This window comes from Flavobacterium sp. FlaQc-52 (assembly GCF_044007495.1).
GTDB lineage: Bacteria > Bacteroidota > Bacteroidia > Flavobacteriales > Flavobacteriaceae > Flavobacterium > Flavobacterium cupriresistens.
Genome location: NZ_JBIPCV010000012.1, coordinates 1 through 57,671, shown reverse-complemented (window position 1 = coordinate 57,671; position 57,671 = coordinate 1). Strand labels below are relative to the sequence as shown.

Annotated in this window: 58 protein-coding genes and 1 tRNA gene (1 of these 59 running past the window's edge); 46 read left to right on the top strand and 13 right to left on the bottom strand. The window is 33.6% G+C overall.

The window, feature by feature from the left end; all coding sequences use genetic code 11:
- The 36 genes from ACHRV5_RS18080 to ACHRV5_RS17905 form a co-directional block, all read left to right on the top strand.
- On the top strand, nt 1–526 hold the 3' portion of the coding sequence (locus ACHRV5_RS18080) for a glycosyltransferase family 4 protein (RefSeq protein ID WP_395427707.1). 626 nt of this gene lie to the left of the window's left edge; only the last 526 of its 1,152 coding nucleotides appear in the window; its start codon lies beyond the left edge, outside the window; it ends in the stop codon at nt 524–526.
- Nucleotides 519–1,121 carry a sugar transferase gene (locus ACHRV5_RS18075; RefSeq protein WP_395427706.1) on the top strand — a complete coding sequence of 201 codons (603 nt, stop codon included), beginning with the start codon at nt 519–521 and terminating at the stop codon, nt 1,119–1,121. Before ACHRV5_RS18080 ends, ACHRV5_RS18075 begins: the two co-directional genes overlap by 8 nt.
- Nucleotide 1,122: 1 nt before the next feature.
- Nucleotides 1,123–1,728 carry an acetyltransferase gene (locus ACHRV5_RS18070; protein WP_395427705.1) on the top strand — a complete coding sequence of 202 codons (606 nt, stop codon included), beginning with the start codon at nt 1,123–1,125 and terminating at the stop codon, nt 1,726–1,728.
- Nucleotides 1,721–2,860, top strand: a complete 1,140-nt coding sequence (locus ACHRV5_RS18065) for a DegT/DnrJ/EryC1/StrS family aminotransferase (protein ID WP_395427704.1) — start codon at nt 1,721–1,723, stop codon at nt 2,858–2,860. Before ACHRV5_RS18070 ends, ACHRV5_RS18065 begins: the two co-directional genes overlap by 8 nt.
- 45 nt (nt 2,861–2,905) lie before the next feature.
- A complete protein-coding gene (rfbC, locus tag ACHRV5_RS18060; RefSeq protein WP_395427703.1) occupies nt 2,906–3,454 on the top strand; it encodes a dTDP-4-dehydrorhamnose 3,5-epimerase in 549 nt (182 codons plus the stop codon).
- On the top strand, nt 3,454–4,299 hold the full coding sequence (gene rfbD, locus ACHRV5_RS18055) for a dTDP-4-dehydrorhamnose reductase (protein ID WP_395427702.1): 846 nt from the start codon (nt 3,454–3,456) through the stop codon (nt 4,297–4,299). Before rfbC ends, rfbD begins: the two co-directional genes overlap by 1 nt.
- Before the next feature lie 72 nt (nt 4,300–4,371).
- Nucleotides 4,372–5,247 carry a glucose-1-phosphate thymidylyltransferase RfbA gene (gene rfbA, locus ACHRV5_RS18050; RefSeq protein WP_395427701.1) on the top strand — a complete coding sequence of 292 codons (876 nt, stop codon included), beginning with the start codon at nt 4,372–4,374 and terminating at the stop codon, nt 5,245–5,247.
- 96 nt (nt 5,248–5,343) lie between these two features.
- Nucleotides 5,344–7,311: a nucleoside-diphosphate sugar epimerase/dehydratase gene (locus tag ACHRV5_RS18045; RefSeq protein WP_230003307.1), complete on the top strand. Its 1,968-nt coding sequence runs from the start codon at nt 5,344–5,346 to the stop codon at nt 7,309–7,311.
- 180 nt (nt 7,312–7,491) lie between these two features.
- On the top strand, nt 7,492–8,358 hold the full coding sequence (locus ACHRV5_RS18040; protein WP_395427700.1) for an ABC transporter permease: 867 nt from the start codon (nt 7,492–7,494) through the stop codon (nt 8,356–8,358).
- 36 nt (nt 8,359–8,394) lie between these two features.
- Nucleotides 8,395–9,660 carry an ABC transporter ATP-binding protein gene (locus ACHRV5_RS18035; RefSeq protein WP_395427699.1) on the top strand — a complete coding sequence of 422 codons (1,266 nt, stop codon included), beginning with the start codon at nt 8,395–8,397 and terminating at the stop codon, nt 9,658–9,660.
- Between the two features lie 19 nt (nt 9,661–9,679).
- Nucleotides 9,680–10,606, top strand: coding sequence for a glycosyltransferase (locus ACHRV5_RS18030; RefSeq protein ID WP_395427698.1), 927 nt, complete (start codon nt 9,680–9,682; stop codon nt 10,604–10,606).
- A gap of 10 nt (nt 10,607–10,616) precedes the next feature.
- Nucleotides 10,617–11,510, top strand: coding sequence for a glycosyltransferase family 2 protein (locus ACHRV5_RS18025; RefSeq protein WP_395427697.1), 894 nt, complete (start codon nt 10,617–10,619; stop codon nt 11,508–11,510).
- A gap of 59 nt (nt 11,511–11,569) precedes the next feature.
- Complete coding sequence (locus ACHRV5_RS18020) at nt 11,570–12,568, top strand: glycosyltransferase family 2 protein (protein ID WP_395427696.1); 999 nt, start codon at nt 11,570–11,572, stop codon at nt 12,566–12,568.
- Nucleotides 12,568–13,407 (top strand): glycosyltransferase, encoded by an 840-nt coding sequence (locus ACHRV5_RS18015; protein ID WP_395427695.1) that lies wholly within the window; start codon nt 12,568–12,570, stop codon nt 13,405–13,407. The genes ACHRV5_RS18020 and ACHRV5_RS18015 overlap by 1 nt, the downstream gene beginning before the upstream one ends.
- Complete coding sequence (locus tag ACHRV5_RS18010; protein ID WP_395427694.1) at nt 13,404–14,327, top strand: glycosyltransferase family 2 protein; 924 nt, start codon at nt 13,404–13,406, stop codon at nt 14,325–14,327. Before ACHRV5_RS18015 ends, ACHRV5_RS18010 begins: the two co-directional genes overlap by 4 nt.
- Nucleotides 14,328–15,182: a glycosyltransferase family 2 protein gene (locus ACHRV5_RS18005; RefSeq protein ID WP_395427693.1), complete on the top strand. Its 855-nt coding sequence runs from the start codon at nt 14,328–14,330 to the stop codon at nt 15,180–15,182.
- A 10-nt stretch (nt 15,183–15,192) separates the two neighbouring features.
- On the top strand, nt 15,193–16,038 hold the full coding sequence (locus tag ACHRV5_RS18000) for a glycosyltransferase family 2 protein (RefSeq protein ID WP_395427692.1): 846 nt from the start codon (nt 15,193–15,195) through the stop codon (nt 16,036–16,038).
- A 3-nt stretch (nt 16,039–16,041) separates the two neighbouring features.
- Nucleotides 16,042–16,986, top strand: coding sequence for a glycosyltransferase family 2 protein (locus tag ACHRV5_RS17995; protein ID WP_395427691.1), 945 nt, complete (start codon nt 16,042–16,044; stop codon nt 16,984–16,986).
- On the top strand, nt 16,983–18,125 hold the full coding sequence (locus tag ACHRV5_RS17990) for a glycosyltransferase (RefSeq protein WP_395427690.1): 1,143 nt from the start codon (nt 16,983–16,985) through the stop codon (nt 18,123–18,125). The genes ACHRV5_RS17995 and ACHRV5_RS17990 overlap by 4 nt, the downstream gene beginning before the upstream one ends.
- Nucleotides 18,126–19,160, top strand: coding sequence for a glycosyltransferase family A protein (locus tag ACHRV5_RS17985; RefSeq protein WP_395427689.1), 1,035 nt, complete (start codon nt 18,126–18,128; stop codon nt 19,158–19,160). It abuts the gene before it with no gap.
- Nucleotides 19,153–20,271, top strand: coding sequence for a glycosyltransferase family 4 protein (locus ACHRV5_RS17980; protein ID WP_395427688.1), 1,119 nt, complete (start codon nt 19,153–19,155; stop codon nt 20,269–20,271). Before ACHRV5_RS17985 ends, ACHRV5_RS17980 begins: the two co-directional genes overlap by 8 nt.
- Nucleotides 20,268–21,338 (top strand): acyltransferase family protein, encoded by a 1,071-nt coding sequence (locus ACHRV5_RS17975; RefSeq protein WP_395427687.1) that lies wholly within the window; start codon nt 20,268–20,270, stop codon nt 21,336–21,338. Before ACHRV5_RS17980 ends, ACHRV5_RS17975 begins: the two co-directional genes overlap by 4 nt.
- Before the next feature lie 238 nt (nt 21,339–21,576).
- On the top strand, nt 21,577–22,248 hold the full coding sequence (locus ACHRV5_RS17970) for a cytidylyltransferase domain-containing protein (protein WP_395427686.1): 672 nt from the start codon (nt 21,577–21,579) through the stop codon (nt 22,246–22,248).
- A 14-nt stretch (nt 22,249–22,262) separates the two neighbouring features.
- Entirely contained in the window at nt 22,263–23,306 is a 1,044-nt protein-coding gene (gene neuB / locus ACHRV5_RS17965; protein WP_395427685.1) for an N-acetylneuraminate synthase, read from the top strand.
- An 8-nt stretch (nt 23,307–23,314) separates the two neighbouring features.
- Nucleotides 23,315–24,106 carry a glycosyltransferase family 2 protein gene (locus tag ACHRV5_RS17960; RefSeq protein ID WP_395427684.1) on the top strand — a complete coding sequence of 264 codons (792 nt, stop codon included), beginning with the start codon at nt 23,315–23,317 and terminating at the stop codon, nt 24,104–24,106.
- Complete coding sequence (gene neuC / locus ACHRV5_RS17955; RefSeq protein ID WP_395427683.1) at nt 24,106–25,227, top strand: UDP-N-acetylglucosamine 2-epimerase; 1,122 nt, start codon at nt 24,106–24,108, stop codon at nt 25,225–25,227. Before ACHRV5_RS17960 ends, neuC begins: the two co-directional genes overlap by 1 nt.
- A gap of 163 nt (nt 25,228–25,390) precedes the next feature.
- A complete protein-coding gene (locus ACHRV5_RS17950; protein WP_395427682.1) occupies nt 25,391–26,032 on the top strand; it encodes a CatB-related O-acetyltransferase in 642 nt (213 codons plus the stop codon).
- A gap of 53 nt (nt 26,033–26,085) precedes the next feature.
- The gene (locus ACHRV5_RS17945) at nt 26,086–27,519 is read left to right on the top strand and encodes an MBOAT family O-acyltransferase (protein WP_395427681.1); all 1,434 of its coding nucleotides are present in this window, start codon (nt 26,086–26,088) and stop codon (nt 27,517–27,519) included.
- The gene (locus ACHRV5_RS17940; RefSeq protein WP_395427680.1) at nt 27,519–28,403 is read left to right on the top strand and encodes a hypothetical protein; all 885 of its coding nucleotides are present in this window, start codon (nt 27,519–27,521) and stop codon (nt 28,401–28,403) included. Before ACHRV5_RS17945 ends, ACHRV5_RS17940 begins: the two co-directional genes overlap by 1 nt.
- Nucleotides 28,404–28,447: 44 nt before the next feature.
- Nucleotides 28,448–29,827: a UDP-glycosyltransferase gene (locus ACHRV5_RS17935; RefSeq protein WP_395427679.1), complete on the top strand. Its 1,380-nt coding sequence runs from the start codon at nt 28,448–28,450 to the stop codon at nt 29,825–29,827.
- A gap of 1 nt (nt 29,828) precedes the next feature.
- Nucleotides 29,829–30,983, top strand: a complete 1,155-nt coding sequence (locus ACHRV5_RS17930; protein ID WP_395427678.1) for a glycosyltransferase family 4 protein — start codon at nt 29,829–29,831, stop codon at nt 30,981–30,983.
- Nucleotides 30,984–32,087, top strand: coding sequence for a glycosyltransferase family 4 protein (locus tag ACHRV5_RS17925; RefSeq protein ID WP_395427677.1), 1,104 nt, complete (start codon nt 30,984–30,986; stop codon nt 32,085–32,087). It begins immediately after the preceding gene.
- A 69-nt stretch (nt 32,088–32,156) separates the two neighbouring features.
- Nucleotides 32,157–33,275: a glycosyltransferase family 4 protein gene (locus ACHRV5_RS17920; protein ID WP_395427676.1), complete on the top strand. Its 1,119-nt coding sequence runs from the start codon at nt 32,157–32,159 to the stop codon at nt 33,273–33,275.
- Nucleotides 33,272–34,372 carry a glycosyltransferase gene (locus ACHRV5_RS17915; protein ID WP_230003254.1) on the top strand — a complete coding sequence of 367 codons (1,101 nt, stop codon included), beginning with the start codon at nt 33,272–33,274 and terminating at the stop codon, nt 34,370–34,372. Before ACHRV5_RS17920 ends, ACHRV5_RS17915 begins: the two co-directional genes overlap by 4 nt.
- A gap of 7 nt (nt 34,373–34,379) precedes the next feature.
- Nucleotides 34,380–35,729 carry an O-antigen ligase family protein gene (locus ACHRV5_RS17910; RefSeq protein ID WP_395427674.1) on the top strand — a complete coding sequence of 450 codons (1,350 nt, stop codon included), beginning with the start codon at nt 34,380–34,382 and terminating at the stop codon, nt 35,727–35,729.
- A 61-nt stretch (nt 35,730–35,790) separates the two neighbouring features.
- A complete protein-coding gene (locus ACHRV5_RS17905) occupies nt 35,791–37,185 on the top strand; it encodes an exopolysaccharide biosynthesis polyprenyl glycosylphosphotransferase (RefSeq protein ID WP_395427673.1) in 1,395 nt (464 codons plus the stop codon).
- Nucleotide 37,186: 1 nt separating this feature from the next.
- Here ACHRV5_RS17905 and ACHRV5_RS17900 read toward each other — a convergent pair whose 3' ends face one another.
- Together ACHRV5_RS17900 and ACHRV5_RS17895 are read right to left on the bottom strand one after the other, a co-directional pair.
- On the bottom strand, nt 37,187–38,323 hold the full coding sequence (locus tag ACHRV5_RS17900) for a DUF4105 domain-containing protein (protein WP_395427672.1): 1,137 nt from the start codon (nt 38,321–38,323) through the stop codon (nt 37,187–37,189).
- Between the two features lie 37 nt (nt 38,324–38,360).
- The gene (locus tag ACHRV5_RS17895; RefSeq protein WP_395427783.1) at nt 38,361–39,344 is read right to left on the bottom strand and encodes a PorV/PorQ family protein; all 984 of its coding nucleotides are present in this window, start codon (nt 39,342–39,344) and stop codon (nt 38,361–38,363) included.
- Nucleotides 39,345–39,620: 276 nt separating this feature from the next.
- Between ACHRV5_RS17895 and ACHRV5_RS17890 the strand changes: the two genes are divergently transcribed.
- Both ACHRV5_RS17890 and ACHRV5_RS17885 read left to right on the top strand, forming a co-directional pair.
- The gene (locus ACHRV5_RS17890) at nt 39,621–40,331 is read left to right on the top strand and encodes a CDP-alcohol phosphatidyltransferase family protein (RefSeq protein WP_395427671.1); all 711 of its coding nucleotides are present in this window, start codon (nt 39,621–39,623) and stop codon (nt 40,329–40,331) included.
- Nucleotides 40,332–40,345: 14 nt separating this feature from the next.
- Nucleotides 40,346–41,200, top strand: a complete 855-nt coding sequence (locus ACHRV5_RS17885; RefSeq protein ID WP_395427670.1) for a glycoside hydrolase family 25 protein — start codon at nt 40,346–40,348, stop codon at nt 41,198–41,200.
- 93 nt (nt 41,201–41,293) lie between these two features.
- Here the strand turns inward: ACHRV5_RS17885 and lptB are convergent, their stop codons facing one another.
- The 4 genes from lptB to ACHRV5_RS17865 form a co-directional block, all read right to left on the bottom strand.
- The gene (gene lptB, locus ACHRV5_RS17880; protein WP_026982881.1) at nt 41,294–42,034 is read right to left on the bottom strand and encodes an LPS export ABC transporter ATP-binding protein; all 741 of its coding nucleotides are present in this window, start codon (nt 42,032–42,034) and stop codon (nt 41,294–41,296) included.
- Between the two features lie 237 nt (nt 42,035–42,271).
- A complete protein-coding gene (locus tag ACHRV5_RS17875; protein WP_395427669.1) occupies nt 42,272–42,622 on the bottom strand; it encodes a carboxymuconolactone decarboxylase family protein in 351 nt (116 codons plus the stop codon).
- Complete coding sequence (tatC, locus tag ACHRV5_RS17870; RefSeq protein ID WP_047774187.1) at nt 42,615–43,430, bottom strand: twin-arginine translocase subunit TatC; 816 nt, start codon at nt 43,428–43,430, stop codon at nt 42,615–42,617. The genes ACHRV5_RS17875 and tatC overlap by 8 nt, the downstream gene beginning before the upstream one ends.
- Nucleotides 43,430–44,395, bottom strand: a complete 966-nt coding sequence (locus ACHRV5_RS17865; protein WP_047774466.1) for an SIS domain-containing protein — start codon at nt 44,393–44,395, stop codon at nt 43,430–43,432. The genes tatC and ACHRV5_RS17865 overlap by 1 nt, the downstream gene beginning before the upstream one ends.
- An 86-nt stretch (nt 44,396–44,481) precedes the next feature.
- Between ACHRV5_RS17865 and recQ the strand changes: the two genes are divergently transcribed.
- The gene (gene recQ, locus ACHRV5_RS17860; RefSeq protein WP_047774185.1) at nt 44,482–46,677 is read left to right on the top strand and encodes a DNA helicase RecQ; all 2,196 of its coding nucleotides are present in this window, start codon (nt 44,482–44,484) and stop codon (nt 46,675–46,677) included.
- Between the two features lie 139 nt (nt 46,678–46,816).
- Here the strand turns inward: recQ and ACHRV5_RS17855 are convergent, their stop codons facing one another.
- Nucleotides 46,817–47,329: an isoprenylcysteine carboxyl methyltransferase family protein gene (locus tag ACHRV5_RS17855; protein WP_395427668.1), complete on the bottom strand. Its 513-nt coding sequence runs from the start codon at nt 47,327–47,329 to the stop codon at nt 46,817–46,819.
- 483 nt (nt 47,330–47,812) lie between these two features.
- Nucleotides 47,813–48,052, bottom strand: coding sequence for a hypothetical protein (locus ACHRV5_RS17850; RefSeq protein ID WP_395427667.1), 240 nt, complete (start codon nt 48,050–48,052; stop codon nt 47,813–47,815).
- A 150-nt stretch (nt 48,053–48,202) separates the two neighbouring features.
- On the opposite strand from ACHRV5_RS17850, the gene ACHRV5_RS17845 reads away from it, so the two are divergent.
- Nucleotides 48,203–49,762, top strand: a complete 1,560-nt coding sequence (locus ACHRV5_RS17845) for an NAD(P)/FAD-dependent oxidoreductase (RefSeq protein ID WP_395427666.1) — start codon at nt 48,203–48,205, stop codon at nt 49,760–49,762.
- 234 nt (nt 49,763–49,996) lie between these two features.
- Here ACHRV5_RS17845 and ACHRV5_RS17840 read toward each other — a convergent pair whose 3' ends face one another.
- The 4 genes from ACHRV5_RS17840 to msrB all read right to left on the bottom strand — a co-directional run bounded on the left by ACHRV5_RS17840 (nt 49,997) and on the right by msrB (nt 54,128).
- Nucleotides 49,997–50,956: a quinone oxidoreductase family protein gene (locus tag ACHRV5_RS17840; protein ID WP_395427665.1), complete on the bottom strand. Its 960-nt coding sequence runs from the start codon at nt 50,954–50,956 to the stop codon at nt 49,997–49,999.
- A gap of 361 nt (nt 50,957–51,317) precedes the next feature.
- Nucleotides 51,318–52,733, bottom strand: coding sequence for an aminopeptidase P N-terminal domain-containing protein (locus ACHRV5_RS17835; protein ID WP_395427664.1), 1,416 nt, complete (start codon nt 52,731–52,733; stop codon nt 51,318–51,320).
- A gap of 207 nt (nt 52,734–52,940) precedes the next feature.
- The gene (gene msrA / locus ACHRV5_RS17830) at nt 52,941–53,558 is read right to left on the bottom strand and encodes a peptide-methionine (S)-S-oxide reductase MsrA (RefSeq protein WP_395427663.1); all 618 of its coding nucleotides are present in this window, start codon (nt 53,556–53,558) and stop codon (nt 52,941–52,943) included.
- A 6-nt stretch (nt 53,559–53,564) separates the two neighbouring features.
- Complete coding sequence (msrB, locus tag ACHRV5_RS17825; protein ID WP_395427662.1) at nt 53,565–54,128, bottom strand: peptide-methionine (R)-S-oxide reductase MsrB; 564 nt, start codon at nt 54,126–54,128, stop codon at nt 53,565–53,567.
- Nucleotides 54,129–54,414: 286 nt separating this feature from the next.
- Here msrB and idi point away from each other — a divergent pair, with 286 nt between their 5' ends.
- The 6 genes from idi (at nt 54,415) to ACHRV5_RS17795 (ending at nt 57,327) form a co-directional block, all read left to right on the top strand.
- Nucleotides 54,415–54,942 (top strand): isopentenyl-diphosphate Delta-isomerase, encoded by a 528-nt coding sequence (gene idi / locus ACHRV5_RS17820; RefSeq protein ID WP_047774171.1) that lies wholly within the window; start codon nt 54,415–54,417, stop codon nt 54,940–54,942.
- A 22-nt stretch (nt 54,943–54,964) separates the two neighbouring features.
- Entirely contained in the window at nt 54,965–55,378 is a 414-nt protein-coding gene (locus ACHRV5_RS17815) for a 6-carboxytetrahydropterin synthase (protein WP_047774169.1), read from the top strand.
- Nucleotide 55,379: 1 nt separating this feature from the next.
- Nucleotides 55,380–55,838: a peroxiredoxin gene (locus ACHRV5_RS17810; protein ID WP_047774167.1), complete on the top strand. Its 459-nt coding sequence runs from the start codon at nt 55,380–55,382 to the stop codon at nt 55,836–55,838.
- Nucleotides 55,839–55,883: 45 nt separating this feature from the next.
- Nucleotides 55,884–56,852, top strand: a complete 969-nt coding sequence (locus ACHRV5_RS17805; protein ID WP_395427661.1) for a type I phosphomannose isomerase catalytic subunit — start codon at nt 55,884–55,886, stop codon at nt 56,850–56,852.
- A 56-nt stretch (nt 56,853–56,908) separates the two neighbouring features.
- A complete protein-coding gene (locus ACHRV5_RS17800; RefSeq protein WP_047774164.1) occupies nt 56,909–57,175 on the top strand; it encodes a hypothetical protein in 267 nt (88 codons plus the stop codon).
- Nucleotides 57,176–57,253: 78 nt separating this feature from the next.
- Nucleotides 57,254–57,327 (top strand) — tRNA-Thr (locus tag ACHRV5_RS17795).
- A 149-nt stretch (nt 57,328–57,476) separates the two neighbouring features.
- Here ACHRV5_RS17795 and ACHRV5_RS17790 read toward each other — a convergent pair.
- Nucleotides 57,477–57,671 (bottom strand): transposase (locus tag ACHRV5_RS17790; protein ID WP_395427660.1); only part of this gene is annotated, 195 nt, incomplete at its 5' end.

Sequence of the window (57,671 nt, the reverse complement as noted above, 5' to 3'; positions counted from 1 at the left end):
TCGTTTAGTTAAGGATAAAGGAATTAATGAACTGGTTACTGCTTTTTTAAAACTAGAAGTTAATTTTAAAGAAGTGAAATTAGTATTAGTGGGACCTTTTGAGAATGATTTAGACCCTTTAAATGCAGAAACTATATCAGCTATAGAAGAATCTGATGCTATTGTAACTGTTGGTTTCCAACAAGATGTAAGACCTTATTTTGCAATGGCTGATACTTTGGTTTTTCCGAGCTATCGTGAAGGTTTTCCTAATGTCGTAATGCAGGCAGGGGCTATGGAGTTACCAAGTATTGTTACAGATATTAATGGTAGTAATGAGATTATAACAGAGAATGAAAATGGGATGATTATTCCGGTAAAAGATGTTGATGCAATTTACAATTCAATGAAAAAAATAGTGACAAATACAGAATACAGGAATAAACTCGCACACAATGCCCGTTTTAATATTGTCTCGAAATATGAACAGCAATTAGTTTGGAATGCTCTTCTGGAAGAATATAAAAATTTAGAAAAAGATGTATAATAGCTATTTGAAACGGACAATTGATTTTATCTGTGCTTTGTTTGGTACATTGTTACTAAGTCCACTATTATTATTGGTAACAATTGGTCTTTTAATAGCCAACAATGGTAAACCTTTTTTTATTCAAAGAAGACCAGGAAAGAATGGAAAAATATTCCAAATTTTAAAGTTTAAGACTATGAATGACAGGAAAGATTCAGATGGGAAGCTTTTATCGGATGCTGATAGGTTAACTAAAATTGGAAGTTTTGTGCGCAAAACTTCGTTAGATGAAATTCCTCAACTTTTAAATGTAATAAAAGGTGATATGAGTCTTATTGGACCAAGACCTTTATTACCAGAATATTTGCCGTTGTATAATGATTCGCAAAAAAGAAGGCATGAAGTAAAACCTGGAATTACAGGATGGGCACAAGTCAATGGGCGAAATGCTATAAGTTGGAATCAGAAATTTGAATATGATGTGTGGTATGTAGATCATATTAGTATGAAAACAGATCTAAAAATAATTTTAAAAACAATAAAAAAAGTTTTCATTTCAGAGGGAATAAGTTCAACAGATTCTGTCTCAATGAGACCTTTTACAGGTAATTAGTATGTTTTTATTTGGAGCAAGTGGGCATTGCAAAGTCATAATTGATATGTTTGATTATGGAGAGGTAAGTTTTATTATTGATGATAATCCATTAGTGGATAGTATATTTAATATACCAGTTTTCAGGACGGAAGATAAAACCATTGCATCAGATGAGAGGTGTATTATCGCAATTGGCAATAATTCAATAAGAAAAAAAATAGCAAATAATCTGAATTTAAAATTTGAATCAAAAGCACATCCAAAAGCAATAATTTCTAAATATTCAGAGATAGGAGAAGGGACAGTAGTTTTTGCCGGTGCGATTTTAAATGCCAATTCAGTGATAGGTAAACACTGTATTGTTAATACAGCTGCAGTTATTGAGCATGATTGTATTTTGGCAGATTTTGTTCATCTTAGTCCAAATGCTAGTTTGGCTGGAAATGTTATTATAGGTGAAGGAAGTCATATTGGAATTGGAGCAACAGTAATTCAGGGCGTGAAGATTGGAAAATGGGTGACAGTCGGAGCAGGGGCTGTAGTAACAAAAGATATACCAGATTATGCAGTTGCGGTTGGGATACCCGCAAGAGTTATAAAAATAAATAATAAAGAGGATGAGTAATAAAAAAATATGGCTTTCTTCTCCACATATGGGAGGAAGCGAACAAAATTTTGTAAAAGAAGCTTTTGATACGAATTGGGTAGCGCCATTGGGGCCTAATGTAAACGGCTTTGAAGCTGATTTGGAAAATTACCTCGGAAATGATTCTTTTATTGGAGCGCTAAGTTCCGGAACTGCAGCAATTCATTTAGGACTTATACTTTTAGATGTAAAGCCGGGTGATGAAGTAATTTGTCAAAGTATGACTTTTTCGGCATCTGCAAATCCAATAATGTACTTGGGAGCAACTCCAATCTTTGTTGATAGTGAAATTGAAACATGGAATCTTTGTCCAATTGCTTTAGAAAAAGCAATTGTTGATAGAATATCTAAAGGAAAAAAACCAAAAGCCATAATTGCGGTACACCTTTATGGAATGCCTTATAAGGTTGAAGAAATTAATTCAATTGCAATTAAATATGATATTCCTGTTTTAGAAGATAGTGCTGAGGCATTGGGGAGTCATTTTAGAAACCAAAAATGTGGAACTTTTGGAGAAATTGGAGTTTTATCTTTTAATGGAAATAAAATAATTACAACTTCGGGAGGTGGTGCAATAGTAGCAAAAAATAAAGCAGTAAAAGATAAAGCTGTTTTTCTGTCTACTCAGGCACGTGACAATGCTCCGCATTATCAGCATAGCGAAGTTGGATATAATTATAGAATGAGTAATATTTGTGCTGGTGTTGGTCGTGGACAAATGGAAGTGCTGGATGCTCATATTCAATTAAGAAGAGGAATGAATAGTTTTTACAGTAACTTTTTTAAGAATGTTGAAGGAGTAACTGTTTTAGCAGAGCCAAACGATAATTATTTTTCAAATCACTGGCTTTCAGCAATAACAATTGACCCTGAAAAAACTGGAGGAAAAACAAGAGAGGATTTAAGGCTTGCTTTTGAAAAACAAGATATTGAGAGTAGACCTCTTTGGAAACCAATGCATTTACAGCCAATATTTGAACAGTATCCATATTATGGAGAAAAAATAGCTGAAGGCTTGTTTGAAAATGGATTGTGCTTGCCTTCAGGATCTAATCTGACCAATGAAGACAGAGATAGAATAAAAGAAGTAATGGTTGCTTTTTTTAAATAAATTAAAAATTTATGTCAATGAATTTTAATTCATTTATCATTTGATATGGATATAGAAAAAACGTTTATAGAGGATTTAATAATTTTAACTCCATCAGTTTTTGAAGACACTAGAGGTTCCTTTTTTGAATCTTTTAATAGTAATACGTTTAGAGATCTAGGTGTAAATTTTCAATTTGTTCAGGATAATCAGTCTTTTTCTAAAAAAGGAACTATAAGAGGTTTACATTATCAAAATCCTCCGTTCGCCCAAACAAAGTTGGTACGTGTTCTGCAGGGCCAAATTATGGATGTTGCGGTAGATTTAAGGAAGGACTCGCCTACTTATGGAAAATCATTTAGTGTTATATTATCGGATACAAATAGAAAACAATTATTGGTACCCCAAGGATTTGCACATGGGTTTTCTGTTTTAAGTGATACTGCTTCGGTACTCTATAAATGTGATCAATTTTATAATAAAATAGCTGAAGGAGGTATTAAGTTCGATGACCCAAGTCTACATATAGATTGGGGAATAGATATTGAAAAAGCAATCGTTTCTGAGAAAGATAGAATTCTTCCTTTTATGGGAGAATGTAATAGTGAGTTTTGATGAGAAAAATTTTGGTTACAGGTGCAAAAGGCCAATTAGGTTCTGAACTTTACCTCTTGTCGAGTAAATATCTACAGTATGAGTGGGTTTTTGCAGATAGAGATAAAGTGACCCTTGACGATTTAGAGTTATTAGAATGTCAGTTATCTCAAATTAAGCCTGCTATAATTTTAAATTGTGGAGCTTATACAGCGGTAGATAAAGCTGAAACAGAGAAAGATTTGGCTTTTACTATTAATCATTCAGCAGTTGAGTTAATTGCAAAATATGCTCAAAAAAATGGAACTAAATTAATTCATATCTCAACGGATTATGTCTTTGACGGCAGTTCTTCTATTGCTTTAGACGAGGAAGCGGTGACTAATCCTGTTAATGTTTACGGTGCAAGTAAAAGAGAAGGAGAAATTGCTTGCCTTAAGGAATGTGAAGATGCAATTATAATAAGAACTTCCTGGGTGTATAGTAAATTTGGCAATAATTTTGTGAAAACAATGCAAAGATTATTGCAGGAAAAAGAATCAATCAGTGTCGTAAATGATCAAAAAGGTTCGCCAACATATGCAGGTGACTTAGCCGAGGTTATCATGTCGATAGTTGATTCTGGTAAATGGACAGGAGGAATTTACAATTATTCGAATGAAGGTGAAATAAGCTGGTACGATTTTGCGCTAAGTATAAAAGAATTTGGGGAATATAATTGTGATATTTTAGGTGTCTCTTCCTCAGTTTATCCCTCTATAGCAAAGCGCCCTGCTTTTTCGTTGTTAAATAAAAGAAAAATAAAATCTGTTTATGGGATTGAGATTCCAGAATATAAAGATAGTTTAAGGAAAATGTTTGCCTAAAAAAAGGATTTTATTATTATAAAATAAATGTTGAGAATCGACTTTGATAATGAAATTTAAAATTATAGTATTATGAAAGGAATTATTTTGGCAGGAGGTTCAGGTACCCGTTTGCATCCTCTAACACTTGCAGTAAGCAAGCAAATGATGCCCGTGTATGATAAACCGATGATTTATTACCCATTATCAACGTTGATGATGGCAGGAATAAATGAAATATTAATCATTTCTACTCCTTATGATTTACCAAATTTTAAAAAATTGTTAGGAGATGGGGAGGCATTAGGTTGTAAATTTACTTATGCAGAACAAGCTGTTCCTAATGGTTTAGCCCAAGCATTTGTAATTGGTGAACAGTTTATAGGAGATGACGATGTCGCTTTGATATTAGGTGATAATATATTTTTCGGTTCAAACATGCAAGAGCTTTTAAAATCTAATACGAAACCAAACGGAGGTGTAGTTTTTGCGTACCATGTTTCAGATCCAAAACGATATGGAGTAGTTGAATTTGACATAAATCTAAAAGCGATCTCAATTGAAGAAAAGCCTGAAAAACCTAAATCGAGTTATGCTGTTCCCGGATTGTATTTTTATGACAATTCTGTAGTTGAAATTGCCAAGAATATAAAACCAAGCGCTAGAGGCGAATATGAAATAACAGATGTCAATAAAGTATATCTTGAAAGAGGTAATTTAAAGGTAGGCATTTTAAGCAGAGGTACAGCTTGGTTAGATACAGGGACATTTAACAGTTTAATGCAAGCGGGTCAATTCGTGCAGGTTCTGGAAGAACGTCAAGGCCTAAAAGTAGGGTGCATTGAGGAAATAGCATGGAGACAAGGTTTCATAACTTCAGAACAATTAAAAAAACTGGCAGAGCCATTAAATAAATCAGGTTACGGGGAGTACTTGATAAATCTTTTAAATTCTGATATAAAAGACTAAAGCTATTATTTTTAATTGAAATGAATTTTTAATATCTTTAAATTTGTATTTTTGTAGAAATTACATATTAAGATTTTCAATGCAAATCAAACCAAATTGAATACAGATAAACCAACCAGAATCACGGATTTCCTGCATAGTTATTTTTCGCCAAGAAATCTAAGAGCCAATATTAATAACTTAAGTTACTTACCTAGGTGGATTATTGTTGGTATAGACGTAATGGTATTAGTCTTTTCCTTTACTTTTACTTATATGTTGTTTGAAGGAACAGCATTGGGATACATTGTTACTTCACATCATTTTTACTTTGTAACCAGTTTAATTTTTATTAATATCTTTTTCTTTTGGTTATTTAGGACTTATTCAGGAATTATTAGACACTCGTCTTATATTGACGCTATAAAACTGCTGTTTTCACAAATGTCAGTTTTGGTGTTCTTTTTGTTTTTTAACCTGGTATTTGAGTTGTATTTCGGGCACAAAGCGTTTTTAAATACAGCACTGTTTATAAATTTAGTTTTATCTTTTTGCGGTTTGTTTTTATACCGTGTAATTGTCAAACAAACTTTCGAATTGTATTTTTCTGAGAAAACCAGTTCTAAGTTAATCAGAACCGTTATTTATGGTACCGATGCAAATGCTATTTCGGTAGCCAATGCATTAAAATTTGAATCCCCTTCCAGATTTAAAATCGTTGGTTTTGTAGATAAAAACAATCAAAATGCATCTAAACGAATGTTAGATCTGCCGATTTTGATTTTGAGAAAAAAATTACCGGCATTAATGCGTTCTGTTGCTGCAGAAGGCGTAATTATAGCGGATAAAAGTTTATCGAAAGAAGAACAATTGATTATCGTTGATCAGTGTTTAGAGTTTAATTACAGGGTTTATACAGTACCTCTTATTTCTGACTGGGAGAATCAAAAAGAGATTTCTCAGAAAGTAAAAAATATTCAAATTGAAGATCTATTAGAGCGAAAACCTATCGTTTTGGATAGTAAATCAATTTCGAAACAGCTAAAAGACAAGACAATTCTTATTAGTGGTGCAGCAGGGTCAATAGGGAGTGAGATAGTAAGACAAGTATTAGGGTTTAACCCTAAAAGAATCATTATTTTGGACAATGCCGAAACTCCCCTTCATAATTTATGCTTAGAAACTTTAAGCATGAACAGTGAAACAAAAATCGTTGCTGTAATTGCTGACGTGAGGAGTAAAAAAGCATTGGAAAAGGTTTTTAAAACCTATAATCCACATGTTGTGTATCATGCTGCGGCATATAAACATGTTCCTTTAATGGAAGAGAATCCGTCTCAGGCAATTTTAACAAACATTAAAGGAACTAAGAATTTAGCCGATTTATCCTGTAAGTATAACATCAAAAAGTTTGTTATGGTTTCTACGGATAAAGCTGTTAATCCTAGCAACGTGATGGGGGCTAGTAAAAGAATTGCAGAGAAATACGTGCAGTCTTTATTTTTGAAAAATCAAAAAGAAGAGAATCAAACTGCAACAAAGTTTATTACGACTCGTTTCGGAAATGTTCTGGGGTCAAATGGATCTGTTGTGCCTTTGTTCACCAAGCAAATTGCTGAAGGCGGACCGGTAACGATTACGCATCAGGATATCATTCGTTATTTTATGACTATTCCCGAAGCATGTCAGTTGGTGTTAGAAGCCGGAGCGATGGGTAACGGTGGAGAGATTTATATCTTCGACATGGGTAAACCGGTAAAAATTATTGATTTAGCAAAAAAAATGATTAAACTGGCAGGTTTTATTCCTGACAAGGAGATAAAAATAAAAATTGTTGGATTAAGACCGGGAGAAAAACTATACGAAGAATTATTAAATGATACTTCTAAAACATTACCCACTTATCACAATAAAATCATGATAGCGCAGGAGATACAGGATGAATATGAAAATTTACATACAGAGATCGAAGAGCTTATCGGTATTGCTGATTTTTATGATAATGACGATATTGTTACTAAAATGAAAAAAATAGTTCCGGAATTTAAAAGTATGAATTCGACTTTTGAAGTTTTGGATAACTAGTTTTGGTAAATTAAATTTTGATTATAAGAGTATATTAAAAGGTGTTTTTTTAAAAAACGCCTTTTTGCTTTTTAAATAATTTTTAAGGAAGCAAAAATCTTGTTAATTGAATATACCGATAAAAAAGCAAGCCCCAATTTTAAATAATACTATTGCAATTTTATTGTGATATAAGTAAAAATGAACAATACAAATACTACTAATGACTGGCTGTTTGAAATAACACCAAAAAACAGATTCTTTTCGCTAAATCTTAAAGAGATCTGGCAATATCGGGATTTACTGTTTCTTTTTGTAAAGCGCGATGTTATTACGGTTTACAAGCAGACCGTTTTAGGACCGCTTTGGTACCTGATTCAACCGCTGTTTACGTCAATCACTTTCACTATAATATTTAATAATGTTGCCGGAATTAATACCGGTACTGTTCCTCCGTTTTTATTTAATTTGGCAGGAATAACTGTATGGAACTATTTTACAGCCTGTCTTAACGGAACATCAGATACTTTTAAAGCAAATGCCGGAATCTTTGGTAAAGTCTATTTTCCCAGAATCATAACACCGCTTTCAGTTGTGATTTCTAATTTAATCAAGTTCGGAATACAATTTTTTATTTTTATTGCTTTCTATTGTTATTATGCTATTCAAGGAAGAGACTTAAGTTTTAATAGCATTGTATTGTTTTTCCCTGTTCTTATTCTCATCATGGGAATTTTAGGATTGGGATTAGGAATGTTGATTTCCTCAATGGTAACAAAATACCGTGATTTTAGCTACTTAATTGGTTTTGGAATACAGTTACTAATGTATTTGTCTGCCGTAATGTATCCAATGGATTTGATTAAACAAAAACTGCCGAATTACGGTTGGATTGTAACGTATAATCCTTTGGCTTATATTATAGAAACTTCCAGATACATGCTTTTAAATGTTGGTGAAATATCAATTTTAGGGTTATGTTACACCGTCACGATCACTATTGTAGTATTTTTTATTGGACTTTTAGTTTTTAACAAGACTGAAAAAAGTTTTATTGATACCGTTTAGTTTAAAATTTTAAAAGAGTCAACTTATAATTTACCATTGGAAAAAGATATCATATTAAAAGCCGAAAATATTTCTAAACAATATCGTTTAGGTCAGGTTGGTACAGGAACCATAAGTCATGATTTAAACAGATGGTGGCATCAATTGCTAGGAAAAGAAAATCCTTATCTGAAAATCGGAGATACAAATGATCGTTCTACCAAAGGAACTTCAGACTATGTTTGGGCCCTTCAGGATATTAATTTTGAAGTTGAACGTGGAGAGGTGTTGGGAATTATCGGTAAAAACGGAGCAGGGAAATCTACACTGTTAAAAATATTATCAAAGGTAACGGCGCCAACAACGGGCAGTATAAAATCACGCGGTCGTATTGCTTCACTTCTTGAGGTAGGTACAGGTTTTCATGGTGAAATGACCGGTCGTGAGAATATTTTCTTGAATGGTGCCATTCTGGGTATGACCAAGAAAGAAATCGCTTCAAAACTGGATGAAATTATTGAATTTTCAGGTTGTGAACGTTATATTGACACACCTGTAAAAAGATACAGCTCCGGAATGACGGTTCGTTTGGCTTTTGCAGTTGCAGCTTTTTTAGAACCCGAAATTTTGGTAATTGATGAGGTTTTGGCTGTTGGAGATGCCGAGTTTCAGAAAAAGGCAATTGGTAAAATGCAGGATATTTCTAAAGGAGAAGGGCGTACAGTTTTGTTTGTGAGTCACAATATGGCAGCAGTGAAGAGTTTGTGTACCAAAGGGATTATTTTAGAAAATGGTAAAGTTGTTTTTGAAGGCGAAATAGAAAATGCAGTAAGTTATTATCTTGGTGGTGGTGCTGAAGCAATCAATTTGAAAACATTTGGAAAAGAGTATGACCTTCCGATTTTCAAATTAAACGAAATTTCTTTACATAATTTAGGAAGAAGTTCTGATACTGTATTACTGGAGAATGAATTAATTATTCTGAATACAAAAATAGATATAAAAGTAAATGATGCACAGAGATATCATATAACCTATCACTTGTTTAACGAAATGGGCGAGGCAATGTTCTCGTTCTCTAATGCAGGATCATTTTCTTTAAAAGGTGGAGTAAATAGGATTACATGTAATTTTCCGGCGTCTTTTTTCCAGTCAGGGCAATATTTTCTGTCGCTTTTTATAATTGAGGATGCAAGAAAATCAGTTTTTGTCGAAAATGATATTATTTCTTTTACGGTTGTAGATTCCGGAAGAGAATTGGGGACCTATATGGGTAGAGAGCCCGGTTATATAAAACCGCAGTTTGAATGGAAAATAGAATAAATTTTTAATAGATCAATAAATGTCGGAAAAAATAAAGGTCAGCGTATGCATGATAACTTATGGCCATGAGAAATTTATTGAAGAAGCAATAAACGGTGTTCTGATGCAAGAAATTGATTTTGAGATTGAATTAATTGTTTCTAATGACGCATCCCCTGACAATACTCATGAAGTTGTAATGTCAATTATTGAAAATCATCCAAGAGGTAGCTGGATTAAATATATAAAACAGGAGTCTAATCTCGGAATGATGCCAAATTCGGTATTTATTTTAAAGGCATGTAAAGGTGAGTTTATTGCCATTTGTGAAGGAGATGACTACTGGATCGATCCGTTAAAATTAAAGAGACAAGTCGATTTTTTAGAGTTAAATGATGAATATGTTATACATAGCGGGAATGCAATCCAATTAACTGCAGATTCTAATTTATGTGGCAAGCCTTTATTAAATATTGAAAAGAGTAATTGTTTTGAGTTAAAAGATTTTTTAACTCAAAACAATATAATTACATGTACAGTAATGTTTCGAAATGTTAAATTTAAATTTCCTAAAGATTTTGAAAAAGTAACTTTCGGTGATTGGATGCTCTATGTTATTTTAATTAAGAATTCTGGACAAAAAAAAGCATATTTGTCAACTGACTGTTTATCTGTTTATAGAAGCCATAGTGAAGGAGTTATGAATAATTTGAGTAAATACAATTATTACAATACTCATATTTTTCAAATAGTAACTATTTATAAGTATTTGAAAATTAAAAGACTTGATAGAAATGTAATTTCAATTCTAAATAATTTTTACTTGGAGAAATTCAGAATTGAAGTTAAAAGTAGGTCTTATATAAACATCTTTAAAACTTCATTTTTACATTTTAAAACTACTTCTACATCAATGCCTTTTAGAAAATATTTAAGTGCACTAAAACAAGAATTCTTAACATTTTAAACAAGTAATTTTGAATAAAGTTTCTATAATTGTCCCCTGCTACAATCAAGCACATTATTTGCCCGAAGCTTTACATTCAGTATTATGTCAAATGTACATTAATTGGGAATGTATTATTATCAATGACGGAAGTTTTGATAATACAGAGCAAGTGGCTCGTGAGTGGTTGTTAAAGGATAATCGATTTAAATACATTTTTAAAGAAAATGGAGGGCTGAGTAGTGCAAGAAATGCAGGTTTAGATTTTGCAAATGGAGATTATGTGCAATTTTTAGATGCAGACGATTATTTAGATAGTGAGAAACTTTCTAAATCAGTAAACATTATCCGGAAAGACTCAATTAATACTGTTATTGTATCAAATTTCAAGTTTTTTAAAAAAAGCCTTGTGGATGAATTAGGATATGGTTCTAATCTGGATATAAATTTGTTTACTTTTCAAAAAATTTTATTTGAATGGGATTCTACTTTTAGTATTCCAATTCATTGTGGTTTTTTTAGTTCTTCATTATTTGACGAGTTTAGATTCAATGAAGATATACGAGCAAAAGAAGACTGGATAATGTGGTTATATATTTTTCAAAGAGAAATATCTTTTGACTTTTTAAACGAAAAGTTGGCTTTTTATCGACAACATTCAGAAGGAATGACTAGAAATAAAAAACATATGTTTGAAAATACAATTAAGGCTTTCAGTTATATAGAAAATTTGGTTACAAGAGAAGATTATAATTTTTTTTTGCTGCATATGATAAGTAAAAAAATGAGAGAATATGACGAATTGAACCTTAAAGTTGAGGAATTAAAAAAGAGAATAATAAATTCAAATAATAGTATAGGATTTAAAATTGAAAAAAAAATAAAGAAGTATTTAAAGAAACTAAATTTTATTGGATTTTTTTAGTCTCTACAGGATGATTCTAAAAAAAAACTTAATGATTGCTTAAAAAAAGATAGAAATAGATGATTAAGTTGCCGCTTGTTTCTGTAATTGTACCCAATTTTAATCATGCTATTTTTCTGGAAAGAAGATTAGAAAGTATATTCAACCAGAGTTATTATAATATTGAAGTAATTTTATTAGATGATTGTAGTACAGATAACAGTCGTCAAATTCTTTCAAACTACGCTAAAAATCCAAAGGTAAGTCACTGTATTTTTAATGAAATTAATTCAGGAAATACATTCATACAATGGCATAAGGGTATACAATTAGCAAAAGGAGATTTTATTTGGATTGCTGAATCAGATGATCATTGCGAACCCAATTTTATAGAGGAGTTAATTAAACCTTTGATTGAAGATGTAAGTATTGTTTTATCTTATTCTCAATCAAATAAAATGAATGAGTTAGACGAAATTACAGGAAGTTGGTTAGATTATACTTTAAATTTGGATGATTCAGCGTTTGACAAAAAAAATGTAATGGATGGTAATATATTTGTAGAAAAATTTTTAATTTATAAAAATGTCATCCCAAACGCAAGTGCTGTTATTTTTAGATTTAAGAATGATTTTCAAGCCGAGTATATTACAACAGACAAAGAGTTACGATATTGTGGCGATTGGATTTTTTATTTTAAAGTATTACTGAACAATAAAGTAGCATTTACTCCAAAAAAATTAAATAATTTTCGCTACCACAACAAAAGTGTAATTGCAAAAGCACTCAAAGCGGATGATAAGATGAGATTGTTGAACTTAGATCTTGTTATGCGTTCTAATATGAATGATTTTTTATACTCGAAGAAACCTTTTAATTATCTGAATATTGCGGCGGTGAATACTAAAATTATTAGAGAGATCAAGTACAATAAAGCACTACTTTTATTTAAAAGTAAAGAATATTCGAAGTGGTTTGGATACCTTATAATGATTCCAGGTACATTTATTACTAAAAATAAATATTTTAGAAGGTTTAAGAGAAGATTGTTTTTGTATTTAAAGCTCAATGATAAGTGATGATTTCTATTATTATATGCTCGCGTAAAGATAAAATCGATCCCAAATTTGAAGATAATATTCGAAATACAGTTGGAACTAATTTTGAACTTGTACTAATTGATAATTCTACTAATAAATATTCGATTTTTCAGGCATACAACCTGGGTATTCAGAAAAGTAGAGGAGATATATTGTGTTTTATTCATGATGATATCTTATTCCATACTAAAAATTGGGGACTGCTTTTAAAATCAGAATTTAACAATTATCCTGATTTTGCTCTTATTGGAATTGCTGGTGCAAAAGTCAAAACCCAATTTCCCACAGGTTGGTGGGATTGTGAAGATAAGGACAAAGTAATAAACATCATTCAACATGAAAAGGGAAATGTTACAAAGGAAAATTTTGGATTTGAAGATGGTGATCTAAGCGAAGTTTATGTTATTGATGGTGTATTTATGGCTTTAAAAAAAGGTCTAAATATAGAATTCGAGACAAGTTTGGGTGGATTTCATGGTTATGATTTAAATTTATCGTATGAAGTAATTGAAAAAAACAAAAAAATAGGAGTAACAAATAAAATTCTTATAGAACATCTCTCTATTGGGAGATTAGATAAAACATGGCTTTTTTCAATGATGCTTTTTCATAAAAAGTACCAGAAGAAATTAAAAAAGTATAAATATAGTTACGAGCAGGAGTTTTTTGCCGGTAAGGCGTATATAGATCATTGTTTGCGTATTTTAGGCAAAAAAGAAGGATTGATTTATCTTTTTTCAATTTTTCAGTTTAGCTCTTCAATAAAAATAATTTTTTCTTTAGAAAAGTACTTCTTCAATAAGTTAAAAAAATCATGAAAATAAGTGTAGTCATAGTTACTTTCAACGGTATGAAATGGATCGAAGATTGTATAAAATCTATCTTGGAAAGTGCATTGTTACCAGAAATAATAATTGTAGATAATTGTAGTACTGATACTACAGCTGCGTTTTTAAAGCATAACTATTCTCAAAAAATTAAGCTCATCGAATCTAAAGAAAATTTAGGATTTGGACGAGCAAACAATAAAGGCATTTTACTAGCACTTGAATTAAACAGCGATTTTGTTTTTTTATTAAATCAAGATACCGTTATAGAAAAAAAGACTATCGAAAAACTCTTGGAGGTCGCAAATAATAATACGGATTTTGGCATAATCAGTCCGATACACTCAGATGGGAAAGGCTCTTCGTTAGACGTAAGTTTCTTGTATTACATAAATCGTCAATGTTCAGATTTAATTTCTGATTCAATTTTAAATAATACATTGAAGGAAATTTATTCAGTAGAAATGATAAATGCTGCTGCCTGGTTTTTACCAAAAAAGACATTTGAGGTTGTGGGAGGTTTTGATCCTATGTTTTTCTTGTATGGTGAAGACGATAATTTTTGTCAAAGAGTGCTTTATCATAATTTAAAAATAGGAATTACACCTTCAACGGTTATAAAACATGATAGTGATAACAATTATACTGTCAATTTTTCCAAAGGTTCTGAAAAATATTACAATAGATTTTTAAATAGAATAAGAGTTAAGTACGCTGATGTAAATTCAGAAGAGTATAAAAAAATTGATAGAATAAAAACATATTTTTTTAAAGAAGCAATTGTGAGTTTATTAAAACTTGATTTTAAAGGATATTTAGTAAATAAGACCAAATGCAGATTGATAGATAAAAAAAGCATTAAAAATAGTGTTTTGCAAAATAGAGAAACTGGTAAAAAATATTTAGTGTAAATGATGCAATCAAATGTAAATAATCTTGTATCTGTAATAATTCCTTGTTATAATGACCAGAATTATATTCAGCAAGCAATAAATTCGATTAATAATCAAACGCATAAAAATGTTGAGATTATTATTGTAGATGATGGCTCAGACTTTGCCACAAAAGAAGTTCTTAAAGGGATAAGACAGGAAAAACTCATCATTTTATCTCAAGAAAATGCAGGGCCGAGTGCTGCGAGGAATAATGGAATAAAACAAGCTAAAGGAGATTTTATTTTAACGCTGGATGCAGATGATTATTTTGAGAAAGATTTTATTTCAAAGGCTTTAAATTGCCTTGTTGAAAATACTAAAGTAGGGTTAATTAGCTGTTGGTTTGAGACCTTTACTGATGAAGGTATCAAAGAAAAATTTAAACGTACTGGTACAGATTTGAAGACATTAGTTCTCTATAACGGAGCATCTGCCGGTAGTGTGCTTTTTAGGAAACAAAGTTGGCTTGATGCAAACGGTTATGATGAGAAAATGAAAAAGGGATATGAAGATTGGGAGTTTAATATTTCAATTGTTAAAGCAGGATGGGAAATTAATATAATAGAAGAATATTTGTTTAATTATAGAAAGAAAGCAAGATCAAGAAACTTGAAAGCAGATGAATTTCACAAGTATGAGTTATGGAAATATATCTATATAAAGCATAAAGACTTATGGGTTGCTAATTATGAGTTAATGATAGATAGTACTTTTTCTCAAATGGAGGTTTTAGAAATGGGGTCACATAATCTTCGAAAATCAGCAGATTATAGAATAGGTAAAATGCTTTTAAGGCCTTTTCGTTTTATTAAAGGTTTAGTTTTAAAATAAAATAAACAAAGTGAAAAATCCCATATTAGTTTCGATTGTTATTCCATGTTATAATGACAAGGATTACATAGAAGAAAGTGTTAATTCTGCTTTAAGGCAATCCTATGAAAATACTGAAATTATTATTGTAGATGACGGATCAAACAAAGCGACCAAAAAGATTTTATCAAGTTTTAAAGATAGAAAGATAAAAATAGTTACTCAAGAGAATAAAGGATTAAGTGCGGCTAGAAATGTTGGGATTTTAAATGCCAACGGAGATTATATTTTAACCTTAGATGCAGATGATTTTTTTGATAAATCTTTTCTAGAAAAAGCAGTTCCGGTTTTAAATTCAAACCCATCTGTTGGTGTTATTGGTTGTTTAGTAAAATGTTTTATTGTTAAAAATAAGATTATATTTAGATATTCTCCAAAAGGGGGGGACATTAATGATTTTTTGTATTCTAATAATGTAGCAGCAAGTTCTTTATTTAGAAAACAATGCTGGCTTGAAGCTGGTGGATACGATGAGAAAATGAGGAGGGGTTACGAAGATTGGGAATTTTGGATTTCGGTTACCAAGCGAAACTGGGAAGTATACATTTTAGAGGAATTTCTCTTTAATTATAGAAAGAAAGAAAATTCAATGCTGCAAACAACAAATCTTTTATACGAAGAGGAAAACTATAGATATGTATTGAATAAGCACAAAGAATTGTATGTTGAGAATTTTGACAGAACAATTGCGTTTTTGCAAAAAGGAACCTTGAAATACAAGGCAAATGAGATTAAAAGGTTAAACTCAATGGATTATAAATTAGGAAATAACATTTTGAAACCTTTCAGATTTTTAAAAAACATATTCCAAAAATAATTTATGACTAAGCCTTTAATTTCCATCATTATTCCTGTCTACAATCGTGCTCATTTAATTGGAGAAACGTTAGAAAGTATTTTAGTACAAACCTATTCGAATTGGGAGTGTATTGTTATAGATGATGGTTCAGTAGATAACACAGAAGGTATTGTAGGTGAATACGTAAAAAAGGACAATCGTTTTCAGTTTCATAAAAGACCGGACAATAGAGTTAAAGGAGCTAATGCTTGTCGGAATTACGGTTTTGAACTTTCTAAAGGAGAATGGATTAAATGGTTTGATAGTGATGATGTACTTCTTAAAAATGCTATAAGTACAAATAGCTCTTATTTTAATAGCGAATTTGATGTTGTCATTTCATCTTTGGAATACGTTGATTACAGAGGGATCAAAATGGATAAAAAACACAATTTTATTTCAAAAAACACAATCGAAGATTATTTAATCGGAAAAATTACTTTTTTTACTTTTACACCAACTTGGAGGCGAATGTTTTTGATACAACAACTATCTCTTTTTGACGAAAACATATTTAATTTAGACGATTGGGATTTTAACTTGAGAATGTTGTACGAAGATCCTTCTATTGCGTATATAGAGGAACCTTTAATTCAATATAGAATTCATGCAGATTCGCTTTCACATGAAATAGGCAAGTTAAATTTTAAAGAAATCAGGTCTGAAATGCATGCACGAGCGAAGCATGTCAACTTAATAAAGCAAAATAAGAGGGCCGATATAACTGTTTTGAAAAAATTTATAATTGGTCGCTATAAATATTTTTTTAAGGAGGCAATGGTACAAAAAAATGATTATCGTCTTTATTACTTAAAAAAAGTATTGCAAAAAGAACTGCAAATATTAGACTTTAAAGGAATATTTAAAACACTATTTGGCTCTGTTGTATTTTTGGTTTTTAATAAAGGATATAAATTATTAAAATGAGAATCCTTTTTATATCAATGCCATCCATCCACGTCATTCGCTGGATTGAAAATCTAAAAGATACTTCTTTTGAATTGTATTGGTATGACATTCTTGGAAGAGGAAAGTTGGAGACTTTAGAAAATGTCCGACAATTGCTAGAAACTTCAAAAAGAAAAATTCCGCACATAAAGGGGGAATTTTTTCTTTCTAAAAAAATGCCCGGATTTTATTCGTGTATTCGCCCTTTTCTTGAGGTTACGGAAAATGAAGCCCTCGAAAAAATTATCAGAGAGATAAGTCCAGATATAATTCATAGTTTTGAGATGCAGTCCTGTTCTTATCCAATTGTCAAAACGATGAATAAGTTTCCAAATATCAAATGGATATATTCTTGTTGGGGCAGTGATTTGTTTTATTTTCAGAAGGATAAGAAACATAATGCAAAAATAAGAAGTGCGCTTTCAAGAATAGATTTTATACATACAGATTGTCTGAGAGATTATCAGATTGCCAAAGAATTAGGGTTTAAAGGGAAACACTTGGGTGTAATTCCGGGCGGAACAGGTTACAAATTAGAAGCGTTGGATAAGTTAAAAATCCCTTTCGAAGAAAGGAGAATAATTCTTGTGAAAGGGTACCAACATAAATTTGGAAGAGCTCTTAATGTAGTGAAAGCATTGCAGAAAAAATTACCCAATTTGAGTCAATATGAGGTAATTATTTTTGGAGCACATCCGCAGGTCATAACCTACGTAAAACAGAATAATCTTCCCTTTACGGTATTTGACAGAGATGAATTATCGCAAAATCAGGTAATGGAATTGATGGGAAAAGCACTTTTGTATATTGGAAACAACATTTCAGACGGTATGGCAAATACAATGCTTGAAGCAATAGTTATGGGAGCCTTTCCAATTCAATCTAATCCAGGTAATGTTTCGGCCGAAATTATTGAACATGGCGTTAATGGTTTTTTAATTCAGGATCCTGAAAATGTTGAAGTTATTGCAGCGTTAATTATTCAAGCAATTGAGAATAAAGAAATGTTGGTTAATGCGAATAAATTAAATGAAAAAATTGCTTTGGAAAAATTAGATTATGTCCTTAATCAGCGAAAAGTAATAGCTTTATACCAAAATATTGAAATAAATTTCTAAATGCGAATAGGCTTTAATCCGAATAAAGATAAACCACAGGAATCAAATGATTTTTTTCATCAGATTGTAATTCCTGTTTATATTCCCGATCAGGAAGGATATTTTAAGGAAAGTTTTAAAATTTTGCAATATTGTCTGGAATCAGTATTCAAGACTGTTCATCAGAAAACGTACATTACGGTTGTAAATAATGGGAGCCATGATGATGTGGTTGAGTACTTAAACGAGCTTCAAAAAGACGGAAAAATACAAGAAGTAATCCACTCTACAAATATCGGAAAGCTAAATGCTATTGTCAAAGGTATTTCAGGACATGATTTTACTTTTATTACCGTTGCTGATTGTGATGTTTTGTTTTTAAAAGACTGGCAAAAAGAGACTTACGCTGTTTTTGAGATGTTTCCAAAAACGGGGACAGTTTGTCCAACTCCATCTTCGAGGTCTCTAAAAAGTTATACCTTTAATATATGGTTTGAACTGCTGTTTTCAAAATCACTTCGTTTTAGAAAAGTTAAGAATCCCGTGGCATTAAAGGCTTTTGCGGCAAGTGTCGGAAAACCTAATATGTATAGTAGTTTGCATCTCGAAAAATATCTGACGGTTGCAAATGGTAATTTTAAAGCTGTTCCCGGAGCAGGTCACTTTTTAGCAACATATAGAAAAGAAGTTTTTGAAAAAATGGAGATTAAACACTCCGCCTTTATGCTTGGAGGAGATAGTGAAGAAAAATTTCTTGATCTTCCGGTAGTGAAGAATGGAATGTGGCGACTTTCAACCGAGGATAATTTTGCTTACCATTTAGGAAATGTAGAAGAGAAATGGATGCAGGAAACCTTGGAACAAATAAAACCGAATGATTTTTTTCCTGTTGAACCACCTGTTTTAAGAAAAATAAAATCATCGGAAATTGCATTTTTATTAAAATATAAAGTATTCTCAAGGATCATTACACAAAAAATGATATGGCAATATTGTCTAAAGCTAAAAGGACTTTCCCGAGAAGAAGTACTCCAATATACCCGGAAATATGAATAATCCGGCGCAAGTAATTCTGATTTCTCAAACCTCTCTTCCTTATAGTAAGATTGGGAGTTGGACGACTCTGTATAAAAATTACCTCGAGAACAATCATAAAATCGATTATATCATATGTCCGAAACCGCAAAAATTGTTTGATGGAATACAATACCATTTTGCAAAACTTACGTTCTGGCACAAATTGCAACGTAAATTTCTGAAGTGTAAAAATCTGGAATATTTTGTGGCTCTTGATAAAATAATTGACCCCAAGCAAAAATATATCATCCAGGTTGTTGATAATTATGGAATGGTTAAGTCACTTAGAAAACATCTTGTTTCAAAAGGAATTGAGAAACAATGTTACATCCAGTTTTTTTACCACGGTTTTTCACCCTATACAAAATCAGGTTCTGGTCAGGATTTTTACGAAATTATTGATGAAATGATCTTGTTAACGATGGACAGTTATAAAGCGCATCAAAAAAACAATATTATACTTCCAAGCCATTTTTCAATTTTAAATAACGGAATTGATACAAAGAAGTTTAAGAAAGTTTCTGAAACCGAAAAAATAAAATTAAAAGAAGAATTAGGCTTTGGCAATAAAAAAACCTTCGTTTGGTGTTCGCAAGACCGACCAAAAAAAGGACTGGACTTAATTTTAGAGGTTTGGAGAAAAATCTATTCCGTTGAAAAGAAAATACAATTAGTTGTGATTGGTTGCGATCCAAGACAAAAAATGGAGGGAGTGGTTTTTCTGGGGAAAATTCCAAACGAAGAACTTCCAAAATATTATCAGGCTTCTGATTGTTATCTTTTCCCTACTTTATGTCAGGAAGGTTTTGGGCTTAGCCTGATAGAAGCTTTGCATTGTGGGAATTATTGCATTGCATCTGCTTTTGGGGGTGTTCCGGAAGTGCTGCACTACGGGAAACTTGGAAAGCTAATCGAAAATCCTCATTTTATTTCAGAATGGGAAACGGCAATAAATGCATTTTTAGAGGGAAATATTAAGCTTCCTGAATTTTCAAATGAATTGTATGCTATGGAGAATTGGAATATAAAAATGAACCAGATTATTGATCAGGCAAAATGCAGACTGGCAAACAGTCAAATAGCATTATGAGAATAGAGCAGTTAACCTTTACCAGATTTCTGGCTGCAGTTTCAGTTGTTGTTTTTCATTACGGTGGAAAAAGCTTCCCTTTCTACAATGAGAATATTGCTTTTATATTTCGCAATGCTGACGTATGTGTTAGTTATTTTTTTATTTTATCAGGTTTTGTAATGATACTGGCCTATGGAAATAAAGCTTTTATTTCAGCGGGAGATTATTTAAAAAACAGGCTGGCCAGGATTTATCCACTTTATTTTTTGGCTATACTGATTATGCTTTTACTGCAATTCAGAGAAAAAAATATAGACTATTGGGGTTTGTTCTTAAATGTTTTTATGATTCAGGCCTGGATTCCAGACAAAGTTTTATCTGTTAATCCGCCAGGATGGTCGCTGTCTGTTGAATTACTTTTTTATGCCATCTTTCCTTTTGTATTCAATAGATTCCTCAAAAAAATGACCTTGGAAAGAATTACGGTCGTTATTGTTTTGTTTTGGGTTTTGAGCCAGATCATCTTTCAGCTGTATTTTTTCAGGTACGAAGAAAATCAATTAAGCATTATCAAGGATGTTTTGAAATACAATCCGTTACTGCATTTGAATGAATTTCTAGTCGGGAACCTCGCCGGATTGTTTTTTATTAGAAATTTAAAAGAGAAAAAAGGCAACTATGATTTCATCCTTCTGATATTGGTCGCTTTATTAATTTTGGGATTAAAATTTCCACTAGGTTTAAATTTTCATAATGGATTATTAGCAGTGCTTTTCATTCCGATGCTGTTTTTTATTTCGTTAAACAATGGAATCATAACAAAGCTGTTCAGGAATAGAGTCTTTGTATTCTTGGGAGAAATTAGTTTTGGAATTTATATTTTACAACATCCGATTTATGCTTTAATAAGTGCTTATAGTGTTAACAAATACCTGCATATTAGTGATCCAACAATTGTCTTTTTTCTAAGGCTTTTTATCTTGATAGTCTTTTCTTCAGTAGCTTATATTTATTTGGAGAAACCAATTCAAAGTAAAATAAGAATTCGAAATAAGGCTGCCCTTCAGATAAAAAATGCCTCTTGACAGCTCTGGCCTTGAATTTAGAGTGTTTTTTTGATCTTGGAAGTAATTACAAAACAATAAAATTAAGTAATAGATTAGATTTAATGAAGAGCCTTGTAAGTATTGCATATCAGGTATGCTGATTTTGGTTTCTTCCATAACTTATATTTATCTTGAGAAACCAATTTTAAACCAATTGAAATCAAAGAAAAAAGGTTGGCACTTTCTGAAAATGCAGTTTGATAAAAATAAAAAAATTATGAAAACTATAGCTATTATTCCCGCTCGGGGAGGTTCAAAGAGAATTCCGGATAAAAACATTCAGATTTTTGGAACATTGCCTTTAATAGTACATTCTATTTTATATGCTCAGCAAAACGATACCATAATTGACGAAATTTATGTTTCGACAGATAATGTCGAAATAAAAAAAACAGCCCTGCAGTTTGGAGCAAAGGTAATTGATCGACCTGCCGCAATTTCAGGTGATTTAGAGCCCACTGTTTCAGCATTAAAACATGTTTTGGAATCTATTGAAAGTAATGACATCGAAAACGTAATTTTACTGCAAGCCACTAATCCGTTGCGCCCAGGGAATTTGTTAGCAGAAACTTTCAAAGCCTATCAAAAAGAAAACGTTGACAGTCTATTTACAGTGACCAGAAATCATCAGAAATTTGGAAAAATCACTAATAAAAAGTTTACTCCGTTTAATTATACTATTGGACAACGGAGTCAGGATTTAGAGCCTCTTTTCTTCGAAAATGGATTGTTATACATCACAAAAGCATCCTTAATTTTGAATGATATTATTATTTCAGAAAATGCATTTCCGTTCGAAGTAAATCATATTTTTGCACAAGTTGATATTGATACTCCGGAAGATTTGGATTATGCGGAATATCTGTTTCAAAAACGATTACAACAATAAAAACAATTCATTTTATGAATCCATACATAGAAATTGCCGGTAGAAAAATCGGAACGGTTTTTCCACCTTTAGTTATTGCCGAAATCGGAATTAATCACGAAGGATCTCTTGAGGTTGCCAAAGAAATGGTTGATGCAGCACATAGAGCAGGAGTTGAGGTTGTAAAACACCAGACGCATATTGTTGCAGACGAAATGAGTGGTGCTGCCAAAAAAGTAATTCCCGGTAATGCAGATGTTTCTATTTATGAAATCATGGAGCGTTGTTCTTTAAATGAAGAGGAGGAACTGGAACTTAAAAATTACGTTGAAAGTAAAGGCATGATCTTTATTTCAACACCTTTTTCACGGGCAGCAGCAGAAAGATTAAAGAAATTTGACATACCGGCTTATAAAATTGGTTCAGGAGAATGTAACAATTATCCCCTACTGGAACATATTGCTTCTTTTGGGAAACCGGTTATTTTGAGCACAGGTATGAATACGATTGAAAGTATTCAAAAAGCGGTGGCTATTTTTGATAAACATGCGATTCCCGTTGCTTTGTTGCATACGACTAACCTATATCCAACACCAATTCATTTGGTTCGTTATGGAGCCATGACCGAATTGCATGAGGCATTTCCTGATAAAGTTTTCGGATTGAGTGATCATACCTTAAATAATAATGCCTGTTTGGGAGCTGTTGCTCTTGGAGCCAGTATTTTAGAACGCCATTTTACAGATCATATGCAACGCACAGGTCCGGATATTGTTTGCAGTATGGATGAAAAAGCTTGTGGTGAATTAATTGTTTCGAGTGCCGAAATTGCTTTAATGCGCGGGGGAACAAAAAAACCGGCACTAGAGGAGCAGGTAACTATAGATTTTGCTTTTGCAACAGTTTGCGCGATTGCACCAATTAAAAAAGGAGAAAAATTATCAAAAGAGAATATCTGGGTAAAACGTCCCGGTACAGGAAAAATTCTGGCAGAACATTTTAGTGATCTAATTGGAAAAGTGGCAACAAGAGATATAGAAAACGATGAGCAGTTAGATTTTTCTGATTTTCAACACTAAAAAAAGCTATGATATCTATTGTTATTAGAAATAAAAATGAGGCAAAAGCTCTTGAGAATATTTTGTCTATTATTACAAATGTATATTCCGGAGACTATAAAGAAATTATAATTGTAGATAATTATTCGACAGACAATAGCGTAGAGATAGCCTTAAAATACAATTGCAGGGTGGTAAATCTAAAAGACTTTACCTACGGCAGAGCAATAAATGTGGGGATCGAAGCTGCGATAACCAAATATGTTTTATTGTTAAGTGCCCATGCAATTCCGGTTGGCACGAGTTTCTTTAAAAATACGTTAGCTGCTTTAACTGCCAATGAAAATATAGCAGGAATAAGATATATTAATAGTATAGAGAATTATAAGCGAGCAGTAAAAAATAATTTTAAAGTACTAGAACCTCTTGATAGTGGTTTAATGGCCGCCTGTGCTTTAATAAATAAAGAAGTGTGGGCGCAGTTTAAGTTTAATGAAGAGCTCGTTGCGATTGAAGATAAAGAATGGTCCGACCGGGTAGTTAAGAACGACTTTCAAATAATAGATTTGAACGAAACTTATTTTTATTTCATAAAAAGGACGGTAAAAGGAAATATTGCGAGATATAAAAACGAAACCATTGCCTCGAATGTATTACGACAAAAAGAGTTTCTCAGTACAACCGTTATTTGGGGTTCGTTTTTAAAGAATATACTATTTGCCAATACCAAAAAATATTTTGAATCAATGAATCGTGAATTCTTGCTTTTGAAAGCCAAAATTGAAATTCAAAAACAGTCCAAAAAGAAAGCTTCGAATTAATGAAAAAAATCCTTTTCCTAACCGGAACCCGAGCCGATTTTGGTAAAATAAAGTCGCTGATTTCAATTCTGGAAGAACAGCCGGAATTTGAAGTTTATGTCTTTGTGACCGGAATGCATCTGCAGGAAATTTATGGGTATACCTTAATCGAAATTGAGCGCTGTAATTTTAAGAATGTATTTACTTTCGAAAATCACACGCACGAAACCACAATGGATTTAACTTTGGCCAAAACAATCGAAGGTTTATCCAATTACTGTAAAAAGATCAACCCCGATATGATTGTGGTACATGGTGATCGTGTAGAAACACTTGCAGGAGCTATCGTAGGGTCTTTAAATAATATTTTGGTCGCTCATATTGAAGGAGGAGAAGTCTCAGGAACCGTTGATGAATTAATCCGTCATAGTGTTAGTAAATTAAGTCACATTCATTTTGTGTCGAATAAAGAGGCCAAGAGAAGATTAATTCAAATGGGAGAAATAAAAGAATCTGTTTTTGCTATAGGTTCGCCCGATATTGATATTATGTTCTCTGATACACTACCCGATTTAGAGATCACCAAGAAATATTATGAAATTCCGTTTCAGGAATTCGCCATTGTGATGTTTCACCCCGTAACGACGGAATTTCAATCCATGAAAGAATATGCAGCTACTTTTGTCGATTGTTTACTGGCGGATGATCATAATTATATTGTCATTTTTCCAAATAATGATTTAGGGAGTCAATTTATTTTAGATTCCTATGAAAAGTTAAAACAAAATACAAGATTCAGAATTTTCCCATCTCTTCGTTTTGAATACTTTCTAACCTTGCTAAAAAACAGCCAGTTTATTATAGGCAACAGCAGCGCCGGAATTCGCGAGGCACCTTATTATGGAATTCCAATCATTAATATCGGAACCCGTCAGCAGAATAGGGCCGTTCATGCCGACATTATCAATACAGATTATGCTTCCGAAAGTATAAAAGAAGCATTATCGGTTATAGATTCTCACGAAGTTCAGGCTTCTACTACTGATTTTGGACAAGGAAATAGCAGCAAATTGTTTTTGGATTCACTAAAGAAAAACGATATTTGGCAGCTGAATCACCAAAAGCAGTTTAAAGATTTTTAATGAGAAACAATAAGGTTTTTAGTTTAGGATACGCGGGGATTGGGTTACGAAATTTTGCGTCTGCCATTTTTTGTGAATTTGGTTTTGAAAATAACAGCGTTGTTTTATTTTGGAATACGAGTGCCTTTCAATTAAATGAACTATCAAGCTAAGGAAAAGTAAAATGAAACAGTTTTTTCGAAGAATAGCGTGGACAATCCTGGGAAAGGGATATTTTGACTTTTTAAAAGGTCAAAATAAAACCTATTTGCATAAGGCTAAAAATGTTTCTATAGGCTATAAAACCTATCATAATGGAGCATTTGTCTGGCAATGGCATCAAAATTCAGCATTAGAAATTGGAAAATACTGTTCTATAGCCAATGATGTGAATTTTATATTAGATTCAGGGCATCATACGATAAGTGAGGTCACAAGTTATCCGCACTTCAATCACCTTGTCAATAAAGAGTTACCGATCGGTAGCAGTACCCAGTCTGATTTTAAAAGAAATATTAGAACAGAGGAAAGTAAAACCATAGTCGGCAATGATGTGTGGATTGGAATGAATGCCATAATTTTGCCCAATGTAAAAATTGGAGACGGAGTTACAATCTTGGCAGGTACAGTGGTTACAAAAGATGTTCCGGATTACGCAATTGTTGGAGGAATTCCCGGAGCAATTGTAAAAATGAAATATGATCTCGATACCATCGACAAAATGAAAAAAATACAATGGTGGAATTGGAGCCCCGATAAAGTAGAAGAAAACGTAGGAGATTTTTATATTTCGATTCATGATTTCACTACCAAGTGGTTTAAGTAATTCATTGTAGCCATAAATAAATAGCATTTGCATTTTAATAATTAATTCAATTTATGTTTTTTAACTCCTTAGCGTTTGCTATTTTTTTACCAATCGTCTTTTTTCTATATTGGTTTGTTTTCAATAAAACCAAAAGCACCCAAAATGCCTTATTGATCGTAGCGAGTTATTATTTCTATTCGTGTTGGGACTGGAGATTTTTGTTTTTATTGGTTTTCTCTACATTTCTGGATTATTATACCGGTATTCAGATCGAAAAAGGAAGATCTGAAAAAAGCCGAAAATTCTGGTTTTGGCTTAGTATTTTAGTCAATTTAGGATTTCTGGGGATTTTCAAATATTACAACTTTTTTGCAGCTTCTTTCGCAGAATTATTAAGTTCGGCGGGAGTTAAGGCAAGTCCGATTTTATTAGAGGTTATACTTCCGGTAGGAATTTCATTTTACACTTTTCACGGACTATCCTATGTTATTGATATCTATTACAAAAGAATAAAAGCAGAATACAATTTTATAGATTATTCTCTTTTTGTAAGCTATTTTCCGCTTTTAGTGGCAGGACCAATAGAGCGAGCCACACACTTACTGCCACAGGTAAAAGTAAAACGAGAGTTTAATTTTCAACTGGCAAAAGAAGGTGTTTATCAAATCATTTGGGGTCTGGTAAAAAAAGTAGTTATTGCAGATACCTGTGCAACCTATGCCAATGCTATTTTTGATAATTATACAGGAATGAATTCGTTCTCTCTTATTTTGGGAGCCATATATTTTGCATTTCAAATTTATGGAGATTTTTCAGGCTATTCCGATATCGCATTGGGAGTTTCGAAATTGTTTGGTTTAGACTTGTTACGAAATTTTAATTATCCTTATTTTTCCAGAGATATTGCCGAGTTCTGGCGTCGCTGGCATATTTCTTTATCGTCCTGGTTTCGCGATTATTTATACATTCCATTGGGAGGAAGCAAAGGCGGTCTTGGGATGAAAATCAGAAATACATTCATCATTTTTGTGGTCAGCGGATTTTGGCACGGAGCCAATTGGACTTATGTAGTTTGGGGATTTATAAACGCCGTGTATTTCCTGCCTTTACTTTTGTCAAACAGTAACCGCAATAATATGGATGCAATTCAGCTGAAATTCAATTTCGATTCCGTAAAAGTACTAATGAGTATTCTTTATACTTTTTTACTAACCTGTGTTGCTTGGGTGTTTTTTAGAGCCAGATCTATTACAGACGCAGTTTCTTATTTAAAAAGAATAGTTACAAACAGAGATTTCAGCTTTCAATATTTAGATAACGAACGTTACAGCTACGAATTGTTAGTAATGATTGGCTTGTTTGTTTTGGTTGAATGGAATAACAGGAACAAAATTGAACCACTTTCTGGAAAAAGAAGCATGCTTAAATTGGCATTGGCCATCGTGGCTATACTAGCTTTCGGAACCTATTCAGATTATAAAGAATTTATATATTTTCAGTTTTAATGAAGAATTTTTTAATTTATACAGTCAAAATTATATTCGTAACAGCTCTTGTAGCGGTTATACTGGACGGATTGTATACCGTTGTTTTTATGCAATCAAAAAACCGTGGTAAGGTCGAAACGGTTGTAAATTCTGAAGCTAAAAAATATGATGTCGTAATCCTAGGCTCTTCTCGTGCCAATAACCATTTTGTCCCACAAATGTTTGAGGATAAAGGATTGAAAACATTTAATTACGGAATGAGCGGGGGACATTTGTTTGAGGCTTCATTGATGTTAAAATTGATGATCGAAAGAAAATATGTGATTAAGAATGTAATCTTAGAAGCCGATTTAAATCTTTCCGGAGAGGAGAAGTCCGAGGGGATTTCGGCCTTGTTTTTACCCTACATTCACAATTCTGAAACGATAAAAAAACATTTTGAAAACGAAAAAGATTTCAATGAGTTGTATTACCTGCCTTTTTATCGCTATATAAAGTACGATGGCAAAATTGGATTTAGAGAGGCTTTTTTTACGGCAATTCATAAAAAAACATCCATGCTGGATAATTCAGGATATTACCCTTTGTTCAAAACAAAAAACGGGAATATGAAAAACAATATTGTTAATCTGAATCCACTGCCTCATAATAAATACTACCAAGAGATTAAGGATATCTGCAAAGCCAATGGCATTAATTTTATAGCGGTAATGACACCAATGTGCGAGAATGTTAAAGGAATGAACTATTTCGACAAAGTAAAAAAGGCCTATCCTGAAATTCATAATTATGAAAATGTAGTAGTCGAAGACAAGTATTTCTCATCCTGTGGACACATGAACGATACCGGAGCAAAGATTTTTACGGCGAGAATTATAAATGATTTTTTTGGTAAAAAGTAACCAGACCAGTTTTAAGAATTATAAGTTAATGATTGAATTTTTGAATGGAGAAGGATAAAATTTTATTGCTCTTTCCCGATGGAGTCGGAATTAGAAATTATCTGTATTCTAATGTCTTTAAAGATATGGAAGAGGATTTAGTGTTGTTTCATAATTTTGATCCTGAAACGGTAAATGCGATTAAAGATAATGTAACAATTGATGACGAAATTACTATTCCGGCTTACAAAGAATCTGCTAAAGAGAAATTTTTAAGAGAATTAATTTGCCTTTCCAGACTCTATTATAATACTCAAAAAGTAAAAAACACTTCCTTATTGACCAATTGGAATTGGAATCAAAAGACATTTTCGAAAAAGGTTTTTTATAAACTAATTGAGATGGCAGCTCCTTTTTTTAAAGAATACTCCAATATTCTCAAATTAGAAGAAAAATACCAAAAAGCAATCCGTCAGAATATTTTTTACGATGAGGTAAAAAATATACTAAAAGAGGTACAGCCAAAAACTGTTTTTTGCTCGCACCAACGTGCGCTGAAAGTAGCCACTATATTTGCCGCTGCGACCGATCTGGGAATTAAGACAGCAACTGTAATTTATTCCTGGGATAATTTGCCAAAGGCAAGAATGGCGTTAAGAGCAGATAATTATTTGGTATGGTCCGCTTACATGAAAAAAGAATTAGAGCTGTATTATCCTGAAATTCCATCAGAAAAGATTGCTATTACTGGAACTTCTCAATTTGAGTTTTACGAAGAGAAAAAAAACAGTATTGACAAAGAGACTTTTTACAAGAGCTATAATTTAGATTTAAATAAAAAAATCATTTGCTTTTCCGGTGATGATACAAAGACATCTCCCGATGATCCGGCGTACTTAAATGATATTGCTGAAGAATTGATAAAAGCTAATTTACAGGATGAATATCAAATTTTGTTCAGAAGATGTCCGGTAGATTTTTCAGGCAGATATGATGCTGTTGTACATAAATATAAAGATTTGATAAAAGAAGCCGCTCCTTTGTGGTATTTTAATACTACAGATGAATGGAGTACAGTATATCCATCGGTTGACGATGTGAAGTTGTTGGTTAGCACTGCTTTTTACTCGGATATAGTGGTGAATGTTGGATCGACTATGGCTTTTGATTTTGCCATGTTCGGCAAACCTTGTGTCTTTATTAATTACGATCAGCCAATTAAAAATGTGAGGGATTGGTCGGTAAAAACGATTTATCAATTTCAGCATTTCAAGAGTATGCCTAATAAAGATGCCGTAATTTGGCTGAACAATAAAGCGGAAATTGTAGAAAAGCTAACGCTTCAAAAGAGTTGTAGCTCGCAGATGATTGAATGGAAAAAAACAGTACTGGAAGATTATAAAAATGCCTCAATGAGAATAAGGGAAATCATTAAAGCCAATTAAAATGCACATCTGTTTTTTAACAAATGAATATCCAAAAGAAGGATTCCCTCATGGCGGGATAGGTAGTTTTGTAAAGACTCTGGCTGTAGCATTGGTGAAAAGAGGAATTCATGTTTCGGTAATTGGGATTAATTATACTTTAAATGACGAGACCGAAATTGTAGACGGTGTGCATGTCTATCGTTTAAAAAGAAGTACTTTAAAAATGATTTCCTGGTATTTTAATTTTAAAGCAATTAACAAAAAGATAAAAGAAATTCACCAAGATAATCCGATCAATATAGTGGAGTCTTCTGAGTTAGGTCTTGCTTTTATCAGTAAAATAAAGACTATAAAATACATCATCCGACTTCACGGAGGTCATCATTTTTTTGCGGAAAGCGAAAATAGAAAAATCAATAAATGGAAAGGATTTCAAGAGAATCGATCGTTTAAAAATAGCGATGCTTTTATTGCCGTTTCTCAATATGTAAAAACGCACACCGAAAAATATTTAAGTTATAATGGGAAAGCTATTGCCTATATTAACAACCCGATAAACACAACATTGTTTCAGCCAATAGTAAAAGAAGTTCCTGAATCGAAAATTGTCTTTGTAGGTACGGTTTGCGAGAAGAAGGGAATTCGTCAGTTAATACAAGCTTTTCCATTGGTGAAAAAAGAATACCCTGAGGCAACTTTAGAAATATATGGCAGAGATTGGTTTTTTCCTGACGGTAGTTCTTACCTGCAGCTATTGAAAGAAAAAGAGTTGCCGCAATTAGGAGAGCTTGTAAAAGACATTCATTTTCATGGAGCAATTCCATATACAAATATACCAGTAGTGTATTCAGAAGCTACAGTTTGTGTATTCCCGTCTCATATGGAAACACAGGGGCTAGTCGCACCGGAGGCGATGGCTATGGGAAAAGCCGTTGTTTTTACCAAATTAGGCCCCGGGCCCGAGACAATAGAAAATTATAAAACAGGCTTGTTATGTGACCCACATAACCCAGCAGATATAGCTCAAAAGATTATTTGGACTTTTGATAACAAGGAAAAATCAATTGTAATGGGGAAAAAGGCCAGAGAAGTTGTACTTGAAAAATATGGTTTAGAGAATATTGTTCTTCAGAATATTGATTTTTATAAGATGGGAATTTTAGGTAACGAATAAATGAAAACAATTTTAATAGCACATAATTATACCGAAAGTTCATTTTCTTTTATGAGTTATTATTTAGCTCGTGATTTAACACGTGCGGGCAATAATGTTGTATTTATTTCGCACAACCCTTTTTTTAACAAACCCTTCAAAGAAAATATCGGAGAAGGAGAGCTTTCCGTTTATTCCTGGCCAACAGCAAACAGACCTGTGAAATTTAAGGATGCGCTTTGGTTCGCTAAACTCTATTGGAGATACAGGCCAACTGTACTAATAAGCCATTTTGTAAATGTTAATATCACCACCATAGTATCTAAAATACTTTCACTGGGTAAGATTAAAACATTTCCCTATTATCATACATTGTCTACTCAGATTCAGCAAGATGTTTCGAGTTCCTCTTTGAAAAGGAATTTCAAAAAATACAGAAAGAAACTGCTTTATAAATGGTTTGCAGATCAGGTTATTTGTCCTTCGGACTTAGCCAAAGAGGATCTGGAACACTATTTTGGCTGCACAAAAGGAATAAAAGTTGTGAATCCGATGAAAGACAGATTTAATGGAAAAAGTACTTTAAATTCAGACTCTATTGTAGTATCTTATTTAGGGCGGCTCGAACCATCAAAAGGAGTTATTGATTTAATTCATGCTTTTTTAGTTTATAAAGAGAAATTTAAGACATCAAAAATTATTTTGAATATTGCAGGCAGCGGTAGTCAGCACAAGCAAATTGAGGAATTAATAGGTAACGATGTCAAGATTAATTTTGTTGGGGCCTTAACTTATAATGAAATTGATAAATATCTCAATGAAAGTCATTATACTATTATACCTTCCAAATTTGATAATTTACCAACAGTGGGTTTAGAATCGATGATGAATCAGACTCCTTTGCTAATTTCAAATACCACAGGACTTTCTACAGAACTGGAAGAGGGGATAGATTGCTTTAAATTTAATCCTACTAGAGAAGAAATGGCTTTGCTTTTTGAAAGAGTAGAAAACAGTGCTGAAAATCAATATGAGATGGGGATTAAGGCAAGGAAAACATTTGTAGAAAAATTTGGTGTTGAAACCTATAGCGCAATGATGAAAAAAATAATCGAAAGAAAGTAAGGGAAATCCAATTGCATCCGGAATACTATTTAAAAGAACCCTTTCTTTCACAGAAAAAGCTCAGAATCTATGAATTTTACAATCATCACCCATGTTCTCCATAAAAAGGAAGAGACTCATTTGTACGGCTATGGTCCGTATGTCTGGGAGATGAATATTTGGTTTAAATATGTAGATCAGGTCAGTATTGTCGCTCCTTTACTTAAAGATAAAGTCGGCAACATTGATTTGGCTTATCAACACCCCGAGCTTAATTTTCAGGAAGTGCCTGCTTTGGCATTAACTACGCCTGTTGGTATTTTAAGGAGTCTTCTTTTTTTGCCCTTGGTATCGTGGAGGATTTATAAAGCAATGCAAACTGCAGATCACATTCATTTGCGTTGTCCGGGAAATATGGGTTTGTTGGGATGTCTGGTGCAGATTTTATTTCCGAATAAAACAAAAACAGCCAAATATGCAGGTAATTGGGATCCAAAAAGCAAACAACCGTTGGCGTATCGGATACAAAAATATATTTTAAGCAATATTTTTTTGACCAAAAATATGCAGGTTTTGGTTTACGGAGATTGGGAAAACCAATCTAAAAATATAAAGCCCTTTTTTACAGCGACCTATTCAGTATCTGAGAAGGAAAGCATAGAAAAACCAAGCCTTGATCCAGTAATAGAATTGATTTTCGTCGGAAGCTTAGTTAAAGGTAAAAATCCGATGTACGCAATACGACTGGCGGAGAAACTGATTAAAAAAGGTAAAAACGTCGTTTTGAATATCTATGGAGAAGGAGTTGAAAAAGAGATTTTACGGGACTATATTAAAGTAAATCAATTAGAAAACCATGTTTTATTGCACGGTAACCAAAACCAGGATATCATAAAAAAAGCATATAAAAAAAGTCATTTTGTAGTACTGCCATCTAAAAGTGAAGGCTGGCCTAAAGCGATAGCCGAAGGTATGTTTTGGGGATGCGTACCTGTTGCAACCAAAGTTTCGTGCGTTCCTTTTATGCTCGATTATGGAAACAGAGGGATTTTGTTGGATATGGATTTAGAGAAAGATGTAATTCAACTGGAAGAAATACTGGAGAATGAAAAAGCTTTTTTTTCCAAAAGCAAGCTGGCACTGGAATGGTCACAGAATTATACTACAACTGTTTTTGAAACGGAGATTAAAAAGATACTCACAGAATGAGAATTGTACAGCTTATAGACTCTTTAGAAACGGGTGGAGCAGAGAGAATGGCAGTAAATTATGCTAATGCTCTGGCTAAGAAAATTACTTTTTCGGGATTAATTGCAACCCGGAAAGAAGGGCTGCTTTTAAGTCAGATAGACGAAAAAGTGTCTTATTTATTTTTAAAGAGAAAAAAGAGTGTAGATTTTAAAGCTGTTTTTCAGCTGAGAAAGTATCTGAAGAACAACAAAATTGATATTATTCATGCGCATAGTTCTTCTTTTTTTATTGCTGTTTTAGCAAAAATAACGCTTCCGAGAGTAAAAATTATCTGGCACGATCATTATGGAATCTCTCAGGATCTAACTTTAAGAAAGAGCTTAAGTCTTAAATTTGGCTCTGTTTTTTTTAAGGGTATTATTTCAGTGAATACTGCATTAGAAAAGTGGGCAGCATCGTATTTGTTTTGTCCTGATATTATATTTCTTCCTAATTTTATTGAGAAGTCAGTAATTTTAAATGAAAAAATATCCTTATTTGGATCCGAGGGAAAGAGAATTATTTGTGTTGCGAACTTACGTCCTCAAAAGAATTATGAATTACTGTTAAATGTAGCCCGTTCAATAAAAGATAAATTTCCGGACTGGAGTTTTCATCTATTCGGCAAAGATTTTAAAGATTTATATGCGGACCGATTAAATAAAATGGTAGCCGAATTTAAACTTCAGGATACCGTCTTTTTTTACGGTGCTGTAAAAAATGTGGGCAGTGCTTTAGAACAATGTGATATTGCGGTCCTGCCTTCTTTTTCTGAAGGGCTTCCTTTAGCCGTTCTGGAATATGGATTGTACAAATTACCGGCTGTTGCAACAAATGTAGGCGAGATTTCCAAAGTGATTACTTCTGAAAAGGAAGGACAGATTATTGAATCTAATAATAGCAATCAATTTATCGAAGCCATTCAAATCTTGATAGAACAGCCAAATTTAAGAACAGAAATGGGGTTGAATTTGAATAAAAGAATCCTGTCAGATTATAGTGAAGATGCAATAATAAAAGAATATATTTTTTGGTTGCAATCTTCAACTAATTTTGTGGTGAAAAATACCAATTAAAATACCAATGAAAAACCCGAAACTAATATACATATACCTTCTCGTCATTCATGCAGCAATTGCTGTGTTGGTTTTTATTTTACCGTTTACCTCAAAGATATACGCTTTGTCAATCTGCACTTTTGGACTTATTTACATAGTGAAAAATAAAAACAAAAATAATGAAGTTCTGATAATGTCGGCATATGTTATTACAGTTGAGGTGTTTTTAAGGATGACAAACGGTGCTATTTTAAATGAATTTGGTAAATATGCTGTTATACTCTTTATGTTTATTGGGATCATCTATTCCGGTTTTTCGAACCGGGCATTTATCTACTGGATCTTTTTTATTTTACTTATTCCAAGTGTGATTTTATCTGTTTTTTCCTTAAATATGGATACAGACATCAGGAAAGCAATTGTTTTTAATATTTCGGGACCAGTTTGTTTAGGGATTTCGTCTATTTACTGTTTTCAGAGAAGAATAACTTTCGACAGATTAAAGGTGGTGATAACGGCCTTGGCTCTGCCTCTGGTTTCTATTGCTGCTTATCTTTTTATGTATTCTCCAAGTGTGAAGGATGTTGTAAGAGGAACAGATTCTAATTTTGCAACTTCAGGTGGATTTGGCCCCAATCAGGTATCAACTATTTTAGGCTTAGGAATTTTTGTGTTTTTCGTACAACTATTATTGAACTCTAAAAGTAAGTTGCTCATAGCGGTTAACGGTTTTCTTGTCCTCGTTTTTGCTTTTAGGGGAATTGTTACTTTTTCAAGAGGAGGGGTAATGACCGGTATTGTAATGATTGTTTTGCTTCTAATTGTCTTGTACAAACAAGGAAATGCAAAGTCTAAGGCGAAAGTTGGTTTAGTAATCATCCTTACATTTCTGGCAGGAGTAGGGGTCTGGGGATACTCGTCAATGCAAACCAGTGGATTGATTAATAAAAGATATGCTAATCAGGATGCAGCAGGAAGAGAGAAAAAGAGTAAATTATCGGGTAGAGAAGTTCTTATCGCTTCCGAATTTCAAATGTTTCTTGATAATCCTATTCTGGGAGTAGGGGTAGGAAAGAATAAAGAAATCAGAGAAGAAGAAACAGGTATTGAAGCGGCTTCTCATAACGAGATAACCAGGATGATGGCTGAACACGGGACTTTAGGCATAATAGATTTACTGATTTTATTGTTTACTCCGTTATTGTTTTTTGTAAATAACCGTCAAAATGTATTTGTGCTTTCATTTTGGGCGTTTTGGCTATTAACAATTAATCACGCGGCTATGCGATTGGCAGCTCCGGCCTTTATATATGCTTTAGCGCTGCTTTCTGTTCAAATTAACATTCCTGAAAAACCTGAACATTCACTGGATTAAATCCTTTTTTTTATAATACATTTGTTGCGAGTTAATTACCCCAAATTAAACTATAGAATAAATGTTTTTAAATAATAAAATTCATTTCGAAATATCGGAACGGAAAGTACTACTTCATATTTTAGATGCTATTTCGGTCTTAAGTGCACTTTTTTTGTTGAGTGTTACTTTTGATTTTAAGTATTTTGAGTTTTCAAGCGCAAATTATTACTGGGAAATTGTATTGATTTTTTACATTTACATGTTCGGATCTATCTTCGAAATGTATAATTTACAGGTCGCAAGCAACCAGCTTCAGATTCTTAAGAGTACTATATTTACTACCAGTACAACAGTAATTGTGTATTTGCTGACCCCGATTTTATCGCCGGAATTACCGAAACACAGAATCGCAATTGTGGTATTTTATTTTGCAATTCTCTTTTCATTATTAGCCTGGAGATACCTGTATGTTTATTTTTTGGCTTCTCACAGATTTGTACAGAACGTAGTTTTAATATGCAATCAGAATCAGGTCGAAGAATTGGTTTTAGGGCTTGAAAATGTTGATCCTCATTATAAAATTGTGGGTTTCGTAAACTCAGATTCGGTTGTTCAGGAGGATTTGGGTTTTCATTACGTAAAAAAAATCAAAAGAGAAGATCTGGAAGATTTTGTTTCTAAACATAATATCTCAGAGATTGTGATAGCCTCCCAGAATACGGATGGAATAACAACTGAGTTGTACCAGAAGCTACTTCATTTATTAGAAGGCGGAAACATAATTCGGGAGTATACACAAGTTTACGAAAGCAAAACGCAGCGTATTCCGGTACATTATATTTCAAGAGATTTTTATCGGTTTTTCCCTTTTAGCCGAAGCAATAACAATAAGTTGTATTTGTTTCAGGTTCGTTTTTTCGAATTCTTTTTTTCGTTCGTTGGACTGATAATCTGCTGTATTTTTATTCCTTTCATTTTTATCGGAAATTTGATTGGGAATAAAGGGAGTTTGTTCTACACCCAGGAAAGAGTAGGTAAAAATGGAGTTGTTTTTAAAATATACAAATTTAGAACAATGGTCGAAAACTCAGAATCTGATGGAGTGGCTTTTGCAACTTCAGGGGATAGACGTGTTACTCCGTTTGGAAAATTTATGCGCAAATCCAGAATAGACGAATTACCACAGTTTTTCAATGTTATTATAGGAGATATGGCCGTAATTGGACCAAGACCCGAACGTCCGTTTTTTGTGGATGAAATTGCCCAGAGAATGCCTTTTTATGAAACAAGACACGTTATAAAACCCGGCCTTACCGGTTGGGCACAAGTCAATTATTCTTATGGTGAATCGATAGAAGAAAGTCTGATAAAATTACAATATGACCTGTATTACATCAAACACAGAAGTGTTTTTCTGGATTTGAGTATTACGTTTAAAACCATTACCACAATTGTGTTTTATCGCGGACAGTAATTTAGATGATAATAGGAATCCGTTTTTTGTTTCGGATTGCTACTCGTACTAAAACAAAGCCACTCGTTAGTATCATTGGCAAAACAATAAAGAAATGTGCTTTATTGATCATGAAGATGGTATAAACGATTAGAAAAAGCAGATGTAAAACTGTAAAACGATAAGTCCATTTTTTGTTTTTGATTATAGAAAGAAATAGTAGAATCAACAACAGCGGACTGAATAAAAGCACATTATAATTCATCGATAGTTCCAGATGAAAAGAATAAAATCCAACAGAAACAAAAAAGATTCCCATTAACGACAAAATTAAAAGATAGATTTTGTCTACTATCCTGTTGTGTACTAAAATTACAAAGGCAAGTACAATAAGGTAAGTGTAAATGTTGTTCCACCAGGATGTTGGTGTTTCTTTTTCAAAACTCAAAAGTGTTTTACTTGCGCTGGCCAAAGGACGATTTTGAAAAGTAGTTTTTTCTAAACTGTTTTTCAATTCAAACGGTAAAAAGATGCGGGTTCCCAATTGGTCAACTTTGGTTCCGAAAATAATGCTCGTTCCTAACTTTTCATAAAAATGTCCGTCAAAATAAGGATACAGTATTGATCTGTATGTGATATCAGTGTCGCCTTTTTTGGTAATCGTGTTTTTTCCTAAAGTGGTATTGATTACATCTACAACCATCGAAGTGCAGTTTTTATCAATAAATTTATAAGTATAAAAACGATCTTCAGAAAGCAGTGTTGTATTTAGTTTGTCAAAAAGTCTTTGTTTTAAATCCGATGAAATAAGTAATTCCTGCTCGTAAACACTTCGTTTTTCATAGTTGTAGTTGTCAATAAATTCAGCGTACGAGTGGGCAATAACAAAATACTGCAAATCTCCTTTTGTAAATTTTGCAACAAAATTAGGAGTACTAAAATCAAAAGCACCATAATTATAGACAACATCAATATTGGTTAAAGGATCGGAAACGCGAATGGCAGTGTGTCCAAAATATGAATACGTTTCGTTGCCAAGACCGCAAGTAATAACGCTTACTTTAGCTTCTTTTGACAAGGGTACATTTTGGCTAAAACCAATAGTAGAACTTAATAATAATAAAGTAAAAAACGTTATTTTAAAAATGACTTTCTTCATGATTTAAAATTTTAAGAAGTTTAAAGGTTTGTAATTATTATCTAAAGATACCTAAATCTACTTTTATCGAAAAAATATTAGAGTACAAAGCAGTACTTTGATTACCCAAATCGGTCAAAGCATAATCTACCTGAATACCTTTATATTTAAATCCTAATCCTATATTCGGTTGAAAACTTAGTTTTTCGGTATTGTCCAATTGTGTTACATTCTGAAAATTTCCGGCTCCGGCTCTTAAGAAAACCAAGTCTGTATAACCGAATTCAAAACCTACTGCCGGATCGATACTTACAATTTTGGAGGAAATAATATCATGTGTTTGCTCAAAACGCATATTAAGATTGGTCGCAATTAAAAGGCTGTAGTCGTAATGAAAATCTATTTTTCTGGACACGCCCAATTGCGCTTTTGGCAACGTGATTTCGGTACTTTCGGGCAAGGTATTGTTCTCTCCCGGAATAGCGTCTGAGATTTTTTTATATTCTTCCTCATCAATATTCCAGACATTATAAGTAGTAGTGATGTCCCGGAGCATTAAACCAAATTTCCAGTCGTTTCTTTCAAACTGAAGTCCAAAATCGAAACCAAATCCCCACGAGTTCGCAAATTTTCCAATAATACGGCGAATTACTTTTGCATTTACCCCATATTGAAATCCTTCTATAGGCAATTTTCGGGCGTATGAAAATGTAAAACCATAATCTGCTGTTGAAAATAAGCGTATTCGGTTGTAATCAATATTCCCCTGATTGTCGATTAGTTCGGTCGTGTCCAGAATGTCATCAACACCAAAACGAATCATCGAAATTCCCCAGGCACTTCTGTCATCAATCGGACTCGCATAACCGATATAGTCGTATTGCGCAATGTTGGCAAAATAATTGGCGTGCATTAAGGAGATCTGGTGATCTTCGAGATGAGTCAGACCGGCAGGGTTCCAGTAAACGGAGTTTACATCATTTGTAGAGGATACAACAGCGCTTGACATCCCAAGTGCAGCAGCGTCAACGCCGATATTCATAAACTCATTCGAGTATTTTCGAATCGTTTGTGCATAGTGCATAGTAGAGCTCCAAAATAGTAAAAGCGCGAAAAGTTTCTTCAACGGATATTTTTTTTGTAAACCGGGGTCTGTTTTAAATTTTATCAAAAATATAATATTTTAATCATCTAATTTGTTGATTTTGATAAATATTACAAAACTCAAAATTTTAGACAAAAAACTCCTTAAAAAACGTGTTTTGGATGCAGTTATTGTACTAAATTTGTTGCTCACTATTATCAAAATTTAGTACAGATGAATATTAAAAAACACATTCCTAATTTAATTACATTAATCAATCTTTTCTGCGGTTGCATAGCAGTTGTTTATGTTTCAGAAGCCAACTATCTTATGGCTTTTTACATGGTTTGTTTAGGAATATTTTTTGATTTTTTCGATGGCTTTTTTGCCAGATTATTTAAAGTTTCCAGTCCGCTTGGGTTGCAATTAGACTCTTTGGCCGATATGGTAACCAGTGGAGTTGTGCCGGGTTATGTTATGTTTACTTTATTTACCAATAGTGCACACGATTTAGGGACAAATGCCTTTATTCCGTTTTTAGGATTTATAGTAACATTAGGTTCTTGTTACAGATTGGCTAATTTTAATATTGATACACGTCAGACAGATTCTTTTATTGGTTTGCCAACACCCGCGAATGCCTTGTTTATTTTGAGTTTGCCTTTGGTATTGAAATTTTCAGATTCTTTGATAGTACTGGAAATTCTGACTAATCAATGGGTTTTGTTAGTGATCGCTTTATGTAGTGCTTATATTATGAATGCCGAAATACCATTGTTTTCTTTAAAAGTAAAGAAAATGAGCTTAAAAGAGAACGCGCTTCAAATCGTGTTTTTGTCAATTTGTCTTGTACTGTTATTTTTACTTCAGTATAGTGCGATTCCGGTAATTATACTTTTTTATGTACTACTATCAGTGGTAAACAATACGTTTTTGAAAAAGTAGTTAGTTTTTATTGAATGAAAAGAAAACCGGCCAAAAGGACAAATAACAATCGAAAATCAAATTCAGGTTCTTCGATCGGTAAATTATTTCGGTACCTGACTATTTTTGCTTTTATTGGACTTTTTCTGACGGCGGCCTATCATTATCGCAGAGGATTGGCCTATTATTTAGGGTTTAAATCACATAAGGTTTCAGAAAAAGAAATCGAGGACAAACGACTTTCGGATGTTCGGAACTTTCAGGTTCTGGCCAAACGGGAAGGGAAATCAGTTGGTGTGGATGTATCTGAATACCAAGGAAAAATAAGTTGGTCTTACGTAGATACTTTAGAGCAAAAATACCCGATAGATTTTGTGTTTATAAGAGCAACTGTGGGCCGAGACAGAAAAGATTTCCAGTTCAAACGAAATTGGATTGGAGCCAAAGAAAACAAAATGATCAGAGGGGCTTATCATTACTATCGTCCCAATGAAAATTCAATAGAACAGGCAAATCTCTTTATTAAAACCGTAAAATTAGAAAAAGGCGACTTGCCTCCGGTTTTAGACATCGAGAAACTTCCTAAAAACCAATCTCTGGACAGTCTGAAAAAAGGCTTGAGACGTTGGTTGCTCAAAGTAGAAGAGCACTACAAAGTTCGCCCGATTATTTATAGCGGTGAAAGATATTATGCTGATTTTTTGAAAGAAGAATTCAGCGAGTATTTGTTTTGGATTGCCAATTATAATTTCTACCGTGAAAGAATAGAGGAAGACTGGCTCTTCTGGCAATTTACAGAGAAAGCAACTGTACCGGGCATAAAAACCACAGTTGACGTTAATATCTATAATGGAGACTTACAACAATTGCAGTTTATTACAGTGGATTAGTTTTCAGTCTCAGTTTACAGTCTCAGTTTACAGTCTCAGTTTACAGTCTCAGTTTATAGTCTCAGTATTCAGTGACTGAGACTGAATACTAAATTAAAACTCCAGCTTCTTCTTACGTAACTCGAAGTTTTGTCCGAGATAAACACGACGAACCATTTCATCTTCTACCAGTTCTTCCGGTATTCCGGCTTTTAGGATTCCTCCTTCAAACATTAAGTACGTTTTATCGGTGATGGCCAAGGTTTCTTGTACGTTGTGATCGGTGATTAGAATTCCGATATTTTTATTTTTTAATTGCGCTACAATTCTTTGGATATCCTCCACGGCAACCGGGTCAACACCTGCAAAGGGTTCATCCAGCAGAATAAACTTAGGATCTGTTGCCAATGCGCGCGCGATTTCTGTACGACGACGTTCCCCTCCCGAAAGTAAGTCCCCTCGGTTGGTACGAATATGTTCCAGACTAAATTCTTCAATTAAACTTTCCATTTTTGCAATTTGCTCTTCTTTAGAAAGTTTAGTTAATTGTAAAACACTTAGAATGTTATCCTCAATGCTTAATTTTCTAAAAACGGAGGCTTCCTGCGCCAAATAACCAATTCCCTGCTGTGCACGCTTGTACATTGGATAATCGGTAATGTTCAGGTCGTCCAGATAAATATTGCCCTGATTTGGTTTTACCAATCCTACAATCATGTAAAAAGAGGTTGTTTTTCCGGCACCATTTGGTCCCAAAAGCCCAACAATTTCCCCTTGATTAACTTCAACGGAAATTCCTTTAACAACACTTCGGCCTTTGTAAGTTTTGATTAAATTATCGGCTCTTAGCTTCATTTTTTTTAATTAGATAATGTGAAAATTAGATCATGAGATACTTTTAAAAACTAGCTCAATCTATTTTAAAAATTTGATTTGAAAGGACAAAATAAAAACAAAATAATCAATCAGATAAATCAATTAACAAATTATTGCATTTTTGAAATTATCGAAAGTATATGCTAAAAGTACATAATTAGACCATTTATAAAATTATCTCATGATCTAATTGGCACATTTTCTAATTATTGTTTTCTATTTGCTGCTCTCTTCAAGTGCTTCCCAGAATTCATAAGCTCTTCTTAAATGAGGGATTACAATTGTTCCTCCAACTAACGTTGCGATTCCCATTGCTTCCATCATTTCTTCTTTTGTAATTCCTTCTTTATAGCTGGTTTCTAAGTGATATTTTACACAATCATCACAACGTAAAACCGCTGACGCAACTAATCCTAATAACTCTTTTGTTTTTACATCAAGAGCTCCCGGAGCGTATGCGTTGGTATCAAGGTTGAAAATTCTTTTTACAATTTTGTTGTTATCTGCAAGCAGTTTCTCGTTCATTTTAGAACGGTAGTCGTTAAATTCTTGAATAATATCAGACATTTTCTTTCATTTTATTTCGATAAACAATTCGGGATATAAGGATACTTACTTCATAAATAAGTAACATTGGTATGGCAACAATTGTCTGGCTAACCACATCTGGCGGAGTTACAATTGCGGCAACAATCAAAATGATAATTACAGCATATTTCCAATATTTTCTTAAAAAATCAGGGGTAACTAAACCTAATTTCGTTAGGAAATAAATTAAGATCGGTAATTCAAAAAACAATCCACTCGCAAGTATACTTGTTTTAACCATTCCCATATAAGAATCTAAGGTAAATTGATTTTTTACGACATCACTAACCGAGAATGTAGCCACGAAATTGACTGACATTGGGATAACCACATAATAGCCAAACAATACGCCTAAAAAGAAAAGTAAGGAAGAGGTGAAAATAAAAACTTTAGCATTTTTTCTTTCTTTCTCGTACAATGCCGGACTGATAAATTTCCAAAGTTCCCATAAGATGTAAGGGAAACTTAGTACAAAACCAGCCAGAAGACACATCCATACAAAGATGTTTACCTGTCCTTCCATTTCGGTGTTCTGAATAATGAAATTCAATTCCGTAATACAGATGCTTTCAGCAAAACCCAATTGATGTGATAATTGACAAAAGTATTGGTAGGTAAAAAAGGTTGGTCGGGTAGGCCCTAAAAGAACACTGTCGAATAAATAGTCACTCACAAAGTAAGTCACAATCCCCATTACAACTACTGCTATAGTACTTCTTACTAATAACCATCTTAATTCTTCAAGATGATCTAAAAACGACATTTCGTTAAGATTTTTCTTTGCCATTATACGATTCCTTCTTTTAAAATATCATGTAAATGTAAAACACCTTTATAAGTTCCATTATCCGAAACAATCAATTGCGTTATCGAAAAATCTTCTAAAATATTTAAAGCATCTACTGCCATCGTATCGGAGGATACTAATTTTGGGTTTTTAGTCATAATATCTTTAGCGGTTAATTCGGCAAATGTATCGCGGTCGTTCAGCATTCTTCTGATATCTCCGTCCGTAATAATCCCGATTATTTTATCGTTTTCTATTACTGCCGTTACTCCTAATCTCTTTTCAGATATTTCAAATATAACCTTTTTAACTGAGGTATCAGGTGTGACCATTGGTTTTAGTGAATGCTCAATCATATCTTTTACGCGAAGTAATAGTTTTTTTCCTAGAGCGCCACCTGGATGATATACTGCAAAATCTTCGGGTTTAAAGTCGCGCATTTCCATTAGGCAAACTGCAAGAGCATCTCCCATGACAAGTTGTGCCGTGGTGCTGTTTGTTGGTGCCAAATTGATAGGGCAAGCTTCCATGTCAACCGTAGTATTCAAAACATAATCAGAACCTTTTGCTAAAAAAGAGGTTATGTTTCCTGTAATTCCGATTAAAATGTTTCCGAAACGCTTTAATAGCGGAACTAAAACTTTTATTTCAGGACTATTCCCACTTTTCGAAATGCAAATAATAATATCTTCTTTTTGAATCATTCCTAAGTCGCCGTGAATCGCTTCTGAGGCGTGTAAGAACATTGATGGCGTCCCTGTGGAGTTAAAAGTGGCTACCATTTTTTGAGCAATGATCGCGCTTTTTCCGATGCCTGTAACGATTAGTCGGCCTTTAGTTTCGTATATGCGTTGGGTTGCTTCGTAGAAATTTTCGTCGAGAAAATCAATTAGCTTTGTAATTGCTTCGCTTTCAGATAGTATGGTTTTTTTTGCTATTGCTAATATATTTTCTTTTGTGATCAAAACAGAATATTTAAAATTTGTATGTGTAAAAGAAAGTTGTATCTTTATGTGTTGCAAATTTATACAAAATACCATTAATATAAAGAATGAATTCAAACGAAATTGAAATACACAAAGAATTAAAGAAGTATTTCGGGTTTAGCCAATTTAAAGGCTTGCAGGAGCAAGTCATTACAAGTATCCTCGGTAAAAAGAATACTTTTGTGATTATGCCTACTGGTGGTGGAAAGTCTCTTTGTTATCAATTACCCGCTTTAATTCAGGAGGGAACGGCTATCGTTGTTTCTCCTTTAATTGCTCTGATGAAAAATCAGGTCGACGCGATTCGAAGTCTTTCTTCGGAAAACGGAATTGCGCACGTATTAAACTCTTCGCTCACTAAAACAGAAATCACACAGGTCAAAAAAGACATTACTTCTGGATTGACCAAGCTATTGTATGTCGCACCGGAATCTTTGACAAAAGAAGAATATGTGGCGTTTTTGCAAAGTGTGCCCATTTCATTTGTTGCCATTGATGAAGCGCATTGTATTTCAGAATGGGGTCATGATTTCAGACCGGAATACCGAAATCTGAAAAATATTATCAAACAATTGGGTAAAGTGCCTATTATAGGTCTTACGGCTACCGCAACGCCAAAAGTTCAGGAAGATATCCTGAAGAATCTCGAAATGTCTGATGCCAATACTTTTAAAGCATCATTCAATAGACCTAATTTATACTACGAAGTTCGTACAAAAACAAAAAACATAGAATCGGATATTATTCGGTTTATCAAACAACATAAAGGGAAGTCAGGAATTATTTATTGCCTGAGCCGCAAAAAAGTAGAGTCAGTAGCCGAAGTTTTACAAGTAAATGGCATTAGTGCTGTTCCGTATCACGCAGGTTTAGATGCGAAAACAAGAGCCAAACATCAGGATATGTTTTTGATGGAAGATGTAGATGTGGTCGTAGCAACAATCGCTTTCGGAATGGGAATTGACAAGCCGGACGTTCGTTTTGTTATTCACCATGACATTCCAAAATCATTAGAAAGTTATTATCAGGAAACCGGACGTGCCGGGCGTGATGGCGGAGAAGGACATTGTTTGGCATACTACTCCTATAAAGATGTAGAAAAACTCGAGAAGTTTATGTCCGGAAAACCGGTTGCAGAACAAGAAATCGGTTTTGCTTTATTACAGGAAGTAGTGGCTTATGCCGAAACTTCAATGTCACGCAGAAAATTTCTCTTGCATTATTTTGGTGAAGAATTTGACGGTGAAAATGGAGAAGGAGCAGACATGGACGACAACGTTCGTAATCCTAAAACCCGTATCGAAGCAAAAGAACAGGTTGTCAAATTGTTGGAAATTGTCCGGGATACCAAACATATTTATAAATCAAAAGAAATTGTTTTTACTTTAATTGGACGTGTCAATGCCGTAATTAAAGCACATAAAACAGATGCGCAAGCCTTCTTCGGATCGGGAGCCGATCATGACGAGAAATATTGGATGGCCCTGCTAAGACAGGTTCTCGTAATGGGATATTTGTCTAAGGATATTGAAACCTACGGAATTATAAAAATTACCAAAAGCGGATTGGATTATATTAAAAAACCAGTTTCGTTTATGATGTCGGAAGATCATGAGTATAATGAATCTGAAGACGAAGCAATAGTAACCGCCTCTAAATCATCCGGTACTGCCGATGAAGTTTTGATGGGGATGTTGCGTGAACTACGAAAAAAAGTAGCCAAAAAACTGGGAGTCCCTCCTTTTGTCGTTTTTCAGGATCCTTCGCTGGAAGACATGGCTTTAAAATACCCAATTAGCTTAACGGAGTTGTACAACATTCATGGAGTTGGTGAAGGGAAAGCAAAAAAATACGGTAGTGACTTTATTACCTTGATCAATCGTTATGTAGAAGATAACGATATCATTCGTCCCGATGACTTAGTAGTGAAATCTACCGGAGTCAATTCTGCCAATAAGTTGTACATCATTCAGAATATTGACCGAAAACTATCCTTAAACGATATCGCTTCCGCAAAAGGTTTGACTATGGATGCTCTGATTAAAGAAATGGAGCAAATTGTATATGCCGGAACAAAATTGAACATCAAATATTGGGTAGATGATATGCTGGATGACGACCAGCAAGAAGAAATTCACGATTATTTCATGGAATCAGAATCCGATAAAATCGAGGATGCTCTTAAAGAATTCGACGGTGATTACGATATTGATGAATTGCGTTTAATGCGAATAAAATTTATTAGCGAGGTAGCGAACTAGGAGTTGAATTTTAAATTCCAAAATAGAAAATCCAAATTCCAACTGAAAAGTGAATGGAATTTGGATTTTTTCGTTAAAAAAATCGCTCCAACATTGGAATTTGGAATTTAAAATATTGGAATTTTATTCTAAATAGATTTTATAAAACAATAGTCTTCATCGCTTTTTCTTCCTGAGTAATTCTAATAAATAAGATTATCAGATATACAGGTAATACATACTTCATGGTATTCCAAGCGCTACAGAGTAAAACGGCACCAATAAGTTCTGGAATTATGTTCAAAAAATAATTAGGATGTCTTACTGTTCTGAATAAAAAGGATCGCACCATTTTATGATTAGGGAGAATATATATTTTCACGGTCCAAACCGCTCTTAATTCATAAATGATATAAAAAAGGATTAGATAGGAAAAGAGTAATAACCCCAAACCGATCTGACTATTGCGATCAAATTGCGCTTGACTGGTATAAGCCTCATAGAAACAGGATAGATAAAAAGCAATATGGCATAGAGAAAGGAGGAAAGAGTTAAATTTCCCATATTGTTTTGCACCAAGCTTTTTAATTCTTCTCTCATTAAGGATTGATATAAACAGAGATACGACTCTTGCAAATAAAAATATTGAAAAAAGATATAATACAGTGCTCATTTTTTTGTGATTTTTTAAGCTGAATAACCAGTTGAATTTGAGGATTATTTAGATCTCTCTATTTTAAACTTTCAAGGTTTACAGTTGCTACAGTTTAGTCAATTGTCTCAATGCCTGTCATTACTAAAGTAAAAATTGAGACAAGTGAATTTAAATGTTTTTAAATAAATATAAGCTGTTTCTTTATAGCTGTGTAGAATAAATTAATAGCAGAAATGTAATCTAAATTTATTTGTAGCAAGCCAAGAATTTGATTGTAAAAAATCCCCAACATTGGATTTTAGAATTTCAAAGTATTAGAATTTTACCCCAGTAAATCCAAATCCCATTAACTTTCCAAAAGAAATTAGGATGCTCTAATTAAAAAAAACCGCCCCACAATTGGAATTTGGAATTTAAAATATTGGAATTTTATTCTGCATAGATTTCCCAGTTTTAAGACCGCCCCAACATTGGAATTTGGAATTTTAAAATATTGGAATTTTACTCCACGTAGACTTCCCCCCGATGCGGTTTCAAAGCATCTCTAACAGCAATCATATTCTCGTCAGTGACCACCATAAAAGCAATTGCCTGCATGTCATTTATGATTTTATAACCCGTGATATTTAACGGAAGTTTTTCTATGGCGATATATTCTTTTAAATGAATTTCGTGATGTTCGGCTGTTTTTGCAGAAGCCGGGCCACGAAAATCCCAAATCAGTTTTATTTTTCTGGACATGATTTTTTAGGTGCAAAGTTTCAAAGAGGCAAAGGTACAAAGTCTCTTTCGAAAATGGATTTTAGATTAAATAACTAGTTTCGGTTCAAAAATAGTACTTTTGCATGTTCTTTTCATAAAAAGAAAAGCTAATAGAATAAATAAAATACAATGCCAAGAGAACTTTTACTTCAGGTAACGCCCGAAATTGCAGCAAATGAATTGTTGTTACGTGACTATTTGTCTAAACAAATAAAGGTTTCGCCTAAAGAAATTCAACATGTTTCTATTTTGAAACGATCCATAGACGCACGTCAGAAAGCGATTAAAATCAATTTAAAAGTGCTGATTTATATGGCGGGTGAGCCTTTTCAGGAAACCAAAATAGAATTACCTATATATAAAGATGTTTCTAAAGCTCAGGAAGTAATTGTAGTCGGGGCAGGACCGGCAGGACTTTTTGCTGCATTGCAGTTAATTGAATTAGGTTTAAAACCTATTCTAATCGAACGTGGAAAAGACGTTCGTGGACGCCGTCGTGACTTAAAAGCTATAAATGTGGATCATTTGGTTAACGAAGATTCTAATTATTGTTTTGGTGAAGGAGGAGCAGGAACCTATTCTGATGGGAAATTGTATACGCGCTCTAAGAAACGTGGTGATGTAACCAGAATATTAGAATTGCTGGTCGCTTTTGGAGCTTCTGATGATATATTGGTGGAAGCACATCCGCATATCGGAACCAATAAATTACCGAAAATCATCGAGGACATTCGAAAAAAAATCATCGAATTTGGTGGTCAGGTTTTATTTGATACCCGAGTAACAGATATTTTAGTTAAAAATAATGAAGTAGAAGGAATTGTAACTCAAAACGGAGATACGATTCTTGCCAGTAAATTAATCTTGGCGACGGGTCATTCCGCAAGGGATATTTTTGAATTATTGGACAAAAAGAAAATCTTTATAGAGGCAAAACCTTTTGCTTTGGGAGTTCGTGCAGAACATTCACAAGAACTAATAGACAGTATTCAATACAGCTGTGATTATCGTGGCGAGCATTTACCTCCGGCACCGTATTCAATAGTGAAACAGGTTAACGGACGTGGAATGTATTCGTTCTGTATGTGTCCGGGAGGTGTTATCGCGCCTTGTGCAACAAGTCCGGGAGAAGTGGTTACCAACGGTTGGTCGCCTTCTAAAAGGGATCAGGTGACTGCAAATTCAGGAATTGTGATTGAATTGAAATTGGAAGATTTCAAGCCCTTTGCAAAATTCGGTGCTTTAGCCGGAATGGAATTTCAGAAAAGTATCGAGCAAAAAGCGTGGCACTTGGCAGGAGAAACTCAAAAAGTACCTGCACAGCGAATGATCGATTTTACACAGAATAAAGTGTCAGCAGACATTCCGAAAACATCCTATGTTCCGGGAACAACTTCGGTAGAGATGGGACAGGTTTTTCCTGGATTCTTATCACAGATATTACGTGAAGGTTTTAAAGAATTCGGAAAATCAATGCGAGGATATTTGACCAATGAAGCTATTTTACACGCACCGGAAAGCAGAACTTCGTCTCCGGTTCGTATTCCAAGAGACCCTATTACCTACGAACATTTGCAAATAAAAGGTTTGTATCCATGCGGAGAAGGAGCGGGTTATGCGGGTGGAATCATATCAGCAGCAATTGACGGCGAAAAATGCGCTTTGATGATTGCTGAGACTTTGAAATAAAATAGGTTTGCCACGAATTACACGAATTACGCTAATTTTTTTTGAATAGTCTTTCGTGATTTATTTAAAGTGAAACGTCTTTTTTAAGCTTTATTAACTATGTCTCTATGTGTTAAAATTAATTACACTTAACGGGGTGGTTGTAGAAATAAGTTAGCCACGAATTACACGAATTATAATTTAAATCTTTAGATAAAAATTAGCGAAAATTGGTGTAATTCGTGGTAAAAAAAATCAAGGAATCAATATTATTTTCCCCGTACTTTTTCGGCTTTCTAAATAATCGTGAGCCAGTTTTCCTTCTGATAGTTTGAACGAAGTTGGTGTTGAAAGCGTAATTTTGCCTTCAATAATCCAACTAAATAATTGATTGGCTCTTTTGATTCTTTCTTCTTTAGAGTTTAAATAGCTCCATAGATCTCCGCCGGTTAATGTTTTCGAAGTGTCCATCAACATTCTCGGATTTACAGGTTCAGGATCGCCACCCGCCATTCCGAAGAAAACCACTTGTCCACATTCTTTAGTGACTTCAAAACTTTCGGTCAAAGTGCTGCCGATACTGTCGTAAACAACATCTACCCCGTTCGGAATAACTTTGAAAAGATTCGATTTCCAATCGTCATTATATAGAAACACATGATCAGCACCTTGTTCAATAGCTACTTTTGCTTTTTCTGCAGAAGAAGTTAAGCCGATAACATTCGCGCCTAAAAGCTTGCTGATTTGTGTTAAAAACTGACCAACACCACCGGCAACGGCATGAATTAAAACCGTTTCGCCTTTTACTGTTTTATGACTGTCTGTCGCTAAATATTGCGCGGTTAAACCTTGTAATAATATAGAAGCGGCAGTTTCAAAAGAAATGGCTTCCGGTAAAGGAAGTATGTGATTGGTGTTTACCGCTACCAATTCTGCATTGGCAAAAGGTACGTCTGCGAAGGCAACACGATCTCCGACTTTATATTCCGAATTATTATTGGCATCAACAACAATTCCTGCACCTTCATAGCCTGCAATAAAAGGAGGATTTCCCTTTAAATGATAATTTCCTTTTCGTCTGTAAACATCGGCGAAGTTTAGTCCGATAGCCTTCATTTCGACTAAAATTTCATCACTTTTTAATTGTGGGTTTGGAATCTCAATGTACTCTAAAACAGTTGAATCTCCGAAAGATGAAAAGGTAAGTGCTTTCATTTATAATTGTTTTTTAGGAATACAAAGAAAGGAAAAATCCAATTGAAGATTGAAAAGCTTTTCATAAAACTGCACAAAAAAACCTCGACTAAATTTAGCCGAGGTTTGAATTATGTTTTTTTACAATCATTGATTAAAAGGATTGTAAAGATTTTTTAAGTTAACCTTGTTTTTTGCTATTTTGTCACGAATTACACGAATTTCCAAGAATTAAGCCTTAAAATTATTGCCAAAGATTTAAGGGAGTAGGAAGACTTAACCCCAATAAAATAGGAACAATTCGCGAAAATTAGTGTAATTCGTGGCAAAAAAGAAATCATTCTAATCCTTTAAATCTGTGGCAAAAAAAATGAGTTATATACTATATTTTAGGAAAAACCATGTCATTAAAAGTGCTTTTTTGTTTGGCTAAAGCTTCAATCTCATCCCATTTTCTTGGAGAATCAATAGATAAGTTTTCGTAAGTATTTTTTTTGATCAAAATATCATCTTCAATACGAACACCAATATTCCACCATTTTTTGTCACATTTGCTGTTTGGACTAATATAAATCCCCGGCTCAACAGTAAGAATCATATTTTCTTTTAAAAGCGTTTCCGGGCCTTTAAAATTTCCTTTGTCATGAACGTCCAGACCAAGAAAGTGAGAGCATCCATGCGGGTAGTAAAGATTGACGTCTTTTAGGTCGTTGATGATTCCTAATTTTAATAATCCCTTTGCAAGAACTTCTTTAGCGGTATTGTTCAGGTCTACAAGTGGAGTTCCTTCTTTGCAAATGGCAAAAACAGCTTCCTGAGCATCATAAACCAACTGGTAAATTGCTTTTTGTTCTTCTGAAAATTTGCCATTAGCCGGAATGGTTCTGGTAACATCAGCAGAATAACCATGATATTCGGATCCAACATCCATTAAAAGCAGTTGGTTTTCCATTTTAGTACTGTTGTTTTCTGAGTAATGCAAGATGCATCCATTTGCTCCGGCTCCTACAATTGGGGAATAACCTTCCGCTTCTGCACCATATCTGCGGTGAATGTAAGTATGAATTCCTTCTGCTTCGTTTTCGCTCATATCCGGTCCTACAGCTTTCATTACTTCGTTATGGGCAACGCAGGAAAGTTGAACAGATTTACGCATTAATACCAGTTCTTCCGGTGTTTTTATTTCACGAAGTGTACTTGTAATAGTTCTGAACAGATCTAAAGAAACAACATCTTCTTTTGTGATTCCGGCTTTGGTTTTGAAAGTTTCAAACAAACCAAAAAGATCATTACCGCTTTTGTTATTGCCAATGTCGGTGGGGATTTTGTCGTAGATTAGTGTTTTGAATTTTTTAAAATCGATATCAAAATTTTTGAAATCTTTTCCGTTAAAAGTTTTCGCAATTCCCAGTTGTGATTTTGTACCGTCAGCTCCTAGGCGTCTTCCTGTCCACATTTCTTTTGTAGCGTCTTTTTCTCTGACAAAAATGACTTCATTGTATGTTTCGGCGGTACCTTGAGCTTCTTTAAAAATCAATAAAACAGCATCAGGTTCTTTGTATCCGCTTAGGTAATACATATCGGGATTTTGATGAAAAATATAATTAATATCTCTGGAAAATACTCTTTCCGGATAAGAGAAAATTACAGCTACAGAATTATCAGGCATCAATGCTCTAAAAGCCTCGCGACGCCCCTTGTGAAACTCTTTGGTGAGGTAATCAGTTGGTAAATTTTTCTGAGAAAAAACCTGGACCGTTGTCAGGAGGGATAAAAAAAACAGAATTAAATGCTTCATTTGTAGTGATTTTGGTTGATGATATTAGTTTTTAAGCAACGCAAATTACAAAAAAAAAGATTTGATTTTGAAAAAAAGGAGTTGCCACGAATTGTACGAATTATCACGAATAAAAATGGATTCTCTTTTTTGATAAAAAAAATCGTGTAATTCGCAGTAAAAAAATAACCGCCCCTAAAAAGGAGCGGTTACTTTCTGAATTAACAATTATTTCTTTTTGAGTTGGTCTTTGAAAACTTTTTCAAATTTCTCTATTTTGGGTTGAATTACCATTTTGCAATACGGTTGATTTTTGTTGTTTGCATAATAGTTCTGATGATAATCTTCGGCCTTATAGAACTTAGTAAAAGGTTCAATTTTTGTAACTATCGGACTGCTGTATACTTTTGCTTTGTTTAGCTGTGCAATAATGCTTTCTGCTGCGGCTTTCTGTTGTGGATTGTTGTAAAAAATCACAGAACGATATTGAGTCCCTACATCTGCTCCTTGTCTGTTTAATGTCGTTGGATCGTGTACGGTAAAGAATACTTTAAAAATTTCGTTGATGTCCGTAACGGTTTTGTCGTAAGTAATCTGAACGACTTCAGCATGGCCGGTAGTTCCCGAGCATACTTCTTCGTAACTCGGATTAGAAACTTTACCACCGGAGAAACCTGAAACAACAGATTTTACACCATTTAAATTTTCGTAAACCGCCTCAACACACCAGTAGCAACCGCCACCAAGCGTAATAGTTTCAAGATTTGAAGTCTTTTTTGTTGCGGTATTCTGAGCAAAGCTGTTTAGTGATAATGCGAGGACGCATGTTAAAAATATATTTTTCATTGTTTTTTATTTAGAGTCTGGGATAAAATCAAGTGCGATCGAATTCATGCAATATCGTTTTCCGGTTGGTTCCGGGCCATCATCGAACAAGTGGCCTAAGTGGCCTCCGCATCTGCCACAAAGGGCTTCGGTTCTTTCCATTCCCAGAGAATTATCTGTTTTGTAAACTACACTTTTTTTGTTGTCCTGTTCAAAAAAGCTCGGCCATCCGCAACTGCTTGAAAATTTAGCAGTAGATCTGAAAAGTTTATTTCCGCAGGAGGCGCAATAATACGTTCCTTTTTCGTCGCTTTTCCAATATTTTCCGGTAAAAGGGCGCTCGGTATCGGCTTCGCGCATTACTGCATAGACGTCTTCGGGAAGTACTTTTTTCCATTCGGCATCACTGACATTCAGTTTGGCAGTGTCTGTGTTCGAATAATAGGGATTCCCCGGTTTGCTGATTTTATTTTCCATGCTGACCGTTTTTGAAGTTGTTTTTTTTGTGTTTTGTCCGCACGCCTGAAAAATAAACAGCGGAATTAAAAAGCAAAGGCTGAAAAATTGGGTTTTTGTTTTTGTGGTTTTCATGAGACTTTATTTTTGTAGTTCAAAGTTACGACCAGAGTAGGTTTTGAAATGTCGTACACTTTACAATTGCGTTTTTTTTAAGTATGATTTAACGTTTTAGTATTTACGTAAAGGAGCTGTTTTTAGTTTTAAGGCTTATTTTTAAAGGTTTTTTATAAAATTATCAAATACAATGTTTTGTAAATTAGCGTGTTGTGAAATTTTCAGCTCGTTAAACTTTTCACAATCTTTTCTGAGATTTTCAAGCCATTTCTTTTTTCGTATTTTTGTTTGTACAAAACGCCCTATGATAGAAGAAAACGTAATATTAGTCAATCAAAATGATGAGCAAATTGGCTTAATGCCAAAATTAGAAGCACATGAAAAGGCTCTTTTGCATCGTGCTTTCTCTGTTTTTATTTTAAATAATAAGAATGAAATAATGTTACAGCAACGTGCGCATCAAAAATATCACTCACCTTTGTTATGGACCAATACATGTTGCAGTCATCAGCGTGAAGGGGAGACAAATGTTGCAGCAGGAAGCCGAAGATTATTTGAAGAGATGGGCTTTAAAGCAGAATTAAAAGAATTATTTCATTTTATATACAAAGCTCCTTTTGACAATGGTTTGACGGAACATGAATTAGACCATGTTATGATTGGCTACTATAATGAGGATCCAGCCATTAATACGGATGAAGTTGAAGATTGGAAATGGATGAAAATAGAAGACGTAAAAGAGGATATTGAAAAACATCCGGAAATTTATACCGTTTGGTTTAAGATAATTTTCGATGAATTTTATCACTATTTAGAAGACCATAAGATTTAATGATACCAAACCAAAAACCTAAATGAGAGTAACCATATCAAGAAAAGCGCATTTTAATGCTGCACATCGATTGCACAGGAAAGATTGGACATTGGAAAAAAACAATGCTGTTTTTGGAAAATGTAATAATCCTAATTTCCATGGTCATAATTATGGTTTAACAGTAAGCGTAACAGGAAAAATTGACCCGGAAACCGGTTTTGTAATAGATGTGAAAGTATTAGCGGATATCATACTCGAAGAAGTAGAAATTCCGTTTGATCACAAAAACCTGAATCTGGATGTTCCCGAATTTCAGGATTTGAATCCAACTGCTGAAAATATTGCCGTTGTGATATGGAATAAAATCAGAAAAAGAATTCAACCCGATTTTGACCTGGAAATCGTTTTGAATGAAACAGAACGTAATTTTGTAACCTATAAAGGAGAAAAATAAAATGTCATTAAAAATAGGAGATATAGTTCCGAATTTTACTGCAAAGGACAATCATGGTGAAGTTTTTGAAAGCCAAAGTGTTTTGGGTCGAAAGCCACTTGTGGTTTATTTTTACCCAAAAGACAATACACCGGGTTGTACGACCGAAGCCTGCAGTTTTAGAGATCAATATGAAGATTTTAAAGATCTTGGAGCTGAGGTTATCGGAATAAGCAGTGATAGTGTCAAATCACATCATAAATTCGCGAATAAACATCAGTTGCCGTTTATACTGTTGTCAGATCAGGATAAAAAATTGAGACATCTTTTTGGTGTGCGGGATAATTTATTTGGTCTTTTACCGGGAAGAGTGACGTATGTTATCGATCGGAATGGAGTTGTTATTCTGATTTTTGATAGCATGAATGCTTCCAAGCATATTCCTAAAGCCTTAGCAACCATTAAAGAATTAGTACTATAAAGAAACTATAGTTCGTTAACAAAAATAATCGCCTCTTAAAAAAACATGAATTCAAAAATGTACCCTCTGCAATTTTCCCCTATTTTAAAAGAAAGAATCTGGGGAGGAGAAAAATTAAAAACAATCCTTAATAAATCAATTGTTTCCAAAATTACCGGCGAGAGTTGGGAATTATCGACTGTAGAAGGTGATGTGAGTGTGGTTGCCAATGGAGCTTTGAAAGGAAAATCATTAATGGAACTTATTGATGAAACTCCAAACGAAATTTTAGGAACAAAAGTTTACGAACGTTTTGGAAAACAATTTCCGTTGCTTTTTAAATATTTAGATGCTCGTGAGGACCTTTCAATACAAGTACATCCTAATGATGCTTTGGCAAAAGAACGTCATAATTCTTTTGGCAAAACCGAAATGTGGTATGTATTGCAGGCGGATACAGATGCCAGAATTATTGTTGGTTTTAAAGAAGATTCAGGAAAAGAAGAGTATTTGAAACATCTACACGATAAAACCTTAGTTTCGATTTTAGATGATGTAAAAGCAAAAACGGGAGATGTTTTCTTTTTAGAAACGGGGACTGTTCATGCGATTGGTGCCGGTTTAGTAGTGGCAGAAATTCAGCAGACTTCAGATATCACGTACCGTTTGTACGACTTTGACCGTAAAGATGCACAAGGAAATACGAGAGAACTTCATGTAGATTTGGCACTAGATGCTATTAACTACAATAAGGTAGATACACAAAAGAAATACGAGACTAAAACAAACACTTCTAATGTAGTAGTAGATTGTCCTTATTTTACGACCAATTTTATTCCGTTAGAAGATAAAGTGGCTGTTTCTAAATCAGGCCAGACTTTTACGGTATATATGTGTGTGGAAGGAAGTTTCGAAATAGAATACGATGGTTTTAAACAGTCTTATATAAAAGGAGATACTGTTTTGGTTCCAGCTGCGATAAATGCATTTATGTTGACCGGAAAAGCTTCAATTTTAGAAATTTACATTTCATAGCTCGTAATAAAAAGATTATATGTACTTTTGCAGACGCAAATTAAAATTAAAATAAAATGGCAAACGTTAAAAATTTAAAGAAAGACATCAATTTCGTATTAGGTGATATCATTGAAGCAATTTACTTATTCGAAATGTCTACGACAGGAAATCCAACTCCGGAAACGAATGCTTTGATCGACGAAGCTATTGCTGCTTTCGATACTTTGATCACTAAAGTGAACGCAAAAGATGTTGAAAACAAAAAAGCACACTTCAAACAAATCAATGTTGAATTGGAACAAACTGCTAATCAATTGATTGCTAAAATCAACGAATTGTAAGCAAAAAAAAGTATAAAAAAGTGCAAATTTATTTTGGAAAAACGAAAATCCACCTTATCTTTGCACCCGTAATGAGTCGCCAGCGTAGCTCAGTTGGCTAGAGCAGCTGATTTGTAATCAGCAGGTCGTGGGTTCGAGTCCCTCCGCCGGCTCAACGTAAAATTAACCATCACTTTTGTGATGGTTTTTTTTTTGCTCTAAACTTAAGGATGAATATCAAAATCTCGCGAAGTCGCAGAGTCGCGAAGTTTTTGTTCTAATTTTTTAAGGATCAACACTAAAACCTGTGGAGTAGTAAAAATTAAGCATAAATATTAGTGAGTCTAAAAAGGAAGTATTCTATATTTCTAACACCTCTGAATTTTGATCTAAACGCTTTTATTTTTGCATTGAAAGATTCTGCCGAAGCGTTGGTGCTTCTGTTGTCAAAATAGTTCAATATGGTTTGATAATGATTCATGATTGTGCGAGAGATTGTGCCAAAAGACTTAAACCC

Bases quoted from the DNA above. Each gene is read 5' to 3' on its own strand.
- ACHRV5_RS18075 (WP_395427706.1), top strand. From the start codon at position 519: ATGTATAATAGCTATTTGAAACGGACAATTGATTTTATCTGTGCTTTG.
- ACHRV5_RS18070 (WP_395427705.1), top strand. From the start codon at position 1,123: ATGTTTTTATTTGGAGCAAGTGGGCATTGCAAAGTCATAATTGATATG.
- ACHRV5_RS18065 (WP_395427704.1), top strand. From the start codon at position 1,721: ATGAGTAATAAAAAAATATGGCTTTCTTCTCCACATATGGGAGGAAGC.
- rfbC (WP_395427703.1), top strand. From the start codon at position 2,906: ATGGATATAGAAAAAACGTTTATAGAGGATTTAATAATTTTAACTCCA.
- rfbD (WP_395427702.1), top strand. From the start codon at position 3,454: ATGAGAAAAATTTTGGTTACAGGTGCAAAAGGCCAATTAGGTTCTGAA.
- rfbA (WP_395427701.1), top strand. From the start codon at position 4,372: ATGAAAGGAATTATTTTGGCAGGAGGTTCAGGTACCCGTTTGCATCCT.
- ACHRV5_RS18040 (WP_395427700.1), top strand. From the start codon at position 7,492: ATGAACAATACAAATACTACTAATGACTGGCTGTTTGAAATAACACCA.
- ACHRV5_RS18030 (WP_395427698.1), top strand. From the start codon at position 9,680: ATGTCGGAAAAAATAAAGGTCAGCGTATGCATGATAACTTATGGCCAT.
- ACHRV5_RS18020 (WP_395427696.1), top strand. From the start codon at position 11,570: ATGATTAAGTTGCCGCTTGTTTCTGTAATTGTACCCAATTTTAATCAT.
- ACHRV5_RS18015 (WP_395427695.1), top strand. From the start codon at position 12,568: ATGATTTCTATTATTATATGCTCGCGTAAAGATAAAATCGATCCCAAA.
- ACHRV5_RS18010 (WP_395427694.1), top strand. From the start codon at position 13,404: ATGAAAATAAGTGTAGTCATAGTTACTTTCAACGGTATGAAATGGATC.
- ACHRV5_RS18005 (WP_395427693.1), top strand. From the start codon at position 14,328: ATGATGCAATCAAATGTAAATAATCTTGTATCTGTAATAATTCCTTGT.
- ACHRV5_RS17995 (WP_395427691.1), top strand. From the start codon at position 16,042: ATGACTAAGCCTTTAATTTCCATCATTATTCCTGTCTACAATCGTGCT.
- ACHRV5_RS17990 (WP_395427690.1), top strand. From the start codon at position 16,983: ATGAGAATCCTTTTTATATCAATGCCATCCATCCACGTCATTCGCTGG.
- ACHRV5_RS17985 (WP_395427689.1), top strand. From the start codon at position 18,126: ATGCGAATAGGCTTTAATCCGAATAAAGATAAACCACAGGAATCAAAT.
- ACHRV5_RS17980 (WP_395427688.1), top strand. From the start codon at position 19,153: ATGAATAATCCGGCGCAAGTAATTCTGATTTCTCAAACCTCTCTTCCT.
- ACHRV5_RS17975 (WP_395427687.1), top strand. From the start codon at position 20,268: ATGAGAATAGAGCAGTTAACCTTTACCAGATTTCTGGCTGCAGTTTCA.
- ACHRV5_RS17970 (WP_395427686.1), top strand. From the start codon at position 21,577: ATGAAAACTATAGCTATTATTCCCGCTCGGGGAGGTTCAAAGAGAATT.
- neuB (WP_395427685.1), top strand. From the start codon at position 22,263: ATGAATCCATACATAGAAATTGCCGGTAGAAAAATCGGAACGGTTTTT.
- ACHRV5_RS17960 (WP_395427684.1), top strand. From the start codon at position 23,315: ATGATATCTATTGTTATTAGAAATAAAAATGAGGCAAAAGCTCTTGAG.
- neuC (WP_395427683.1), top strand. From the start codon at position 24,106: ATGAAAAAAATCCTTTTCCTAACCGGAACCCGAGCCGATTTTGGTAAA.
- ACHRV5_RS17950 (WP_395427682.1), top strand. From the start codon at position 25,391: ATGAAACAGTTTTTTCGAAGAATAGCGTGGACAATCCTGGGAAAGGGA.
- ACHRV5_RS17945 (WP_395427681.1), top strand. From the start codon at position 26,086: ATGTTTTTTAACTCCTTAGCGTTTGCTATTTTTTTACCAATCGTCTTT.
- ACHRV5_RS17940 (WP_395427680.1), top strand. From the start codon at position 27,519: ATGAAGAATTTTTTAATTTATACAGTCAAAATTATATTCGTAACAGCT.
- ACHRV5_RS17935 (WP_395427679.1), top strand. From the start codon at position 28,448: ATGGAGAAGGATAAAATTTTATTGCTCTTTCCCGATGGAGTCGGAATT.
- ACHRV5_RS17930 (WP_395427678.1), top strand. From the start codon at position 29,829: ATGCACATCTGTTTTTTAACAAATGAATATCCAAAAGAAGGATTCCCT.
- ACHRV5_RS17925 (WP_395427677.1), top strand. From the start codon at position 30,984: ATGAAAACAATTTTAATAGCACATAATTATACCGAAAGTTCATTTTCT.
- ACHRV5_RS17920 (WP_395427676.1), top strand. From the start codon at position 32,157: ATGAATTTTACAATCATCACCCATGTTCTCCATAAAAAGGAAGAGACT.
- ACHRV5_RS17915 (WP_230003254.1), top strand. From the start codon at position 33,272: ATGAGAATTGTACAGCTTATAGACTCTTTAGAAACGGGTGGAGCAGAG.
- ACHRV5_RS17910 (WP_395427674.1), top strand. From the start codon at position 34,380: ATGAAAAACCCGAAACTAATATACATATACCTTCTCGTCATTCATGCA.
- ACHRV5_RS17905 (WP_395427673.1), top strand. From the start codon at position 35,791: ATGTTTTTAAATAATAAAATTCATTTCGAAATATCGGAACGGAAAGTA.
- ACHRV5_RS17900 (WP_395427672.1), bottom strand. From the start codon at position 38,323: ATGAAGAAAGTCATTTTTAAAATAACGTTTTTTACTTTATTATTATTA.
- ACHRV5_RS17895 (WP_395427783.1), bottom strand. From the start codon at position 39,344: ATGAATATCGGCGTTGACGCTGCTGCACTTGGGATGTCAAGCGCTGTT.
- ACHRV5_RS17890 (WP_395427671.1), top strand. From the start codon at position 39,621: ATGAATATTAAAAAACACATTCCTAATTTAATTACATTAATCAATCTT.
- ACHRV5_RS17885 (WP_395427670.1), top strand. From the start codon at position 40,346: ATGAAAAGAAAACCGGCCAAAAGGACAAATAACAATCGAAAATCAAAT.
- lptB (WP_026982881.1), bottom strand. From the start codon at position 42,034: ATGAAGCTAAGAGCCGATAATTTAATCAAAACTTACAAAGGCCGAAGT.
- ACHRV5_RS17875 (WP_395427669.1), bottom strand. From the start codon at position 42,622: ATGTCTGATATTATTCAAGAATTTAACGACTACCGTTCTAAAATGAAC.
- tatC (WP_047774187.1), bottom strand. From the start codon at position 43,430: ATGGCAAAGAAAAATCTTAACGAAATGTCGTTTTTAGATCATCTTGAA.
- recQ (WP_047774185.1), top strand. From the start codon at position 44,482: ATGAATTCAAACGAAATTGAAATACACAAAGAATTAAAGAAGTATTTC.
- ACHRV5_RS17855 (WP_395427668.1), bottom strand. From the start codon at position 47,329: ATGAGCACTGTATTATATCTTTTTTCAATATTTTTATTTGCAAGAGTC.
- ACHRV5_RS17850 (WP_395427667.1), bottom strand. From the start codon at position 48,052: ATGTCCAGAAAAATAAAACTGATTTGGGATTTTCGTGGCCCGGCTTCT.
- ACHRV5_RS17845 (WP_395427666.1), top strand. From the start codon at position 48,203: ATGCCAAGAGAACTTTTACTTCAGGTAACGCCCGAAATTGCAGCAAAT.
- ACHRV5_RS17840 (WP_395427665.1), bottom strand. From the start codon at position 50,956: ATGAAAGCACTTACCTTTTCATCTTTCGGAGATTCAACTGTTTTAGAG.
- ACHRV5_RS17835 (WP_395427664.1), bottom strand. From the start codon at position 52,733: ATGAAGCATTTAATTCTGTTTTTTTTATCCCTCCTGACAACGGTCCAG.
- msrA (WP_395427663.1), bottom strand. From the start codon at position 53,558: ATGAAAAATATATTTTTAACATGCGTCCTCGCATTATCACTAAACAGC.
- msrB (WP_395427662.1), bottom strand. From the start codon at position 54,128: ATGAAAACCACAAAAACAAAAACCCAATTTTTCAGCCTTTGCTTTTTA.
- idi (WP_047774171.1), top strand. From the start codon at position 54,415: ATGATAGAAGAAAACGTAATATTAGTCAATCAAAATGATGAGCAAATT.
- ACHRV5_RS17815 (WP_047774169.1), top strand. From the start codon at position 54,965: ATGAGAGTAACCATATCAAGAAAAGCGCATTTTAATGCTGCACATCGA.
- ACHRV5_RS17810 (WP_047774167.1), top strand. From the start codon at position 55,380: ATGTCATTAAAAATAGGAGATATAGTTCCGAATTTTACTGCAAAGGAC.
- ACHRV5_RS17805 (WP_395427661.1), top strand. From the start codon at position 55,884: ATGAATTCAAAAATGTACCCTCTGCAATTTTCCCCTATTTTAAAAGAA.
- ACHRV5_RS17800 (WP_047774164.1), top strand. From the start codon at position 56,909: ATGGCAAACGTTAAAAATTTAAAGAAAGACATCAATTTCGTATTAGGT.